44 protein-coding genes (1 of these 44 running past the window's edge) are annotated in these 57,671 nt (G+C 53.1%); 28 read left to right on the forward strand and 16 right to left on the reverse strand.

Annotated features, from left to right (window positions below; translation table 11 throughout):
- The first annotated feature begins 34 nt into the window (after nt 1-34).
- Nucleotides 35-652: a dimethylsulfoxide reductase iron-sulfur subunit DmsB gene (dmsB, locus tag OGV82_RS17305; RefSeq protein WP_012132456.1), complete on the forward strand. Its 618-nt coding sequence runs from the start codon at nt 35-37 to the stop codon at nt 650-652.
- Between the two features lies 1 nt (nt 653).
- A complete protein-coding gene (locus OGV82_RS17310; RefSeq protein WP_047457784.1) occupies nt 654-1,517 on the forward strand; it encodes a dimethyl sulfoxide reductase anchor subunit family protein in 864 nt (287 codons plus the stop codon).
- 97 nt (nt 1,518-1,614) lie between these two features.
- Here the strand turns inward: OGV82_RS17310 and ycaC are convergent, their stop codons facing one another.
- On the reverse strand, nt 1,615-2,241 hold the full coding sequence (gene ycaC / locus OGV82_RS17315) for an isochorismate family cysteine hydrolase YcaC (RefSeq protein ID WP_012133028.1): 627 nt from the start codon (nt 2,239-2,241) through the stop codon (nt 1,615-1,617).
- A gap of 313 nt (nt 2,242-2,554) precedes the next feature.
- On the opposite strand from ycaC, the gene OGV82_RS17320 reads away from it, so the two are divergent.
- Complete coding sequence (locus tag OGV82_RS17320; RefSeq protein WP_047457781.1) at nt 2,555-3,703, forward strand: MFS transporter; 1,149 nt, start codon at nt 2,555-2,557, stop codon at nt 3,701-3,703.
- 78 nt (nt 3,704-3,781) lie between these two features.
- Here OGV82_RS17320 and pflA read toward each other — a convergent pair whose 3' ends face one another.
- The 4 genes from pflA to ycaO all read right to left on the reverse strand — a co-directional run bounded on the left by pflA (nt 3,782) and on the right by ycaO (nt 10,074).
- Nucleotides 3,782-4,522 (reverse strand): pyruvate formate lyase 1-activating protein, encoded by a 741-nt coding sequence (gene pflA / locus OGV82_RS17325; protein WP_024130479.1) that lies wholly within the window; start codon nt 4,520-4,522, stop codon nt 3,782-3,784.
- 191 nt (nt 4,523-4,713) lie between these two features.
- A complete protein-coding gene (gene pflB / locus OGV82_RS17330; protein WP_012133023.1) occupies nt 4,714-6,996 on the reverse strand; it encodes a formate C-acetyltransferase in 2,283 nt (760 codons plus the stop codon).
- Between the two features lie 51 nt (nt 6,997-7,047).
- Entirely contained in the window at nt 7,048-7,908 is an 861-nt protein-coding gene (gene focA, locus OGV82_RS17335; RefSeq protein WP_024130478.1) for a formate transporter FocA, read from the reverse strand.
- Between the two features lie 405 nt (nt 7,909-8,313).
- A complete protein-coding gene (ycaO, locus tag OGV82_RS17340) occupies nt 8,314-10,074 on the reverse strand; it encodes a 30S ribosomal protein S12 methylthiotransferase accessory factor YcaO (protein WP_101744348.1) in 1,761 nt (586 codons plus the stop codon).
- A gap of 409 nt (nt 10,075-10,483) precedes the next feature.
- On the opposite strand from ycaO, the gene serC reads away from it, so the two are divergent.
- From serC to OGV82_RS17400, 12 genes are all read left to right on the forward strand, one after another.
- Nucleotides 10,484-11,572, forward strand: coding sequence for a 3-phosphoserine/phosphohydroxythreonine transaminase (gene serC / locus OGV82_RS17345; protein WP_047457777.1), 1,089 nt, complete (start codon nt 10,484-10,486; stop codon nt 11,570-11,572).
- Between the two features lie 70 nt (nt 11,573-11,642).
- On the forward strand, nt 11,643-12,926 hold the full coding sequence (aroA, locus tag OGV82_RS17350; RefSeq protein WP_047457774.1) for a 3-phosphoshikimate 1-carboxyvinyltransferase: 1,284 nt from the start codon (nt 11,643-11,645) through the stop codon (nt 12,924-12,926).
- 181 nt (nt 12,927-13,107) lie between these two features.
- Nucleotides 13,108-13,791: a (d)CMP kinase gene (cmk, locus tag OGV82_RS17355; RefSeq protein WP_012133018.1), complete on the forward strand. Its 684-nt coding sequence runs from the start codon at nt 13,108-13,110 to the stop codon at nt 13,789-13,791.
- 113 nt (nt 13,792-13,904) lie between these two features.
- A complete protein-coding gene (gene rpsA / locus OGV82_RS17360; RefSeq protein ID WP_012133016.1) occupies nt 13,905-15,578 on the forward strand; it encodes a 30S ribosomal protein S1 in 1,674 nt (557 codons plus the stop codon).
- A gap of 157 nt (nt 15,579-15,735) precedes the next feature.
- Nucleotides 15,736-16,020, forward strand: coding sequence for an integration host factor subunit beta (gene ihfB, locus OGV82_RS17365; RefSeq protein WP_000167332.1), 285 nt, complete (start codon nt 15,736-15,738; stop codon nt 16,018-16,020).
- 298 nt (nt 16,021-16,318) lie between these two features.
- Nucleotides 16,319-18,583, forward strand: coding sequence for a ComEC family protein (locus tag OGV82_RS17370; protein ID WP_101744349.1), 2,265 nt, complete (start codon nt 16,319-16,321; stop codon nt 18,581-18,583).
- A 36-nt stretch (nt 18,584-18,619) separates the two neighbouring features.
- Complete coding sequence (msbA, locus tag OGV82_RS17375; RefSeq protein WP_012133012.1) at nt 18,620-20,368, forward strand: lipid A ABC transporter ATP-binding protein/permease MsbA; 1,749 nt, start codon at nt 18,620-18,622, stop codon at nt 20,366-20,368.
- Nucleotides 20,365-21,342, forward strand: coding sequence for a tetraacyldisaccharide 4'-kinase (gene lpxK / locus OGV82_RS17380; RefSeq protein ID WP_101744350.1), 978 nt, complete (start codon nt 20,365-20,367; stop codon nt 21,340-21,342). The genes msbA and lpxK overlap by 4 nt, the downstream gene beginning before the upstream one ends.
- Before the next feature lie 43 nt (nt 21,343-21,385).
- Nucleotides 21,386-22,618, forward strand: coding sequence for a winged helix-turn-helix domain-containing protein (locus OGV82_RS17385; protein WP_101744351.1), 1,233 nt, complete (start codon nt 21,386-21,388; stop codon nt 22,616-22,618).
- A gap of 51 nt (nt 22,619-22,669) precedes the next feature.
- The gene (ycaR, locus tag OGV82_RS17390) at nt 22,670-22,852 is read left to right on the forward strand and encodes a protein YcaR (protein ID WP_012133009.1); all 183 of its coding nucleotides are present in this window, start codon (nt 22,670-22,672) and stop codon (nt 22,850-22,852) included.
- Nucleotides 22,849-23,595, forward strand: coding sequence for a 3-deoxy-manno-octulosonate cytidylyltransferase (kdsB, locus tag OGV82_RS17395; RefSeq protein WP_012133008.1), 747 nt, complete (start codon nt 22,849-22,851; stop codon nt 23,593-23,595). Before ycaR ends, kdsB begins: the two co-directional genes overlap by 4 nt.
- A 154-nt stretch (nt 23,596-23,749) precedes the next feature.
- Nucleotides 23,750-24,643, forward strand: coding sequence for a YcbJ family phosphotransferase (locus tag OGV82_RS17400; RefSeq protein WP_101744352.1), 894 nt, complete (start codon nt 23,750-23,752; stop codon nt 24,641-24,643).
- Here the strand turns inward: OGV82_RS17400 and elyC are convergent.
- Nucleotides 24,620-25,399: an envelope biogenesis factor ElyC gene (gene elyC, locus OGV82_RS17405; protein WP_101744353.1), complete on the reverse strand. Its 780-nt coding sequence runs from the start codon at nt 25,397-25,399 to the stop codon at nt 24,620-24,622. The genes OGV82_RS17400 and elyC overlap by 24 nt on opposite strands.
- 135 nt (nt 25,400-25,534) lie before the next feature.
- Between elyC and cmoM the strand changes: the two genes are divergently transcribed.
- From cmoM to OGV82_RS17440, 7 genes are all read left to right on the forward strand, one after another.
- Nucleotides 25,535-26,314 (forward strand): tRNA uridine 5-oxyacetic acid(34) methyltransferase CmoM, encoded by a 780-nt coding sequence (cmoM, locus tag OGV82_RS17410; RefSeq protein ID WP_047457764.1) that lies wholly within the window; start codon nt 25,535-25,537, stop codon nt 26,312-26,314.
- A gap of 3 nt (nt 26,315-26,317) precedes the next feature.
- Complete coding sequence (gene mukF / locus OGV82_RS17415; protein WP_101744355.1) at nt 26,318-27,640, forward strand: chromosome partition protein MukF; 1,323 nt, start codon at nt 26,318-26,320, stop codon at nt 27,638-27,640.
- Nucleotides 27,621-28,325, forward strand: coding sequence for a chromosome partition protein MukE (gene mukE, locus OGV82_RS17420; RefSeq protein ID WP_024130476.1), 705 nt, complete (start codon nt 27,621-27,623; stop codon nt 28,323-28,325). Before mukF ends, mukE begins: the two co-directional genes overlap by 20 nt.
- Nucleotides 28,325-32,794 carry a chromosome partition protein MukB gene (mukB, locus tag OGV82_RS17425; RefSeq protein WP_047457758.1) on the forward strand — a complete coding sequence of 1,490 codons (4,470 nt, stop codon included), beginning with the start codon at nt 28,325-28,327 and terminating at the stop codon, nt 32,792-32,794. The genes mukE and mukB overlap by 1 nt, the downstream gene beginning before the upstream one ends.
- A 272-nt stretch (nt 32,795-33,066) precedes the next feature.
- Nucleotides 33,067-34,929, forward strand: a complete 1,863-nt coding sequence (gene ldtD / locus OGV82_RS17430) for a L,D-transpeptidase (protein ID WP_286462748.1) — start codon at nt 33,067-33,069, stop codon at nt 34,927-34,929.
- Nucleotides 34,930-35,109: 180 nt separating this feature from the next.
- On the forward strand, nt 35,110-35,658 hold the full coding sequence (mepK, locus tag OGV82_RS17435; protein ID WP_012132998.1) for a peptidoglycan L,D-endopeptidase MepK: 549 nt from the start codon (nt 35,110-35,112) through the stop codon (nt 35,656-35,658).
- Between the two features lie 28 nt (nt 35,659-35,686).
- The gene (locus OGV82_RS17440) at nt 35,687-36,334 is read left to right on the forward strand and encodes an MBL fold metallo-hydrolase (protein ID WP_012132997.1); all 648 of its coding nucleotides are present in this window, start codon (nt 35,687-35,689) and stop codon (nt 36,332-36,334) included.
- A gap of 72 nt (nt 36,335-36,406) precedes the next feature.
- Here the strand turns inward: OGV82_RS17440 and aspC are convergent, their stop codons facing one another.
- The 4 genes from aspC to pncB all read right to left on the reverse strand — a co-directional run bounded on the left by aspC (nt 36,407) and on the right by pncB (nt 42,313).
- Nucleotides 36,407-37,597 carry an aspartate transaminase gene (gene aspC, locus OGV82_RS17445; protein ID WP_047457753.1) on the reverse strand — a complete coding sequence of 397 codons (1,191 nt, stop codon included), beginning with the start codon at nt 37,595-37,597 and terminating at the stop codon, nt 36,407-36,409.
- Between the two features lie 184 nt (nt 37,598-37,781).
- On the reverse strand, nt 37,782-38,900 hold the full coding sequence (gene ompF / locus OGV82_RS17450) for a porin OmpF (RefSeq protein WP_047457749.1): 1,119 nt from the start codon (nt 38,898-38,900) through the stop codon (nt 37,782-37,784).
- 595 nt (nt 38,901-39,495) lie between these two features.
- Nucleotides 39,496-40,896: an asparagine--tRNA ligase gene (gene asnS / locus OGV82_RS17455; protein ID WP_047457747.1), complete on the reverse strand. Its 1,401-nt coding sequence runs from the start codon at nt 40,894-40,896 to the stop codon at nt 39,496-39,498.
- 214 nt (nt 40,897-41,110) lie between these two features.
- Complete coding sequence (gene pncB / locus OGV82_RS17460; RefSeq protein ID WP_047457743.1) at nt 41,111-42,313, reverse strand: nicotinate phosphoribosyltransferase; 1,203 nt, start codon at nt 42,311-42,313, stop codon at nt 41,111-41,113.
- A 685-nt stretch (nt 42,314-42,998) separates the two neighbouring features.
- Between pncB and OGV82_RS17465 the strand changes: the two genes are divergently transcribed.
- Both OGV82_RS17465 and pepN read left to right on the forward strand, forming a co-directional pair.
- A complete protein-coding gene (locus OGV82_RS17465; protein ID WP_012132987.1) occupies nt 42,999-44,006 on the forward strand; it encodes a stealth family protein in 1,008 nt (335 codons plus the stop codon).
- 214 nt (nt 44,007-44,220) lie between these two features.
- Nucleotides 44,221-46,833, forward strand: coding sequence for an aminopeptidase N (pepN, locus tag OGV82_RS17470; protein ID WP_047457740.1), 2,613 nt, complete (start codon nt 44,221-44,223; stop codon nt 46,831-46,833).
- A 72-nt stretch (nt 46,834-46,905) separates the two neighbouring features.
- On the opposite strand, the gene ssuB is transcribed toward pepN, so the two are convergent.
- Genes ssuB through ssuE form a run of 5 tightly spaced genes read right to left on the reverse strand, consistent with a single transcriptional unit; the run spans nt 46,906 to nt 51,157 of the window.
- Nucleotides 46,906-47,673, reverse strand: a complete 768-nt coding sequence (ssuB, locus tag OGV82_RS17475; RefSeq protein WP_012132984.1) for an aliphatic sulfonates ABC transporter ATP-binding protein — start codon at nt 47,671-47,673, stop codon at nt 46,906-46,908.
- Nucleotides 47,670-48,461 (reverse strand): aliphatic sulfonate ABC transporter permease SsuC, encoded by a 792-nt coding sequence (ssuC, locus tag OGV82_RS17480; protein WP_012132983.1) that lies wholly within the window; start codon nt 48,459-48,461, stop codon nt 47,670-47,672. Before ssuC ends, ssuB begins: the two co-directional genes overlap by 4 nt.
- A gap of 11 nt (nt 48,462-48,472) precedes the next feature.
- Nucleotides 48,473-49,618 (reverse strand): FMNH2-dependent alkanesulfonate monooxygenase, encoded by a 1,146-nt coding sequence (ssuD, locus tag OGV82_RS17485; protein WP_101744356.1) that lies wholly within the window; start codon nt 49,616-49,618, stop codon nt 48,473-48,475.
- Nucleotides 49,615-50,589, reverse strand: coding sequence for a sulfonate ABC transporter substrate-binding protein (locus OGV82_RS17490; RefSeq protein ID WP_012132981.1), 975 nt, complete (start codon nt 50,587-50,589; stop codon nt 49,615-49,617). Before OGV82_RS17490 ends, ssuD begins: the two co-directional genes overlap by 4 nt.
- Nucleotides 50,582-51,157, reverse strand: a complete 576-nt coding sequence (gene ssuE / locus OGV82_RS17495; protein WP_012132980.1) for an NADPH-dependent FMN reductase — start codon at nt 51,155-51,157, stop codon at nt 50,582-50,584. The genes OGV82_RS17490 and ssuE overlap by 8 nt, the downstream gene beginning before the upstream one ends.
- 243 nt (nt 51,158-51,400) lie before the next feature.
- Here ssuE and pyrD point away from each other — a divergent pair, with 243 nt between their 5' ends.
- Nucleotides 51,401-52,411: a quinone-dependent dihydroorotate dehydrogenase gene (pyrD, locus tag OGV82_RS17500; protein WP_047457733.1), complete on the forward strand. Its 1,011-nt coding sequence runs from the start codon at nt 51,401-51,403 to the stop codon at nt 52,409-52,411.
- A gap of 170 nt (nt 52,412-52,581) precedes the next feature.
- On the forward strand, nt 52,582-53,124 hold the full coding sequence (gene zapC / locus OGV82_RS17505) for a cell division protein ZapC (protein ID WP_024130474.1): 543 nt from the start codon (nt 52,582-52,584) through the stop codon (nt 53,122-53,124).
- On the opposite strand, the gene OGV82_RS17510 is transcribed toward zapC, so the two are convergent.
- Nucleotides 53,121-54,230 carry a YcbX family protein gene (locus tag OGV82_RS17510; RefSeq protein WP_047457729.1) on the reverse strand — a complete coding sequence of 370 codons (1,110 nt, stop codon included), beginning with the start codon at nt 54,228-54,230 and terminating at the stop codon, nt 53,121-53,123. The genes zapC and OGV82_RS17510 overlap by 4 nt on opposite strands.
- Before the next feature lie 153 nt (nt 54,231-54,383).
- On the opposite strand from OGV82_RS17510, the gene rlmKL reads away from it, so the two are divergent.
- Nucleotides 54,384-56,492: a bifunctional 23S rRNA (guanine(2069)-N(7))-methyltransferase RlmK/23S rRNA (guanine(2445)-N(2))-methyltransferase RlmL gene (gene rlmKL, locus OGV82_RS17515; RefSeq protein ID WP_047457726.1), complete on the forward strand. Its 2,109-nt coding sequence runs from the start codon at nt 54,384-54,386 to the stop codon at nt 56,490-56,492.
- Between the two features lie 12 nt (nt 56,493-56,504).
- Nucleotides 56,505-57,671 carry the 5' portion of an ABC transporter ATP-binding protein gene (locus OGV82_RS17520; RefSeq protein WP_024130472.1) on the forward strand. Its footprint extends 741 nt past the window's final position, so only the first 1,167 of its 1,908 coding nucleotides appear in the window; its start codon is at nt 56,505-56,507; its stop codon lies off the right edge, out of view.

A 57,671-nucleotide genomic window follows, 5' to 3' on the forward strand; every position in this document is an offset into this window, starting at 1 on the left:
CTCGTTCAGGTTGAGAAGGTATAAGGAGTAACCGATGACAACCCAATATGGATTTTTTATTGACTCCAGTCGTTGCACCGGTTGCAAAACCTGCGAACTGGCCTGCAAAGACTACAAAGATTTAACCCCGGACGTCAGCTTCCGCCGCATCTATGAATATGCGGGCGGTGACTGGCAGGAGGACAACGGCGTCTGGCACCAGAACGTCTTTGCCTACTATCTTTCCATTTCCTGCAACCACTGCGAAGACCCGGCCTGCACGAAAGTGTGCCCGAGCGGCGCGATGCACAAACGCGAGGACGGTTTTGTGGTGGTGGATGAGGACGTCTGCATCGGCTGTCGCTACTGCCATATGGCCTGCCCGTACGGTGCGCCGCAGTACAACGCCGCCAAAGGCCACATGACCAAATGCGACGGCTGTCATGACCGCGTTGCCGACGGCAAAAAACCGATCTGCGTCGAGTCCTGCCCGCTGCGCGCGCTGGACTTTGGCCCGATAGAAGAGCTGCGGAAGAAACATGGCACGCTGGCGGCCGTTGCGCCGCTGCCGGGTGCGCACTTCACCAGACCGAACATTGTGATTAAACCCAACGCCAACAGCCGCCCGACCGGGGATACCACGGGTTATCTGGCAAATCCGAAGGAGGTGTAAGATGGGAAGTGGATGGCATGAATGGCCGCTGATGATCTTCACGGTTTTTGGTCAGTGCGTGGTCGGCGGTTTTATCGTTCTGGCTCTGGCGCTGATGAAAGGCGAGTTGCGTACCGAATCTCAACAGCGTGTATTGACCTGCATGTTTGCTCTGTGGGTGCTAATGGGAATTGGCTTCATCGCGTCTATGCTGCATCTGGGGTCGCCAATGCGCGCCTTCAATTCGCTGAACCGCGTAGGCTCGTCGGCATTGAGTAATGAAATTGCCAGCGGCTCGCTCTTTTTTGCCGTCGGCGGGATCGGCTGGTTACTGGCGGTGCTGAAAAAGCTCTCTCCGGCGCTGCGTAATCTCTGGCTGGTTGTGACGATCGTGCTGGGTGTTATCTTTGTCTGGATGATGGTGCGCGTGTATAACAGCATTGATACCATACCGACCTGGTACAGCATCTGGACGCCGCTGGGCTTCTTCCTGACGCTGTTTATGGGGGGGCCGTTGCTGGGTTATCTGCTGCTGCGTATTGCGGGCGTCGATGGCTGGGCAATGCGTCTGCTGCCCGTAATTTCTGTTCTCGCACTGGTGGTCAGCGCCATTATGTCAGTGATGCAGGGAGCGGAGCTGGCGACGATTCATAGTTCCATCCAGCAGGCTTCTGCGCTCGTACCGGATTATGGTTCGCTGATGGCCTGGCGTATTGTGGTGCTGGTCGTGGCGCTGTGCTGCTGGATTGTGCCGCAGTTGAAAGGTTATCAACCTGCGGTACCGCTACTGTCGGTGGCGTTTATCCTGCTGCTGGTGGGGGAACTGATTGGTCGCGGCGTATTCTACGGGCTCCATATGACCGTGGGAATGGCGGTGGCGAGTTAATCCATAATATGCCGGATGGCGGCTCGCGCCTTATCAGGCCTACGGATCGTGTAGGCCTGATAAGCGAAGCGCCATCAGGCAATATGTCCCTGGTCTTTTACTTCTGCTTAGTTAACGTGTCGTAGCTGGTCATCAGATTGCGATAATCAGGAATGTGATTAGAGAACAGCGTTGCCAGACCTTCGATATCATTACGCCAGTCGCGGTGTAACTCGCACGCCACGCCAAACCATGTCATTAATTGTGCGCCAGCCTGCGACATGCGATCCCAGGCGGAGTGACGGGTAATTTCATTAAAGGTGCCTGACGCATCGGTCACGACAAACACATCGAACCCTTCTTCAATCGCAGAGAGGGCGGGGAAGGCCACGCACACTTCCGTGACAACCCCCGCAATGATGAGCTGCTTCTTACCTGTCGCCTTAACGGCTTTCACGAAATCTTCATTGTCCCACGCGTTGATGTTTCCGGGGCGTGCAATGTAGGGGGCATCGGGGAACTGTGCTTTCAATTCCGGCACCAATGGCCCGTTTGGCCCCGTTTCGAAACTGGTGGTAAGGATGGTGGGGAGGTTGAAGTATTTGGCTAAATCGCCAAGTGCGAGAACGTTATTTTTGAATTTGTCAGGATCGATGTCTCGTACAAGAGACAGCAGCCCCGCCTGGTGATCAACTAAAAGAACCGCAGCATCATTTTTATCGAGACGAACGTAAGGCTTAGTCATTATCTTCTCCTGATGAGAGTTAGCGTTACATCAAAAGCCATTCCGGTGTGTTGTCTTCCCCAAAAGCATAGACCGGAAAAATGATGTTGCAGGAACCATGAAATTTTTCGACTGAACGAAACGCGGCAGTTTTGTTTTAGGTCAATTAAAACAATAACATGATGTTTATCAGACGCTGCTCTTTCATGCCATGAATCAGTATTTCAAATCGAAGGGCGGGAAAGCGCGTAATGCCGCGATTCGGGTAGATTGACAATGTTTTTGTTGGTGGCATGATGCGCATGAAATTTGAACTTCCTCACGGTTTTTATCCATGTCCATCTATACCCGGCCCGTCATGCTTTTGCTGTGCGGCCTGCTTTTGTTGACCCTGGCGATCGCAGTATTAAATACGCTCGTCCCCTTGTGGCTTGCCCAGGAAAGCCTGGCAACCTGGCAGGTCGGTATGGTCAGTTCGTCCTACTTTACCGGGAATCTGGTTGGGACGTTGCTTACCGGGTATTTAATCAAGCGCCTGGGCTTTAACCGCAGTTACTATATTGCCTCGCTCATTTTTGCGGCGGGTTGCGTAGGGCTGGGCATGATGATTGGTTTCTGGAGCTGGCTGGCCTGGCGCTTTGTTGCCGGCGTGGGCTGCGCCATGATTTGGGTCGTGGTGGAAAGCGCTTTGATGTGCAGCGGAACATCCCGTAATCGTGGGCGGTTGCTGGCTGCGTACATGATGGTCTATTACGTGGGAACGTTTTTGGGGCAACTGCTGGTCAGTAAAGTTTCGACAGAATTAATGAGCGTTCTGCCGTGGGTAACCAGCATGATTCTGGCGGGCATTTTGCCGCTGCTCTTTACCCGTATCCTGAACCAGCAGTCGGAAGAACACGATACGACGCCGATTACGTCAATGCTGAGACTGCGTCAGGCGCGGTTAGGTGTAAACGGGTGCATTATTTCCGGGATTGTACTGGGATCGCTGTATGGCCTGATGCCGCTGTACCTTAATCATCAGGGGATTAGCAATGCGAGCATCGGTTTCTGGATGGCCGTGCTGGTGAGCGCCGGTATTTTAGGCCAATGGCCGATTGGTCGTCTGGCCGATAAGTTTGGTCGTCTTCTGGTGCTGCGTGTACAGGTCTTTGTGGTGATTCTCGGCAGTATTGCCATGCTGACTCAGGCTGCGATGGCGCCCGCCTTATTCATTCTGGGGGCGGCAGGCTTTACGCTCTATCCCGTCGCGATGGCCTGGGCTTGTGAAAAGGTAGAACGTCATCAGCTTGTGGCAATGAACCAGGCGTTGCTGCTCAGCTATACCGTAGGCAGCCTGCTGGGGCCGTCATTTACCGCGATGCTGATGCAGAATTACTCTGATAATTTGTTGTTTATTATGATTGCCAGCGTCTCGTTTGTTTATTTGCTCATGCTGCTGCGCAACGCAGGACATACGCCGACCCCTGTGGCGCACGTTTAATTTATGTGATCAGGTATGAAGTCTGTAGGCCGGATAAGACGCTTTCGCGTCGCCATCCGGCGATACCGACAAAATAACTCAGTACATCACTTTATGACCGTACTGCTCAAGAATACCTTTTACGCGCTCCATGGTTTCTTTCTTCGGCGGTTTAACGCCATCAAGCTTGTATTCTTCGCCCATTGCGACCCATTTGTGTTTGCCTAACTCGTGATAGGGCAGCAGTTCGATTTTTTCAACGTTGCCCATATCGCGGGTGAATTCGCCCAGACGGTGTGCGGAGTCGTCATCGTCAGACCAGCCCGGCACCACAACGTAGCGAATCCAGGTCTTAATGCCCTTTGCGGAGATGTATTTGGCGAACTCCAGCGTGCGATGGTTGGATACGCCAACCAGATTCTGATGAATCTCGTCATTCATCTGCTTCAGGTCAAGCATCACCAGGTCGGTGACTTCCAGCAGTTCATCAATGACCGGATCGTAGCGGCGAACAAAGCCGTTGGTATCAAGACAGGTATGGATGCTTTCTTTCTTACAGGCACGGAACCAGTCGCGAACAAACTCTGCCTGTAAGATCGCTTCGCCGCCGGAAGCCGTTACGCCGCCGCCGGATGCGTTCATAAAGTGGCGGTAGGTGACGACCTCTTTCATCAGATCTTCAACGGTAACTTCTTTGCCGCCATGCGTATCCCAGGTATCGCGGTTATGGCAATACAGGCAGCGCATCAGACAGCCCTGGAAGAACGTAATAAAGCGGATGCCCGGGCCGTCAACGGTGCCACAGGATTCAAAGGAGTGAATGCGACCAATAACTGACATTGCGGTGTTTCTCCAGATGTGGCCCATCCGGGGCCGTGTTAGTGCACAGTTATTAACTGTGTCGAGTCTGTTTTGGCAGTCATCCATTGAGTATAGATAGCTGGCGAAAGAGACTTAGTTGTTAAAAAGGCCCCACTTACGTGGAGCCTTTATTGTACGCTTTTTACAGTACGATTTCAGTCAAAACCCAATTACATGGTCTGAGTGAAGGTACGAGTAATAACGTCCTGCTGTTGTTCTTTCGTCAGGGAGTTAAAACGTACTGCGTAACCTGATACACGGATGGTCAGCTGCGGATATTTTTCCGGGTGTTCCATCGCGTCCAGCAGCATTTCACGGTTCATCACGTTCACGTTCAGGTGCTGACCACCTTCGATGGACGCTTCGTGGTGGAAGTAACCATCCATCAGACCCGCCAGGTTGGTTTTACGTACTTCGTCGTCTTTACCCAGAGCGTTCGGAACGATAGAGAAGGTGTAAGAGATACCATCTTTAGCGTAAGCAAACGGCAGTTTTGCAACGGAGGTCAGAGAGGCAACAGCACCTTTCTGGTCACGGCCGTGCATTGGGTTAGCACCCGGTCCGAATGGCGCGCCAGCACGACGACCGTCTGGGGTGTTACCGGTTTTCTTACCATACACAACGTTAGAAGTGATGGTCAGAACAGACTGAGTCGGGATAGCGCCACGGTAAGTGGTCAGTTTCTGAATTTTCTTCATGAAACGTTCTACCAGGTCAACTGCCATGTCATCAACGCGAGAGTCGTTGTTACCAAACTGCGGGTATTCGCCTTCGATTTCGAAGTCTACAGCCAGGCCGTCTTCGTCACGAATCGGTTTAACTTTCGCATATTTGATTGCAGACAGGGAGTCAGCAGCAACGGACAGACCTGCGATACCACACGCCATGGTGCGGATAACGTCACGGTCGTGCAGCGCCATCAGAGAGGCTTCGTAGCTGTACTTGTCGTGCATGTAGTGGATAACGTTCAGCGCGGTGACATACTGTTTAGCCAGCCAGTCCATGAAGTGATCCATGCGGTCCATCACTTCGTCGAAGTTCAGAACGTCGCCTTTGATCGGTTCAGATTTAGGACCAACCTGCATTTTCAGTTTTTCATCAACGCCGCCGTTGATTGCGTACAGCATGGTTTTCGCCAGGTTTGCACGCGCACCGAAGAACTGCATTTGTTTACCAACAACCATCGGGCTTACGCAGCAAGCAATAGCGTAGTCATCGTTGTTGAAGTCTGGACGCATCAGGTCATCGTTCTCGTATTGCAGAGAAGAGGTGTCGATGGACACTTTAGCGGCGAATTTCTTGAAGTTCAGCGGCAGTTTTTCAGACCACAGAACGGTGATGTTCGGCTCAGGAGACGGACCCATGGTGTACAGGGTGTTCAGGAAGCGGAAGCTGTTTTTGGTAACCAGAGTACGGCCGTCAACGCCCATACCGCCGATAGATTCAGTTGCCCAAATCGGGTCGCCAGAGAACAGTTCATCGTATTCCGGCGTACGCAGGAAGCGAACCATACGCAGTTTCATGACCAGGTGGTCAATCATTTCCTGTGCGTCTTGTTCGGTGATTTTGCCTGCTTTGATATCACGTTCGATGTACGCATCCAGGAAGGTGGATACGCGACCGAAGGACATTGCTGCGCCGTTCTGAGACTTAACAGCGGCCAGGTAGCCGAAGTAGGTCCACTGGATAGCTTCCTGAGCGTTGGTAGCCGGACCAGAGATATCGCAGCCATATTTAGCCGCCATCTCTTTGATCTGACCCAGCGCGCGGTGCTGTTCAGCAATTTCTTCACGCAGACGGATAGTCGCTTCCAGGTTTACGCCGTTTTCCAGGTCAGACTGCAAAGAGACGAACTGGGCGTATTTGTCTTTCATCAGGAAGTCGATACCGTACAGCGCAACGCGACGGTAGTCACCGATGATACGGCCACGGCCATACGCATCCGGCAGACCAGTCAGAACACCGGATTTACGGCAGTTCAGAATGTCTTTGGTATAAACATCGAATACACCCTGGTTGTGGGTTTTGCGGTATTCGGTGAAGATTTTTTTCAGCATCGGGTCCAGCTCGCGATTGTACGCTTTGCAGGAACCTTCAACCATTTTGATACCACCGAACGGGATGATCGCACGTTTCAGCGGAGCTTCAGTTTGCAGACCAACGATTTTCTCAAGCGCTTTATTGATGTAGCCAGCGTCGTGAGAAGTGATGGTAGAAGCAACGGAGGTGTCAAAGTCAACAGGCGCGTGAGTGCGGTTTTCCTGTTTAACGCCTTCCATTACGCTGTCCCACAGTGCAGTGGTCGCATTCGTCGCGCCAGCCAGGAAGGACTCATCACCCTCGTACGGAGTGTAGTTTTTCTGAATGAAGTCACGGACGTTTACTTCATTCTGCCAGTCACCTTTGGTAAAACCTTCCCAGGCTGTGGCTAACTTTTCATTAAGCTCGGACATGTAACACCTACCTTCTTAAGTGGATTTTTTATTTACTGCGTATAACGCTCATCAGCAATGATGATCGTCGCCACGCAGGTAAATGACCCAGTATGTCAACCCGACCAATAAACCGCCGCCGATAATGTTACCGATTGTGACCGGAATCAGGTTATCGGTGATGAAATTCATCACGGTCAGGTGAGAAAAACTTTCCGGACTGGAGCCCACTGCGGCCCAGAATTCCGGTGTGGCGAAGTCACGGATTACAATCCCCATCGGAATCATAAACATGTTTGCGATGCTGTGCTCAAAACCGCTGGCAACAAACATGGCGACGGGCAATACCATGATAAACGCTTTGTCCATCAGGCTACGGCCCGAGTAGCTCATCCACACGGCCAGGCAAACCATTAGGTTAGCCAGGATACCCAGGCAGACAGCTTCAATAAAAGTATGATGCATCTTGTGGTCGGCGGTTTGCAGGACGTTAAGCCCCCATCCGCCGTTGGCGGTCATATACTCGCCGGAAAGCCACATCAACAACACAAAGAGCAGACAACCGATCAGGTTACCAAAATAAACGTTGAGCCAGTTTTTTGCCAGTTGGCCCCATGTGATTCGGCCGCTCGCTTTCGCGACAACAATCAGCACTGTTGATGTGAAAAGATCTGCGCCGCAGATAACACAGAGAATCAGCCCCAGCGAGAAGCAGATGCCTCCAACCAGTTTCGCCATACCAAAAGGCATTGTGCCTGTACCGGTTGTGGCGGTGATATAGAAAACAAAGGCAATGGAAATGAACACACCCGCGGTAATCGCCAGATAGAAAGTCTTCAGCGGATGTTTCGTTGCTTTATAGACACCTGCCTCTTCGGCCACTTTGGCCATTGCAGCAGGGAGTAATAGATCAAAAGGGTTGTCAGCTTTCACACTAACTCTCTCTTTATTAAGTCGGCGACGAGATACTAACAAAGCATTATAGATGAGAATTTGATATAGATCATATCTCGCCTGGCTTATAGGCCCGCAAGATGCGTGGTTTTTACGCGATTGCGGTGTAAATATTTGATTATCCAAATAAAAATAAATTTTAAAAATTATAAAGTGAGTTGAATTTTTTCGCTGAGCCTCCCCGGTGGCAGTTAATTAAAATGGAGTAATTGGCAAATAAAGTAACACCAGCACATTAATATTTGTAATATCAACTACCAATATTTAACCTTGTTATTACATTTATTTTCGTTTGCCAAAAAAATAAAAAAACAGGGCGCATAAAGCGCCCCGTAATATAGCTCAGTCGATTGTTTAAACCTACCTACAGTAGGTTATTCGCTTCTATTTTGACCAGTGAGCGGCCTTGGTGCGCTGCAATTTCTCATAGGCTTTCAGCAGAGACTGATGTGAGGCGAAAGCATGCAGATCGCTATCAACCGCTTGCAGCCCATAAAATGCCGCTTCGCCACTCAGTGCCGCGCTGGCCGCTTCAACAGCTTCGGCGCCATACATCCGAACGAAAGCATTCAGGTATTGCAGCGGTTCGCGGTCTTCTTCCTGCGCCAGAAGCAGCAGCGTTTGCAGACAGCGGTAGTAGTTCGCACGTTCAGCGCTAAAGATGGAGGCGTTGAATTCCATCGTCCACTCTGTCCAGATCAGCGCTTGCTCCAGATCGCCGCCAGCCAGCGCCAGCATTGCTTTAAGCTCACCGATGCGCAGGGTATACCAGCCATTATCCGGGCCTGTCGCCAGGCCAAGTAACTCGCGCACGCGGGTAAAGTCATCAAAGCCTCCTTCATCTAATTGTTCAATCAGATTGAGGTAAGCCTCTTTCTCCCATGCGCTGCCCGGCAGGGCGAGGAGGGTTTCGCGCAGATGGCTGCCCATGCTGTTGTTGGCGAGCCACAGATCTTCTGCCGGATAAATATCAGACATGCCCGGCACAATAATGCGGCAAGCATAAACGCCGAGGTGCTCATAGTCGGCAATATAGACCTCTTTATCTTCCGCATTGAAGATTGCCATCAGCGTGGCGAACTCTTCTTCCGTGGTGCCGGAGAAACTCCAGTCAGCAAACGGGTAGTCGGCATCCTGCTTGAACAGATCCCAGGAGATCAAACCGCTGGAGTCAATGAAGTGCGTCTCAAGGTTGGTGTGTTCAGCCACTTCTTCGTCGTCGAACGTTGGCGGGGTAAAGACATCAAGATCTTTCAGCCCACGGCCTTGCAACAGCTCGGTGACGGTACGCTCCAGCGCAACGCCGAAATCAGGATGCGCGCCGAAGGAGGCGAAGCAGGTGCCGTTGGCCGGGTTGAACAGGACGACGCAGATAACCGGATACTGACCGCCCAGCGAGCCGTCATAAGCGAAGATTGGGAAACCTTCCGCCTCCAGCTTAGCGATGGCCTCTACCACTGCCGGGTAGCGTGCCAGCACATCGGCTGGAATTTCCGGCAGGCTAATGCTTTCGGCGATGATGCGGTTTTTAACATGACGTTCGAACACTTCAGACAAACCCTGCACACGCGCTTCGTTGCGGGTGTTACCGGCCGACATTCCGTTGGAAACGTACAGGTTGCCGATAATGTTCATCGGAATATACACGGTGTGATTATCAGACTGGCGGGTAAACGGCAGGCCGCAGATACCGCGATCTTCGTTACCGGATTGCAGATCGATAAGCATGCTTCCAGCCAGCTCGTTTTCCGGGTCGTAGAACGCGCGCAGACGGTCATCCAGTAACCCTTCCGGCAGGGCGTCGTCATCGGTTAGCGGGAACCATTTTTCATTCGGATAATGCACGAACGGGCCATTGGCGATGGTTTCACCCAGCCAGAAATCGGCGAAGAAATAGTTGGTGGACAGACGCTCAAAATATTCACCCAGCGCGGAAGCCAGCGCGGCTTTTTTGGTTGCGCCTTTGCCGTTGGTAAAGCACAACGCGCACTCTTTGTCGCGAATATGCACAGACCAGACGTTAGGCACCGGATTCAGCCAGGAGGCCTCTTCAATATGAAAACCGAGGTCGAGCAGTTTTTGCTGGAAGCGAGCGATGGAATCTTCCAGGGCGGCGTCTTTGCCGGGGATAAATGTTTGCGTCATGAAAATCACTTTTGTCGTACGGAAAGCGCGCAATGATACGGGTTTTATGTTGACGGCGCTATCGCCGCCGCCCCGGCAGCGTAAATAAAAGTGCGTAGTAGCGTCGTTCCTGTGAATGCCGGGGATCGTCAATGACGCCCGCGCGGCGCAAATCCAGAATGGTCGAAGGCCAGCCGGGTAAAACGGGCTACCTGACAGCGAATCTATCGGTTTTATGTCGTCAATCCGATAGATTCTGTTGTGTGACGTAGCGCGCATTTTTGGCCTGATGAGTTTTACCCATTGCGGCGCGTGTCACTGAATGATAAAACCGATATCCACAGGAATAACTTATACCCAATATCCGTCGTCCTGCCTTGCGCAGACGTCCGGGTGTTGAGGCGATAATAACGCAACGTGGTGAGGGGAAATGGCTCAGGTCTTCAATTTTAGTTCAGGTCCGGCAATGCTACCGGCGGAAGTGCTTAAACTGGCTCAACAGGATCTGCGTGACTGGCACGGTCTTGGTACGTCAGTAATGGAAATTAGCCACCGCGGCAAAGAATTTATCCAGGTCGCAGAGGAAGCGGAACAGGATTTTCGCGATCTCCTTAGCATCCCCTCCAACTACAAAGTATTGTTCTGCCACGGCGGCGGTCGTGGGCAGTTTGCGGGAATTCCGTTAAATATTCTGGGCGATAAAACGTCGGCGGATTACGTTGATGCCGGTTACTGGGCGGCCAGCGCCATCAAAGAAGCGAAAAAATACTGTTCGCCAAACGTGATTGACGCCAAAGTCACGGTTGACGGTCTGCGTGCGGTCAAACCGATGAGCGAGTGGCAGCTTTCTGATAACGCCGCTTACGTTCATTATTGCCCGAACGAAACTATCGACGGCATCGCAATTGATGAAACGCCGAATTTTGGTTCGGATGTCGTTGTAGCTGCGGATTTCTCATCCACAATTCTTTCCGCGCCGCTGGATGTGTCGCGTTATGGCGTGATCTACGCCGGGGCGCAGAAAAACATCGGCCCGGCGGGGCTGACAATTGTGATCGTGCGTGAAGATCTGTTAGGTAAAGCGAACATCGCTTGCCCGTCTATCCTTGATTACACCGTGCTGAACGACAACGACTCGATGTTCAATACCCCGCCGACCTTTGCCTGGTATCTTTCTGGCCTGGTGTTCAAATGGCTGAAAGCGCAGGGCGGCGTTGCGGCGATGAACAAAATCAATCAGCAAAAAGCAGAACTGCTGTATGGCGTGATTGATAACAGTGATTTCTACCGTAACGATGTGGCGAAATCGAATCGTTCACGTATGAATGTGCCTTTCCAGCTAGCGGACAGCGCGCTTGATAAAGTCTTCCTGGAGGAGTCTTTCGCTGCGGGTCTGCATGCGCTGAAAGGCCATCGCGTGGTGGGCGGAATGCGCGCCTCTATCTATAACGCAATGCCGCTTGAAGGCGTGAAGGCGTTGACGGATTTCATGGTCGATTTCGAGCGTCGCCACGGCTAATTCGTTTTCTTTTTTCATCCCCACAGCCAGCCTGTGGGGTTTTTATTTCTGTTTTTGAGAGTTGAGTTTCATGGAATCCCTGACGTTACAACCCATCGCGCGGGTCGATGGCACCATTAATCTGCCTGGCTCCAAGAGTGTTTCGAATCGCGCTTTGTTACTGGCGGCATTAGCAAGCGGCACCACTGTTCTGACAAACCTGCTGGACAGCGATGATGTTCGCCATATGCTGAACGCGCTGAGTGCGTTGGGGGTCAGTTATACCCTTTCCGCCGACCGTACCCGCTGTGAAATTACCGGGCAGGGCGGCGTATTACATGCCGAAGGCGCGCTGGAACTGTTCCTGGGCAATGCGGGAACGGCGATGCGTCCGCTTGCCGCCGCGCTGTGCCTGGGGGCAAATGATATCGTGCTGACCGGTGAGCCTCGCATGAAAGAGCGCCCGATCGGCCATCTGGTCGATGCGCTGCGTCAGGGCGGTGCGAAGATTGATTATCTGGAGCAGGAAAACTATCCGCCTCTGCGTCTGCGCGGCGGTTTTAGCGGCGGTCACGTTGAGGTTGATGGCAGCGTTTCCAGTCAGTTCCTCACCGCGCTGCTGATGACCGCGCCGCTTGCGCCGCAGGATACGACGATCGCAATTAAAGGCGATCTGGTGTCCAAACCGTATATCGACATCACGCTGAACCTGATGAAAACATTCGGCGTTGAGGTTGAGAACCAGAATTACCAGCGTTTTGTGGTGAAAGGGGAGCAGCAGTATCGTTCACCGGGTCAATATCTGGTGGAAGGCGACGCGTCATCCGCTTCTTATTTCCTTGCCGCTGGCGCCATTAAAGGCGGAACGGTAAAAGTGACGGGGATTGGCCGCAACAGTATGCAGGGCGATATCCGCTTTGCCGACGTACTGGAGACGATGGGCGCCACCATCACCTGGGGCGATGACTTCATTGCCTGTACGCGCGGTGAACTGAACGCTGTGGATATGGACATGAACCATATCCCGGATGCGGCGATGACCATCGCCACGGCGGCGTTGTTTGCTAAAGGCACCACCACGCTGCGTAATATCTATAACTGGCGTGTGAAAGAGACTGACCGCCTGTTTGCGATGGCGACGGAACTGCGTAAAGTCGGCGCTGAAGTGGAAGAGGGGAATGATTTCATTCGTATCACGCCACCGGCTCAGTTGCAGTTTGCCGAAATCGGCACCTATAACGATCACCGTATGGCGATGTGTTTCTCGCTGGTCGCGTTGTCGGATACGCCGGTGACGATTCTCGATCCGAAATGTACCGCTAAAACCTTCCCGGATTACTTCGAACAACTGGCGCGTATTAGTACGCCTGCCTGATAAAAGTAAAACATTGTCATCTTTTGGGCTGGCTCTTCGCCAGCCCGCTATAATTGCGCAAATCTTCCTCATCTGATGACAGACAAAATGGGTTTTTGCATACAAAGATAACGATTGTGAGCGTTGGCGCGTATAATGCGCGGCGTTCACGTTAACGGTATGCCTGTTTAAGGAGAAAAAGATGACGGCAATTGCCCCGGTAATTACCATTGATGGCCCAAGCGGTGCAGGTAAAGGCACCTTGTGCAAGGCAATGGCGGAAGCATTGCAATGGCATCTGCTGGACTCGGGCGCGATTTATCGTGTACTGGCGCTGGCGGCCTTACATCATCATGTTGATGTCACCTCTGAAGACGCTCTTGTACCGCTTGCGTCTCATCTGGATGTTCGTTTTGTCTCAACCAATGGCAATCTGGAAGTCATTCTGGAAGGGGAAGATGTGAGCGGGGAAATCCGCACGCAAGAAGTCGCGAACGCGGCATCTCAGGTCGCTGCGTTCCCGCGCGTGCGCGAAGCGCTTTTGCGCCGCCAGCGTGCGTTTCGCGATGCGCCAGGGTTGATTGCCGACGGCCGCGACATGGGAACGGTGGTATTCCCTGATGCGCCAGTAAAAATTTTCCTGGATGCGTCTTCTGAAGAACGCGCTCACCGCCGTATGCTACAGTTGCAGGAGAAGGGCTTTAGTGTTAACTTTGAACGCCTTTTGGCCGAGATAAAGGAACGTGACGACCGCGATCGTAATCGCGCTGTCGCGCCGCTGGTTCCTGCTGCCGATGCTTTAGTTCTGGATTCTACCCGATTAAGCATTGAGCAAGTGATTGAAAAAGCGTTACAATACGCGCGCCAAAAACTGGCACTCGCTTAAGTGCGACCGAATTTTTAGTACCCCCGCTGCAATGGATTGACAGTGGGTATGTGAAACAACCCCATCCGGCATGGAGCCAGGTGGACGTTAAATATGAAACCTGAAGATTAAACATGACTGAATCTTTTGCTCAACTCTTTGAAGAGTCCTTAAAAGAAATCGAAACCCGCCCGGGTTCCATCGTTCGCGGCGTTGTTGTTGCTATTGATAAAGATATCGTACTGGTTGACGCTGGTCTGAAATCTGAATCCGCCATTCCGGCTGAGCAGTTCAAAAACGCCCAGGGCGAACTGGAAATCCAGGTTGGCGACGAAGTTGACGTTGCTCTGGATGCAGTAGAAGACGGCTTCGGCGAAACCCTGCTGTCCCGTGAAAAAGCGAAACGTCACGAAGCCTGGATCACGCTGGAAAAAGCTTACGAAGATGCTGAAACTGTTACCGGTGTTATCAACGGCAAAGTTAAGGGCGGCTTCACTGTTGAGCTGAACGGTATTCGTGCGTTCCTGCCAGGTTCTCTGGTAGACGTTCGTCCGGTGCGCGACACGCTGCACCTGGAAGGCAAAGAGCTTGAATTCAAAGTCATCAAGCTGGATCAGAAGCGCAACAACGTTGTGGTTTCCCGTCGTGCCGTTATCGAATCCGAAAACAGCGCAGAACGCGATCAGCTGCTGGAAAACCTGCAAGAAGGCATGGAAGTTAAAGGTATCGTTAAGAACCTCACTGACTACGGTGCATTCGTTGATCTGGGTGGCGTTGACGGCCTGCTGCACATCACCGACATGGCATGGAAACGCGTTAAGCATCCGAGCGAAATCGTAAACGTTGGCGACGAAATCACTGTTAAAGTGCTGAAGTTCGACCGCGAGCGTACTCGTGTATCTCTGGGCCTGAAACAGCTGGGCGAAGATCCGTGGGTAGCTATCGCTAAGCGTTATCCAGAAGGTACCAAACTGACTGGTCGCGTGACCAACCTGACCGACTACGGCTGCTTCGTTGAAATCGAAGAAGGTGTTGAAGGCCTGGTTCACGTTTCCGAAATGGATTGGACCAACAAAAACATCCACCCGTCCAAAGTTGTTAACGTTGGCGATGTAGTGGAAGTTATGGTTCTGGATATCGACGAAGAACGTCGTCGTATCTCCCTGGGTCTGAAACAGTGTAAATCCAACCCGTGGCAGCAGTTTGCGGAAACCCACAACAAGGGCGACCGTGTTGAAGGTAAAATCAAGTCTATCACTGACTTCGGTATCTTCATCGGCCTGGACGGCGGCATCGACGGCCTGGTTCACCTGTCTGACATCTCCTGGAACGTTGCAGGCGAAGAAGCAGTTCGTGAATACAAAAAAGGCGACGAAATCGCAGCAGTTGTTCTGCAAGTTGACGCAGAGCGTGAGCGTATCTCCCTGGGCGTTAAACAGCTTGCAGAAGATCCGTTCAACAACTGGGTTGCTCTGAACAAGAAAGGCGCTATCGTAACCGGTAAAGTTACTGCTGTTGACGCTAAAGGCGCAACCGTAGAACTGGCTGACGGCGTTGAAGGTTACCTGCGTGCTTCTGAAGCATCCCGTGACCGCGTTGAAGATGCGACTCTGGTTCTGAGCGTTGGCGACGAAGTTGAAGCTAAATTCACCGGCGTTGATCGTAAAAACCGCGCAATCAGCCTGTCTGTTCGTGCGAAAGACGAAGCTGACGAGAAAGATGCAATCGCAACTGTTAACAAACAGGAAGATGCAAACTTCTCCAACAACGCAATGGCTGAAGCTTTCAAAGCAGCTAAAGGCGAGTAATTCTCTGAAACTTCGGGTGTTTTATCCCGAAGTTTGATGAGTTTACTTGACAGATTACAAGATTCGTCCTGTAATCAAGCACTAAGGGCGGCTACGGCCGCCCTTAATCAATGCAACAACAGCAGCAGCCAATTTGCTTACAGGAACCGGAGGAATCATGACCAAGTCAGAATTGATTGAAAGACTTGCAACCCAGCAATCTCACATTCCCGCGAAAGCGGTTGAAGATGCAGTAAAAGAGATGCTGGAACATATGGCCTCGACTCTTGCGCAGGGCGAGCGTATTGAAATCCGCGGTTTCGGCAGCTTTTCTTTGCACTACCGCGCACCTCGTACCGGACGTAACCCGAAGACTGGCGATAAAGTAGAACTGGAAGGAAAGTATGTTCCGCACTTTAAGCCGGGTAAAGAACTGCGCGATCGCGCCAATATTTACGGTTAAGTTTTAACGAAAAACTTGATCCAGAAAAAAGCACCTGAAAGGTGCTTTTTTCATTTCTGCGTTCCGACCGGAAAAGAGACTTCAACCCCACCATCTGGCATAAACCTACGCCTGATGGCGCTACGCTTATCAGATCTACAGATGCGTTCTCGTAGGCGTAACTGGAAAGCCTCTCGCATTTTTATGTGCATCTTGCATTCCCAACGCGAAAACCACGGAATTTGCGCCGAATAACTACAAATTGTCGCCAGACAAACGTTAGCTAAATCTGCACACTTCCTGTAACAGGGAGGTATCTATGAAAATAACAACGGTCAGCGTGTGTGCATTATGCGGAATTCTTCCGCTAATATTCTTACCTGTACTTCCCGGTTCGTTGTGTCTCATTGGCATATTTTGTTTTACCTGCGCGCTGTCCTTTGTTCCATATAAATATACGCAGTACGCCCGCTTGACCCTGCTGTTTTTTCTCTGGGGAATACTTGCTGCAAAGCAAGCCGTCTGGCCGGGTAATACCTTGCCTGGCGCAACACAAGAAGCCGTGGTGCAAATTACGGCGACCGATCATGCCACCACACATTACGGGCAAATTACCCATGTACAGGGGAAACGCCTGTTTCCCTCGGTGGGCGTTGTTCTTTATGGGCAATATTTGCCCGGCGAGGTGTGTGCAGGTCAACGTTGGGCGATGAAACTAAAAGTCCGTGCCGTGCATGGTCAGCTTAATGAGGGGGGATTTGATAGCCAGCGTTATGCGCTCACGCAACATCAGCCTCTGAGCGGCCGGTTTCTGCATGCGACGGTCATCGAATCGTCATGTAGTTTACGCGCGCGTTATCTTGCCTCCCTCAATACCACGCTGGCGCGCTACCCCTGGCAGCAGGTTATCCTGGCATTAGGCATGGGCGAGCGTTTATCAGTATCGCAAGAGGTCAAAAATATTATGCGCGATACTGGTACGGCGCACCTGATGGCCATTTCAGGGTTGCATATCGCCTTTGCCGCACTGCTGGCCGGAGGATTGATTCGTGGCGCGCAATTTTTACTTCCCACCCGGTGGATTCACTGGCAAACGCCGTTAGTGGGAGGGATTGTGTGCGCGACGTTTTATGCCTGGCTCACGGGGTTACAACCCCCCGCGTTGCGTACGGTTGTGGCGTTGGCGGCGTGGGGATTACTGAAGCTGAGCGGTCGGCAATGGAGCGGTTGGGAGGTCTGGTTCTGCTGTCTGGCGGCAATAGTGATTGCCGATCCGATTGCTGTTCTGTCGCAAAGTCTGTGGCTTTCGGCCTTTGCCGTCGCTGCGCTTATTTTCTGGTATCAGTGGTTTCCTGTACCGGCCTGGGCGTTGCCTTGGGCAGGGAAAGTCGCGTTGGACCTCGTTCACTTACAGTTGGGCATTACGCTTCTGCTCTTACCTGTGCAAATAGCGCTTTTTCATGGCGTAAGTGTGACCTCTTTTCTGGCGAATCTGTTTGCTGTTCCTTTGGTTACATTTATCTCTGTACCACTGATACTGGCGGGAATGATCGGCCATTTGATCGGGCCGCTGATGGCTGAAGAAGGCCTCTGGGCGCTGGCTGACGCCTCTCTGGACGTGTTGTTCCGGGCGCTGAAAAGTCTGCCGGAAGGGTGGATTAATATTGATTATCGCTGGCAATACCTGTCTTTGGCTCCCTGGTTAACGCTTATGGCGTGGCGATTGAATGCCTGGCGAACTTACCCGGTGATCTGTTTGTCTGGCGTGTTGCTGCTGAGCTGGCCGTTATGGCGTACGCCGCGCACGGAGGCGTGGCAGGTTCATATGCTGGATGTCGGACAGGGGCTGGCGATGGTTATTGCGCATAACGGGAAAGCGATACTTTATGATACGGGACGCGCCTGGCCGGATGGCGATAGCGCACAGCAGCTCATCATTCCCTGGCTACGCTGGCACAATCTGGAACCTGAGGGGATTATCCTGAGCCATGAACATCTGGATCATCGGGGTGGCCTGTCATCATTACAGAAGGCGTGGCCTTCGCTCTGGATACGAAGCCCATTAGGCTGGAAGGGCCATCTGCCGTGCTTTCGTGCGGAGCAGTGGACGTGGCAGGGGCTATCCTTCAGCGCACACTGGCCGATTAAAGGAAACAGGGAAAAGGGCAACAACCATTCCTGCGTGGTTAAAGTGGATGACGGAAAGCAGAGTATTTTGCTGACGGGCGATATTGAATCTCCGGCTGAACAAAAAATGCTAAGTCGTTATTGGCGGCATTTGCAGGCGACAATCATTCAGGTTCCGCATCATGGCAGTAATACATCGTCGTCATTAGCGTTAATTCAACGGGTTGAGGGCCTGGCCGCGCTGGCGTCGGCATCGCGCTACAACACCTGGCATCTGCCTTCCTGGAAGGTACAACAGCGCTATCAACAACAAGGTTATCAGTGGCTGGATACCCCGCATCAGGGGCAAATTTCGGTGGATTTTTCCCCGCAAGGCTGGCGCATACGAGGTTTACGGGAGCAAATTTTACCTCGTTGGTATCATCAGTGGTTTGGCGTGTCAGAGGATAACGGGTAGAATATGCGGCTATTTCAACAAATGCTGGTTTTTTGAATGCATAACGATAAAGATCTCTCTACGTGGCAGACGTTCCGCCGACTGTGGCCTACCATTGCGCCTTTCAAAACTGGGCTGATCGTGGCGGGTGTCGCGTTGATCCTCAATGCGGCCAGCGATGCTTTTATGTTATCGCTCCTCAAACCATTGCTGGACGATGGTTTTGGTAAAACAGATCGATCGGTGCTGCTTTGGATGCCGCTGGTGGTTATTGGCCTGATGATATTACGTGGTATCACCAGCTATATTTCCAGCTACTGTATTTCATGGGTATCGGGCAAAGTGGTGATGACCATGCGCCGTCGTCTGTTTGGTCATATGATGGGGATGCCTGTTGCATTCTTTGATAAACAATCAACGGGGACACTGCTTTCTCGTATTACCTATGACTCAGAACAGGTTGCGTCATCGTCTTCCGGGGCGTTGATTACGGTCGTGCGTGAAGGTGCATCGATCATCGCTTTGTTTATCATGATGTTCTATAACAGCTGGCAACTGTCGATCATTCTGGTCATTTTGGCGCCTGTTGTGTCTATTGCGATTCGCGTGGTATCGAAGCGTTTTCGTAGCATCAGTAAAAACATGCAGAACACGATGGGGCAGGTGACCACCAGTGCAGAGCAGATGCTGAAAGGCCACAAAGAAGTGCTTATCTTTGGCGGTCAGGAAGTTGAAACGAAGCGTTTTGACAAAGTCAGCAATAAAATGCGTCTGCAAGGGATGAAAATGGTGTCTGCATCATCCATCTCTGATCCGATCATTCAGCTGATCGCGTCTCTGGCGCTGGCCTTTGTTCTCTATGCGGCTAGCTTCCCGAGCGTAATGGACAGCCTGACTGCGGGTACGATTACCGTCGTATTCTCATCAATGATTGCCCTGATGCGTCCTCTGAAATCGCTGACCAACGTCAATGCGCAGTTCCAGCGTGGTATGGCGGCATGCCAGACGCTGTTTGCTATTCTGGATAGCGAGCAAGAGAAAGACGAAGGCAAACGCGTAATTGAACGTTCGACGGGCGATCTGGAATTCCGCAATGTGACCTTTACCTATCCGGGGCGTGAAACGCCTGCGCTGCGCAATATCAATCTGCATATTCCGGCGGGTAAGACGGTTGCACTGGTCGGGCGTTCCGGTTCAGGTAAATCAACCATTGCCAGTCTGATCACGCGCTTCTACGACATCAATGAAGGGAATATCCTGATGGATGGACACGATCTGCGTGAATATACCCTGTCTTCATTGCGTAATCAGGTCGCGCTGGTTTCGCAGAATGTGCACCTGTTTAACGATACGGTTGCGAACAACATCGCCTATGCGCGTACTGAAGAGTACAGCCGCGAGCAAATTGAAGAAGCGGCGCGTATGGCGTATGCCATGGACTTTATCAGCAAGATGGATGACGGTCTGGATACGGTTATCGGCGAGAACGGCGTACTGCTTTCTGGTGGCCAGCGTCAGCGTATCGCGATTGCCCGTGCGTTGCTGCGTGACAGCCCAATCCTGATTCTGGATGAAGCCACCTCTGCGCTGGACACCGAATCCGAACGCGCGATTCAGTCCGCGCTGGATGAGTTGCAGAAAAACCGTACTTCGCTGGTTATCGCGCACCGCCTTTCAACGATTGAACAAGCTGATGAAATTGTCGTGGTGGAAGACGGGATTATTGTTGAGCGTGGAACCCATCGCGAATTGCTGGAGCAGCGCGGGGTGTATTCGCAACTGCATAAAATGCAATTTGGCCAATGATCGCCCGCATCTGGTCTGGTGAATCGCCCCTGTGGCGTCTTTTGCTCCCACTCTCCTGGCTGTATGGCCTGGTGAGTGGGGGGATTCGCCTGTGCTACCGGCTGGGAATTAAACGCGCCTGGCGTGCGCCGGTGCCGGTCGTTGTCGTCGGGAACCTTACGGCGGGGGGCAACGGAAAAACACCGGTCGTTATCTGGCTGGTCGAGCAACTGCAACAGCGCGGCATTCGCGTAGGGGTTGTTTCGCGGGGGTATGGCGGTAAAGCGGCGTCTTATCCGCTGTTGCTTACTCCACAAACGTCCTCTGCGGAAGCGGGCGATGAGCCGGTACTGATCTATCAACGAACCGGCGCGCCTGTTGCTGTCTCGCCGGTTCGCTCAGACGCAGTAAAAGCGATTCTCGCGCGTCACGATGTACAAATTATCGTGACGGATGACGGGCTACAGCATTATCGTCTGGCGCGCGATATTGAAATCGTTGTCATCGACGGCGTGCGTCGGTTTGGCAATGGCTGGTGGCTGCCCGCAGGGCCGATGCGTGAGCGCGCCAGCCGGCTTAAATCGGTAGATGTGGTGATCGTCAACGGCGGCGTTGCCAGACCAGGAGAAATTCCGATGCAGCTGGCGCCAGGGCTGGCGGTCAATTTATGCACCGGTGAGCGCCGTCATGTCGCGGAGTTAAGCAACATTGTCGCGATGGCGGGGATTGGCCATCCTCCACGTTTCTTTGCTACGCTCGAAGCGTGTGGGGCATCGCTACAGAAATGCGTTCCGTTGGCCGATCATCAGTCTCTCGCCTTTAACGATGTGAAGGCGTTAGTAACCGACGGGCAAACGCTGGTCATGACGGAAAAAGATGCCGTTAAATGCCGGGGATTTGCCGAGGACAACTGGTGGTATTTACCTGTAGACGCGCGTTTGTCGGGTGAACAACCTGATGCACTGCTTGAACAACTCATCTCGCTGGCTCGCTAGCACAAATTGATGTGGCGGCAGCGAACGATTCCCGGAGTTATACATGTCGTTGCCGCATCTCTCTCTTACGGATGTTCGTCATCTCCATCTTGCTGCGCAAGGTTTGCTGAAAAAGCCCCGCCGTCAGGCATTGCCTGCGGATATTCTCGCGACGATTTCGCGCATGTCTTTATTGCAAATCGATACGATCAACGTTGTGGCGCGCAGCCCCTATCTGGTGCTGTTTAGCCGTCTGGGTCACTACCCGCAACAGTGGCTGGATGACTCGTTGTCGCGTGGCGAACTCATGGAATACTGGGCGCATGAGGCCTGTTTCTTACCGCGTAGCGACTTTACGCTAATTCGTCACCGTATGCTGGCGCCTGAGAAGATGGGCTGGAAGTACAAAGCATCGTGGATGCAGGAACATGCCGATGAGATCGCGCAGTTGATCCAGCATATTCACCATAACGGCCCTGTGCGCTCAGCGGATTTTGCGCATCCACGCAAAGGCGCCAGTGGATGGTGGGAATGGAAGCCGCATAAGCGCCATCTTGAAGGATTGTTCACTGCCGGGAAAGTCATGGTTGTAGAACGACGCAACTTTCAGCGCGTGTATGACCTGACGCAACGCGTGATGCCGCACTGGGACGATAAACGCGATTTACTGTCGCAGGCAGAAGCAGAAATCGCCATGCTGGATAATAGCGCGCGCAGTCTGGGGATTTTTCGCGAGCAGTGGCTGGCGGATTACTATCGCCTGCGGCGACCTGAAGTGAAAACGTGGCGTGATATCCGCGTTGAACAAGGGCAACTGGTTCCCGTTCAGGCCGACAGGCTGGGGACAATGTGGCTACACGCCGATCTGTTGCCGCTACTGGAGCAGGCGCTGAACAATAAGCTCACCGCTACGCATAGCGCGGTTTTATCCCCTTTTGATCCCGTCGTCTGGGACCGGAAACGGGCAGAGCAGTTGTTCGATTTTAGCTACCGCCTGGAGTGCTATACCCCGGCGCCTAAACGCCAGTACGGCTATTTTGTTTTGCCGCTGCTGCATCGGGGGCAGTTGGTTGGGCGTATGGATGCCAAAATGCATCGCAAAACGGGCGTGCTGGAAGTCATCTCGCTCTGGTTGCAGGAGGGGGTTAAACCGGGCCCGACGCTGCAAAAAGGGTTGTTGCAGGCGATTAATGCGTTTGCTCGCTGGCAACAGGCCAGTCGCGTCACGCTAGGGAGCTGCCCATCCGGCTTGTTTGCAGAAAATCGTCATGGCTGGGAAATAGACGCGGTCTCATAAACGATTATGTTAATATTGATGAATTCACAATCCGGTCCATCTGGAGGAACTATGGATCATCGTCTACTTGAAATCATTGCCTGCCCGGTATGCAACGGCAAACTCTGGTATAACCAGGAAAAACAAGAACTGATTTGCAAACTGGATAACCTGGCTTTCCCATTGCGCGATGGCATTCCGGTATTGCTGGAAACGGAAGCGCGTTCCATTACTGCTGATGAGAGTAAATCATGAGTTTTGTGGTCATTATTCCCGCTCGTTTTTCGTCCACGCGTCTGCCCGGTAAGCCTTTACTGGATATCAACGGCAAACCGATGATCGTGCATGTTCTGGAACGCGCGCGCGAATCTGGCGCTGAACGCATTATTGTCGCGACGGACCATGAAGATGTCGCTCGCGCGGTAGAAGCGGCGGGTGGAGAAGTTTGCATGACGCGCGCTGACCATCAGTCCGGGACTGAGCGTCTGGCGGAAGTCGTTGAAAAATGCGGTTTTAGCGACGATACCGTTATTGTGAACGTGCAGGGTGATGAGCCGATGATCCCGGCGGTGATTATTCGTCAGGTGGCGGAAAACCTGGCGCAGCGCCAGGTTGGTATGGCGACGCTGGCGGCGCCGATTCACGGTGCTGAAGAAGCCTTTAATCCTAATGCAGTGAAAGTTGTGCTGGACGCTGAAGGCTATGCGCTTTATTTCTCGCGTGCGACGATCCCCTGGGATCGCGATCGTTTTGCGAAAAGCCTTGAGACCGTGGGCGACACGTTCCTGCGCCATCTGGGAATTTACGGCTATCGCGCCGGGTTTATTCGCCGCTACGTGAACTGGCAGCCCAGCCCGCTTGAGCATATTGAGATGCTGGAGCAGCTTCGTGTGCTGTGGTATGGCGAAAAAATCCATGTTGCCGTCGCCAAAGAAGTCCCGGGAACGGGCGTTGATACAGCCGAAGATCTTGAGCGCGTTCGCGCCGAAATGCGCTGATATCCGCTATCGCACTCCTCTCACAAATGGGAGGAGTGTCGTATCGTTACGATTTTCCCTTCATTTTTCTTTTCATCAATTGATCTCATCCGGGTGACATCTGTCCATACGGCGCTCATTATAAAAGCAGTGGCGTTTATGAAGGCAATCTGAAATGGAACAGCTGCGAGCCGAACTGAGTCATCTGCTGGGCGAAAAACTCAGCCGTATAGAGTGCGTGAGTGAAAAGGCGGATACGGCCTTGTGGTCGCTGTACGACAGTCAGGGAAAACCGATGCCGCTAATGGCGAGAAGTTTTACGACCCCTGGCGTGGCGCAGCAACTGGCATGGAAAACGACCATGCTGGCGCGTAGCGGCACGGTACGCATGCCGGTTGTCTATGGCGTGATGACGCATGAGGAACACCCCGGGCCTGATGTCCTGCTGCTGGAGCGTCTGCGTGGCGTCTCTGTGGAGGCGCCCGCCCGCACGCCTGAGCGCTGGGAGCAGTTGAAGGATCAGATTGTAGAGGGTTTGTTAGCCTGGCATCGGCAGGACAGTCGGGGTTGCGTGGGTGCGGTGGATCATACGCAGGAAAATATCTGGCCGTCCTGGTATCGCCAGCGTGTTGAAGTGCTATGGACGACGTTAAACCAGTTCAACAACACCGGGTTAACCATGCAGGATAAACGCATTCTGTTTCGTACCCGGGAGTGTCTGCCTGCACTGTTTGAAGGATTTAATGATAATTGCGTGCTCATCCACGGCAATTTTAGCCTGCGCAGTATGCTGAAAGACGCCCGCAGCGATCAGCTTCTGGCGATGGTGGGGCCTGGCGTTATGCTGTGGGCGCCACGAGAGTATGAACTGTTCCGGCTGATGGACAATGCGCTGGCGGAAGGGCTGCTCTGGCATTATCTGCAACACGCGCCAGTGGCGGAATCGTTCATCTGGCGGCGCTGGCTTTATGTGTTATGGGACGAAGTCGCGCAGCTGGTCAATACCGGGCGTTTTAGCCGCTCCAACTTTGACCTCGCAACAAAATCACTGCTGCCCTGGCTCGCCTGACGCGCCTTTCAGCCACTGCCAGATGCGCCCCAGCGTTTCATAACCGGCGCGATCGCTATGCATCAACCATACCGGGGAGGGAATTGCTCGCTCCCACGGATTTAACGGTGAATCTATCGCCAGTTGATTGGCGGGCGCAGGCAGCGGATGTAACCCAACATTCTGGAAGAAGATCATGGCGCGCGGTAAGTGGGAGGCGGAAGTGACCAGCAGGAAAGGGGCATCGCCGATGGCCTGTTTCACCGCTTCCGCCTCTTCTTCGGTATCTTTTGGCTGATCCAGCGTGATGATGTCGCTGCGCGGCACACCCAGCGATTGTGCCACTCTTGCGCCCGCTTCTGCCGTACTCACGCGATTGGTTTTTGCCGCCGCGCCCGTAAAGATCAGTTTCGATCCCGGATTGGCCAGCCAGAGGCGTACGCCTTCGTTCAGACGTGGGAGGCTGTTATTGATCAGATTTGAACTGGGCGCCCACTGGGGGTTCCAGGTGTAGCCGCCGCCCAGCACCACGATATAGTCTACTTTTTGCGTTCCCTGCCAGGTGGGGTAACTGTCTTCAATCGGTTTGAGTAAACGATCAGCAACAGGTTGCAGGCTTAACAGAAATATTGCCAGCCATCCCAGGCTGATAAACGCCTTCCCGGTTTTCTGAAAGCGGCTAAACCATACCAGCGCCAGCCCCACGCCCATGATGAGCAGTATAAAGGGAAGCGGCAGCAACAGACCGCCAGTCACTTTCTTCAGAGTAAAAAGCATCCTTTTTGGTTCCTTTTTTGACCATACAGCAGGGGATCAGCAGGGATATTACACCAGACAGGTTAAATATCGCCGCGACTATGACAAAATAGCTTCTTTTTAAAAGCACACCTGAGCCAGCCTGTGGAGAGTCCGATGCGGGACCGCAATTTTGATGACATTGCTGAAAAGTTTTCCCGTAACATCTACGGAACCACTAAAGGGCAGTTGCGACAGGCGATTCTGTGGCAGGATCTTGATCGGTTGCTGGCGGAATTCGGCGAGCGAAAACTGCACATCCTGGATGCTGGCGGCGGAGAGGGGCAAACGGCCATCAAAATGGCGGAGCGTGGGCATCAGGTTACATTGTGCGATCTGTCCGGCGAGATGATCGCGCGTGCGCAGCAGGCGGCAGAAGCAAAAGGTGTGAGCGGAAACATGCATTTTATACAATGCGCCGTTCAGGATGTCGCTTCGCATTTGGAAACCTCCGCTGATCTGATATTGTTTCATGCTGTGCTGGAGTGGGTGGCGGAACCGGTCGGCGTGTTAGAGACGCTTTGGTCAGTTTTGCGCCCCGGCGGAGCACTGTCGTTAATGTTCTACAATGCTAACGGCCTGTTGATGCATAACATGGTGGCAGGGAACTTTGACTATGTGCAGGTGGGGATGCCAAAACGCAAAAAGCGTACGCTCTCACCAGACTATCCACGTAAACCCGAGCAGGTTTATCAGTGGCTGGAAGATATTGGCTGGCAGATTACCGGTAAGACCGGTGTACGCGTATTTCATGATTATCTGCGTGAGAAGCATCAACAGCGTGACTGCTATGAGATGTTAGTTGAATTAGAAACGCGTTATTGCCGCCAGGAGCCGTATATTAGCCTTGGCCGCTACATTCATGTCACCGCGCGCAAACCGCAGATGCAAGGATAACTTATGAGTGAATTTTCCCAGACAGTCCCCGAACTGGTTGCCTGGGCCAGAAAAAATGACTTTTCCATCTCTCTGCCGGTAGACCGACTTTCGTTCCTGCTGGCGGTAGCCACGCTGAACGGCGAGCGCCTGGACGGGGAGATGAGTGAAGGCGAACTGGTGGATGCGTTCCGCCATGTCAGTGATGCGTTTGAGCAAACCAGCGAAACCATCGGCGTGCGCGCCAACAACGCGATCAACGATATGGTACGTCAACGTCTGCTGAACCGCTTTACCAGCGAGCAAGCGGAAGGCAACGCCATTTATCGCCTGACGCCGCTCGGGATTGGCATTACCGATTACTACATCCGCCAGCGTGAGTTTTCCACGTTGCGCCTTTCCATGCAGCTATCCATTGTCGCGGGTGAACTGAAGCGGGCGGCGGATGCGGCAGATGAGGGCGGCGACGAGTTTCACTGGCATCGCAACGTTTATGCGCCGCTGAAATATTCGGTCGCGGAAATTTTCGACAGCATCGACCTGACCCAGCGCATCATGGATGAGCAGCAGCAGCAGGTAAAAGACGACATTGCGCAGTTGCTGAACAAAGACTGGCGCGCGGCAATTTCGAGTTGCGAACTGCTGCTTTCTGAAACATCCGGCACGCTGCGTGAGTTACAGGATACGCTCGAAGCAGCTGGCGATAAATTGCAGGCCAATCTGTTACGCATCCAGGACGCCACGATGGCGCATGACGACCTGCATTTTGTGGATCGTCTGGTGTTCGATCTGCAAAGCAAACTCGACCGCATTATTAGCTGGGGTCAGCAATCCATCGACCTGTGGATTGGCTATGACCGACACGTACACAAATTTATCCGTACCGCGATTGATATGGATAAAAACCGCGTCTTTGCCCAGCGACTGCGCCAGTCCATCCAGAGCTATTTTGATGAGCCGTGGGCGCTGACCTATGCCAACGCCGATCGTCTGCTGGATATGCGCGATGAAGAGATGGCGCTGCGCGATGAAGAGGCGACCGGCGAGCTGCCGCCGGACCTGGAATATGAAGAATTTAACGAGATCCGCGAACAACTGGCGGCGATCATCGAAGAACAGCTGGCTATCTATAAATCCAGACAAGCCCCACTGGATCTCGGCCTGGTAGTGCGCGAATATCTGGCGCAATACCCACGAGCGCGTCACTTCGACGTGGCGCGTATTGTTATCGATCAGGCGGTACGTCTTGGCGTAGCGCAAGCAGACTTCACCGGACTGCCAGCCAAATGGCAGCCGATTAATGATTACGGAGCCAAGGTACAGGCGCATGTCATTGACAAATATTGAACAAGTGATGCCGGTTAAGCTGGCGCAGGCGCTGGCAAACCCGTTATTTCCGGCGCTGGATAGCGCATTACGCTCCGGCAGACATATCGGTCTGGATGAGCTGGATAATCATGCCTTCCTGATGGATTTCCAGGAGTATCTGGAAGAGTTTTACAGTCGCTATAACGTCGAACTGATTCGCGCGCCGGAGGGTTTTTTCTACCTGCGCCCGCGTTCCACGACGATTATCCCGCGCTCCGTCTTGTCTGAACTGGACATGATGGTGGGTAAAATCCTCTGTTACCTCTATCTCAGCCCGGAGCGGTTGGCGAATGAGGGGATTTTTACCCAGCAGGAACTGTACGATGAGCTGCTCGCCCTGACAGACGAAGCCAAATTGCTGAAACTGGTCAATAACCGCTCAACGGGGTCTGACGTGGATCGTCAGAAACTACAGGAGAAGGTGCGCTCGTCGTTAAACCGTCTGCGTCGCTTAGGGATGGTGTGGTTTATGGGCCATGACAGCAGCAAATTCCGCATCACGGAATCGGTGTTCCGCTTTGGCGCGGATGTGCGTACCGGTGACGATCCGCGTGAAGCGCAGCGTCGCTTAATCCGCGATGGGGAAGCCATGCCGGTTGAAAATCACCTGCAACTCAACGATGAGACCGAAGAGAATCAGCCGGACAGTGGAGAGGAAGAATAATGATTGAACGCGGTAAATTTCGCTCACTAACGCTGATTAACTGGAACGGCTTTTTTGCCCGCACCTTTGACCTCGATGAGCTGGTCACCACGCTGTCCGGCGGGAACGGCGCCGGTAAATCCACCACGATGGCGGCGTTCGTCACGGCGCTGATCCCGGACTTAACCTTACTGCATTTCCGTAACACCACGGAGGCCGGGGCCACCAGCGGATCGCGCGATAAAGGCCTGCACGGTAAGCTGAAAGCGGGCGTCTGTTATTCCATGCTCGACGTCCTCAATTCTCGCCATCAGCGTGTTGTGGTGGGCGTACGTTTGCAGCAGGTCGCCGGACGCGATCGCAAAGTTGATATCAAACCGTTTGCCATTCAGGGCTTGCCGATGTCGGTGCAGCCGACGCAGCTGGTGACGGAAACGCTGAACGAGCGCCAGGCGCGCGTGTTGACCCTCGCGGAGCTGAAAGAGAAGCTCGATGCGATGGAAGGCGTGCAGTTTAAGCAGTTTAACTCGATCACCGATTATCACTCGCTGATGTTCGATCTGGGCATCATTGCCCGCCGTCTGCGTTCTGCGTCCGATCGCAGCAAGTTCTATCGTCTGATTGAAGCCTCGCTGTACGGCGGGATCTCCAGCGCGATTACCCGTTCCCTGCGTGACTACCTGCTGCCGGAAAATAGCGGCGTGCGTAAAGCGTTCCAGGATATGGAAGCCGCGCTGCGTGAAAACCGTATGACGCTGGAAGCGATCCGCGTAACCCAGTCGGATCGTGACCTGTTCAAGCATTTGATTAGCGAAGCCACTAACTACGTGGCGGCGGACTACATGCGCCACGCCAACGAACGCCGGGTTCATCTGGATAAAGCGCTGGAGTTTCGTCGCGAGCTGTACACATCGCGTAAGCAACTGGCGGCGGAACAGTACAAACACGTCGACATGGCGCGTGAACTGGGCGAGCACAACGGTGCGGAAGGGGATCTGGAAGCGGATTACCAGGCCGCCAGCGACCACCTGAACCTGGTGCAGACCGCGCTGCGCCAGCAGGAGAAGATCGAGCGCTACGAAGCGGATCTCGATGAGCTGCAAATTCGTCTCGAAGAGCAAAATGAAGTGGTGGCTGAAGCCGCCGACATGCAGGAAGAGAACGAAGCCCGTGCGGAAGCCGCCGAGCTGGAAGTGGATGAACTGAAAAGCCAACTGGCGGACTATCAGCAGGCGCTGGATGTGCAGCAGACGCGCGCGATTCAGTACAACCAGGCGATCCAGGCGCTCGACCGCGCCAAAGCGCTTTGTCATCTGCCTGACCTGACGGCGGACAGCGCCGCAGAATGGCTGGAAACGTTCCAGGCGAAAGAGCAGGAAGCAACGGAAAAACTGCTTTCGCTGGAACAGAAAATGAGCGTGGCGCAAACCGCGCACAGTCAGTTTGAACAGGCATATCAGCTGGTGGCCGCCATTAATGGCCCGCTGGCGCGTAATGATGCCTGGAGCGTGGCGCGTGACCTGCTGCGCGAAGGCGTGGAACAGCGTCACCTGGCGGAGCAGGTTCAGCCGCTGCGTATGCGTCTGAGTGAGCTGGAACAGCGCTTGCGCGAACAGCAGGAAGCTGAACGTCTGCTGGCGGAATTCTGTAAACGTCAGGGCAAACATTTCGACATTGATGAGCTGGAAGCGCTGCACCAGGAGCTGGAAGCCCGCATCGCCGCCCTGTCGGATAGCGTTTCTAACGCCCATGAACAGCGTATGACGCTGCGTCAGGAGCAGGAGCAACTCCAGTCCCGCATTCAGCACTTAATGCAGCGCGCCCCGATCTGGCTGGCGGCGCAAAACAGTCTGAATCAGCTGTGCGAACAGAGCGGTGAAGAGTTTACCTCCAGCCAGGATGTAACCGAGTATCTGCAACAGTTGCTGGAGCGCGAGCGTGAAGCGATTGTAGAGCGCGACGAAGTTGGCGCGCGTAAGAACGCGGTTGACGAAGAGATTGAACGTTTAAGCCAGCCGGGCGGCTCGGAAGACTCGCGTCTGAACGCGCTGGCGGAGCGTTTTGGCGGCGTGTTGCTGTCGGAAATCTATGATGACGTCAGCTTCGAAGACGCGCCGTACTTCTCCGCGCTGTACGGCCCGTCCCGTCATGCTATCGTGGTGCCGGATCTGTCGCTGATCGCCGAACAGCTTGAAGGGCTGACGGATTGCCCGGAAGATCTCTATTTCATCGAAGGGGACCCGCAGTCGTTCGATGACAGCGTCTTCAGCGTTGATGAGCTGGAAAACGCGGTGGTGGTGAAAACCGCCGAGCGTCAGTGGCGTTATTCCCGTTTCCCGACGGTGCCGATCTTTGGTCGCGCCGCGCGTGAAAACCGTATTGAAAGTCTGCATGCTGAGCGCGAAGGGCTGTCTGAACGCTTTGCGACGTTGTCCTTCGACGTGCAGAAAACTCAGCGTCTGCATCAGGCGTTCAGTCGTTTTATCGGCAGCCATCTGGCGGTCGCGTTTGAGGCCGACCCGGAAGCGGAAATTCGCCAATTGAATGGCCGTCGCGTTGAACTGGAACGCGCGCTGGCTACGCATGAAAACGACAACCAGCAGCAGCGTATTCAGTTTGAACAGGCGAAAGAGGGCGTCTCCGCTCTGAACCGCTTACTGCCGCGCCTGAACCTGCTGGCGGACGACACGCTGGCTGACCGCGTAGATGAAATTCAGGAACGTCTGGATGATGCGCAGGAAGCGGCGCGTTTTATACAGCAACACGGTAATCAGTTAGCCAAACTGGAGCCGATCGTCTCGGTTCTGCAAAACGATCCCGAACAGTTTGAGCAACTGAAAGAAGATTACGCATACTCCCAGCAAACGCAGCGGGATGCGCGTCAGCAGGCTTTTGCGCTGACGGAGGTCGTACAGCGTCGGGCGCACTTCAGCTATTCCGACTCGGCCGAAATGCTGAGCGGCAACAGCGATCTGAACGAAAAACTGCGCCAGCGTCTGGAACAGGCGGAAGCCGAGCGTACCCGTGCCCGTGAAGCGTTACGCGGTCATGCCGCGCAACTCAGCCAGTACAATCAGGTTCTGGCCTCACTGAAAAGCTCGTATGACACCAAGAAAGAGCTGCTGGGCGACCTGCAACGTGAATTACAGGATATCGGCGTGCGTGCCGACAGCGGTTCGGAAGAGCGCGCGCGTATCCGCCGAGACGAACTGCATACGCAACTGAGCAATAACCGCTCACGTCGTAACCAGTTGGAAAAAGCGCTGACCTTCTGTGAAGCAGAAATGGATAACCTGACCCGCAGACTGCGCAAGCTGGAACGCGATTATCATGAAATGCGCGAGCAGGTGGTCACCGCGAAAGCCGGGTGGTGCGCGGTGATGCGGATGGTGAAAGATAACGGGGTAGAGCGCCGTCTGCATCGTCGCGAGTTGGCTTATCTGTCGGCAGATGAACTTCGCTCCATGTCGGATAAGGCGTTGGGTGCGTTGCGTCTGGCGGTGGCGGATAACGAACACCTGCGTGATGTATTACGTATGTCGGAAGATCCAAAACGACCGGAACGTAAGATCCAGTTCTTCGTGGCGGTTTACCAGCATCTTCGGGAGCGTATTCGCCAGGATATCATCCGTACCGATGACCCGGTTGAGGCCATCGAACAGATGGAAATTGAGTTGAGTCGCCTGACGGAAGAGCTAACCTCCCGCGAACAGAAGCTGGCGATCAGCTCGCGCAGCGTGGCGAACATTATTCGTAAGACGATTCAGCGCGAACAAAACCGTATTCGTATGCTGAACCAGGGGCTGCAAAACGTCTCGTTCGGTCAGGTGAACAGCGTGCGTCTCAACGTTAACGTGCGGGAAACGCATGCGACCTTGCTGGATGTTCTTTCCGAACAGCATGAGCAGCATCAGGATCTGTTTAACAGCAACCGCCTGACCTTCTCTGAAGCGCTGGCGAAGCTGTATCAGCGCCTGAATCCGCAGATTGATATGGGGCAGCGTACGCCGCAGACCATTGGCGAGGAGCTGCTGGATTACCGTAACTATCTGGAGATGGAAGTCGAGGTCAACCGTGGTTCAGACGGCTGGCTGCGTGCGGAGTCCGGCGCGCTGTCTACCGGTGAAGCGATTGGTACCGGGATGTCCATTCTGGTGATGGTAGTACAAAGCTGGGAAGACGAAGGCCGCCGCTTGCGCGGAAAAGATATCTCCCCATGCCGCCTGCTGTTCCTTGATGAGGCTGCACGTCTGGATGCGCGTTCCATCGCGACGCTGTTCGAACTGTGCGAACGTCTGCAAATGCAGCTTATCATCGCAGCGCCGGAAAACATCAGCCCTGAGAAAGGCACCACCTATAAGCTGGTGCGTAAGGTTTTCCACAATACCGAACACGTTCATGTGGTCGGACTGCGTGGCTTCGCTCCACAACTGCCGGAGACGCTACCTGGCACCGGTACCGAAGATGCCTCGTCGCAGGCCGCCGGGTAAGTAAGATGAAGACGGCCTTCGCGCCGTCTTTTTTCATCATAAAATCGATAAACAGAAGTCTGAAAAGCACCTTACACCAGGTGCTTTTTCTTTAAACTTCTTTACATTAGGTTAGGCAAAACCTTTTTGATGTTTATATACTGAAGGTAAGCCTGACGAGTAAGCAGGCTTGCTCGTCATACTTCAGAAGGTATTGGCGTTTTCAGGTTTTTACCCAATGTGAGCGGGCAACCTGGCTATTCAAAGTATGATAAAGAAACAGGGGGCAAGGGATGTTGCTTAACAAAATTTGTAGTCGTCGGCTGTCGGCAATCAGTTTATGCCTGGCCGTAACATTTGCTCCACTGTTCAGTGTGCAGGCCGATGAGCCTGAAATGATTCCTGGCGACAGCTCTGCGACCGTCAGCGAACAGCCTACCGCGTTGTCACAGCCGCAAGCGCAATCGCCTGCGACAGCGGTAATGGCGGGGATTCAGCCGCTGCCGGAGGGGATCTCTGCGGAGAAAGCCCGGGCTGAATTACAATCGCAACTTCCTTCTGGTTATACGCCGGTTTATCTGAATCAACTGGAACTGCTGTATGCCGCCCGCGATATGCAACCAATGTGGGAAAATCGCGATGCGGTGAAAGCGTTTCAGCAGCAGCTGGCGGAAGTGGCCATCGCCGGGTTCCAGCCGCAATTCACCACCTGGGTCGCGCTGCTGACCGACCCGTCAGTCACCGGTCTGGCGCGAGATGCTGTTTTATCCGACGCCATGATGGGCTATCTCCATTTCATCGCCAATATTCCCGTAAAAGGGACGCGCTGGCTGTACAGCGACAAACCTTATGCGCTGGCAACACCGCCGCTTTCGGTGATCAACCAGTGGCAGGTTGCGCTGGACAACGGTCAACTGACGACGTTTGTCGCCAGCCTTGCGCCACAGCATCCGCAATACGCCGCGCTGCATGATTCACTGAAAAAGCTGGTTAGCGACGCTCGCCCCTGGCCGCAGTTGACCAGTACCGCGACGTTGCGTCCTGGTCAGTGGAGCAATGATGTGCCTGCGCTGCGTGAGATTTTACAGCGCACCGGTATGCTGGAAGGCGGGCCTAAGATAGCGCTCCCGGGGGATGACGTGTCGGCCGATGTGGTTGTCAGCCCTTCCGCCGTCGCAGTGGAGCCTGCCGCCGTGAAACCTGTCGCCCGGCAATCCACTCAGCGCAGCCAACCCGCTCCGGCAGTCCGTGCGGCTTATGATCGTGAGCTTGTTGATGCGGTGAAACGTTTTCAGACCTGGCAAGGGCTGGGGGCGGATGGCGCTGTCGGCCCGGCGACGCGCGAATGGCTGAATGTGACGCCTGCGCAACGTGCGGGGGTGCTGGCGCTGAATATTCAGCGTTTGCGTTTACTGCCAGGAGAATTATCAACGGGCATTATGGTCAATATTCCGGCCTATTCGCTGGTTTATTACCAGAACGGCAACCAGGTGTTGGCTTCCCGGGTGATTGTTGGCCGCCCCGATCGGAAAACGCCAATGATGAGCAGCGCGCTTAATAACGTGGTGGTGAATCCGCCCTGGAATGTGCCGCCAACGCTGGCCCGAAAAGATATTCTGCCCAAAGTCTGGAATGATCCGGGGTATCTGGAACGCCACGGTTATACCGTTATGCGCGGCTGGAACAGCAAAGAGACGATTAACCCGTGGCAGGTGGACTGGTCGACCATTACGCCATCGAACCTGCCGTTCCGCTTCCAGCAGGCGCCGGGCGCGCACAACTCGCTGGGGCGTTACAAATTTAATATGCCAAGTTCAGACGCGATTTATCTGCACGATACGCCGAATCACAATCTGTTCCAGAAAGATACGCGAGCGCTCAGTTCCGGCTGCGTGCGTGTGAATAAGGCCTCTGAGCTGGCAAATATGCTGCTTCAGGATGCTGGCTGGAACGATACGCGGATTTCGGATGCGCTGAAGCAAGGTGATACCCGGTACGTCAACATCCGCCAGAATATTCCGGTGAATCTGTATTACCTGACGGCGTTTGTGGGAGCAGACGGACGCACTCAGTATCGTACAGATATTTACAATTATGATCTGACTGCGCGATCCAGCGCACAAATTGTGTCAAAAGCAGAACAATTAATCAGGTAAATGAAGAAGTTCTGATAAATCTGTTGTCGTAATATTGGTCATCGGCAGGGCTGATTCGCTGCAAGCCCCGCCGTTGCTGGGGATGGGCCACCTTGACGTCGGCTTTTTTGCCAGTTAAGGTGCCCCTCGTGCGCCAGAAGTGCATATTAACGAAAACATTTACCTGTAGACCTGATTATCATGGACAAATTTGACGCTAATCGCCGCAAGTTGCTGGCGTTTGGTGGCGTTGCTCTCGGCGCCGCCATCTTGCCTACGCCAGCATTTGCCACACTCTCCACCCCACGTCCGCGTATTTTGACACTGAACAACCTCCATACCGGAGAGTCAATTAAAGCGGAGTTTTTCGACGGAAGAGCCTATATTCAGGATGAATTAGCAAAACTAAACCATTTTTTCCGTGATTTTCGCGCGAATAAAGTGAAAGCCATCGACCCAGGATTGTTCGACCAGCTCTTCCGCCTGCAAGGCCTTTTAGGCACCCGTAAACCCGTACAGCTCATCTCGGGTTACCGCTCACTGGATACCAATAACGAACTGCGTGCGCACAGTCGTGGAGTGGCGAAAAAAAGCTACCACACGAAAGGGCAGGCGATGGATTTCCATATTGAAGGCGTTTCGTTAAGTAATATTCGCAAAGCTGCGTTATCTATGCGCGCAGGTGGTGTAGGATACTACCCACGCAGTAACTTTGTGCATATTGACACCGGGCCGGCACGGCACTGGTGATCCGCAGACTTAACGAAACAGGAGCAGTATGAACTATCGTATTATTCCGGTCACCGCATTCTCCCAGAACTGTTCATTGATCTGGTGTGAGCAAACCCGTCTGGCCGCGCTGGTCGATCCCGGCGGCGACGCACAGACCATCAAACAGGAAGTGGACGCCAGCGGCGTGACGTTGATGCAGATCCTGCTTACGCACGGTCATCTCGATCATGTTGGCGCGGCGGCGGAACTGGCGAAGCATTATGGCGTGCCAGTGATCGGCCCGGAAAAAGAAGATGAGTTCTGGCTACAGGGTTTACCGGCGCAAAGTCGCATGTTTGGTCTGGAAGAGTGTCAGCCGCTGACGCCTGACCGTTGGCTGAATGAGGGAGATCGTATTAGCGTAGGGAATGTGACTTTACAGGTGTTGCATTGTCCTGGGCATACGCCGGGCCATATCGTCTTCTTTGATGAGTCTTCACGGCTACTGATTTCCGGTGACGTGATCTTCAAAGGCGGCGTTGGGCGCAGCGATTTCCCGCGTGGCGATCACGCTCAGCTGATTGATTCGATCAAGCGTAAATTATTGCCGTTGGGCGATGATGTGACGTTTATTTCGGGTCATGGGCCGATGTCGACGCTTGGCCATGAGCGGCTGCATAACCCGTTCCTGCAAGATGAAATGCCGGTCTGGTAAATTCTGTCCGGTCTGCAATGGGAAACCACTGTAGGCCGGGTAAGCGCCAGGCACTACCTGGCGCTATGATACTTACAGTACGGCGACAATGGCTTCGCACAGCGGAGCCATGTTATCCGGCGTCATTCCAGCCACGTTGACGCGACCAGAAGCCACCGCATATACGCCAAACTCTTCACGCAGACGCAGTACCTGCTCTTTCGTCAGGCCGCTGAATGAGAACATGCCATTCTGTTTGGTGATAAAGCTGAAATCGCGATCTGCGCCTTTTTCCTGCAACGTATTGACGAACAACAGACGCATGCGCTGAATACGCTGGCGCATATCGGTCAGTTCCTGTTCCCAGATAGCACGCAGGGCATCGTTGCTCAGGATAGTCGCTACAACGGATGCGCCGTGTGCCGGAGGGTTAGAGTAGTTGGCGCGAATGGCGGATTTCATCTGGCTGAATGCGCGATCAACGGTTTCCGCATCTGCGGCAACCAGCGTACAGGCACCGACACGCTCGTTATACAGGCCAAAGTTTTTAGAGTAGGAACTGGCGACGATCAGCTCTTTATGCAGCGCTGCGAACGCACGCAGACCTTCCGCATCCTCTTCCAGACCGCGAGCAAAACCCTGATAGGCGAAGTCAAACAGCGGCAGCCAGCCTTTTTCGACAGAAAGCTGAGCCAGCGTTTGCCACTGTTCCAGCGTCGGATCGATACCGGTTGGGTTATGGCAGCAGCCATGGAACAGAACGACGTCACCAGCCTGCGCGTTATTGAGGCTTGCCAGCAAGGCATCGAAATCAAGCGCGTGGTTTTCTGCATCGTAATAAGCGTATTCGCACACTTCCAGACCGGCGGAATTAAACACGCCCTTATGGTTTGGCCAGCTTGGATTACTTACCCACACGCGTTTTACCGCCGTATTTTTTGCCAGGAAGTCCGCGGCAACACGGAGCGCGCCAGTACCGCCTGGCGTTTGCGCGGTGCGAGCGCGTTTGTCATTGATCAGCGCGCTACCTTTGCCAAACAGTAATTCCTGCGTGCAACGGCCGAATTCTGGAATACCATCAATACCGAGATAGTTTTTGGTGGTTTCATTTTCCAGTAAATACTGCTCGGCTTTTTTAACGCTGGTTAACACCGGCGTTTTGCCTGTCTCATCTTTATAGACACCGATACCAAGGTTAATTTTTCCGGGACGGTCATCGACACGAAACAGATCGGCCAAGCCCAGAATAGGGTCGGCAGGGGCGGCGGTAATGTTCTCAAACATGACGAGGTTCCATTGTGGTTACAGAAGGGAAATCCGTAATCAGGTTAACGGCAGATTTACAAAATGCCAACTGTTAGTGACAAAAAGCCTGAGTGTTTTTTTAAGACGCCAGATTTTGCTGGCAGACATAAAAAAACAGGACCGAAGTCCTGTTTTTTAGGCATTTAACAAAGAGGTCTGCTGATTAGAACTGGTAAACGATACCTACAGCAACCGTGTCGTCAGAGCCTACGCCCAGTTTGTTGTCAGAATCAATCTGGTTGATGATGTAGTCAACATAGGTGGACATGTTTTTGTTGAAGTAGTAAGTCGCGCCAACTTCTACGTAGTTGACCAGATCTTCGCTACCCACGCCTTCAACGTTTTTGGCTTTGGACTTGGTGTAAGCGATGGACGGACGCAGACCGAAGTCGAACTGATACTGAGCAACTAACAGGATGTCCTGAGTTTTGTTGGCGAAGCCGCCGTCGATAGCCGTGGCGTTACGGGTTTCACCGTAGTTGGCTGCCAGGTAGATATTGTTGGCGTCGTATTTCAGACCAGTAGCCCACTGCTCAGCGGTTTTACCACGACCAGCAAGGCGAGAATCTTGCTGAGCGTTGGTGCGGTCAGCGGCACCGTAAGCACCAACGATACCAAAGCCTTCGAATTCATAGCTCAGAGATGCACCCCAGCCGTCGCCGTTAGAGCGCTGTACGTCGCTGAAGTTACTGGAATCGTCTGCGTTAACAACGTAGTTGCTTGCGCGCTCGTTTTTGCCCAGATACTGAACGCCGAAGTTCAGGCCGTCAACCAGACCGAAGAAGTTGGAGTTACGGTAGGTTGCCACACCGCCAACACGGCCAACGAAGAAGTTATCGCTGTATGCAGTGTCACCACCAAATTCTGGCAGCATATCGGTGTAGCCCAGTGCATCGTAAACGATACCGTAGTTACGACCGTAGTCCAGAGAACCCGCATCGCCGAGTTTCAGACCTGCGAATGCCAGACGGGTTTTGTTGCCTTTCTGAGAGTCAGAACCACCTTCGGATCTGTTACCGCTGAACTGGTATTCCCACTGGCCGTAACCGGTCAGTTGATCGTTGATCTGGGTTTCACCTTTAAAACCCAGACGTGCATAGGTCTGGTCGCCATCACCGCCGTAGCTGTTTTTGCCGTTGTCTTTAGAGAAGTAGTGCAGACCTACCGCTTTACCGTAGAGGTCCAGTTTATTGCCATCTTTGTTATACACTTCGGCTGCGTTTGCGGCGCCAGCTGCCAGCAGGGCAGGGATTACCACTGCCAGGATATTACGCTTCATCATTATTTATTACCCTCATTGGTTTTTATATGACACCTGCCACTGCCGCCAATAAATTCTGTCAATAAAAATTTACGGAACTATTGATGAGAGTTTGGTGTCTTTATGTGTCTGACAAGCATCTTTCCATTCAAACCACCGTTTCGCTACCGTGAAAGTGCTACAAAGATAAAGAATTAGTTTCAAAAAGAAAAAATATGTAACTAAATGTTTTATTTTTGGCGCTTTGTGAACGACTTCAAATTTCGGGCCAATTTCAGCCACCATTTCCCATTTTTATTTCTATTTATATGATTTCCTTATGTTTAATTTTTCTAAACATAGCACTTACTGCAAATGTGATTGAACGCGGGTGTGATTGATAACTTTTTTCAGACGTCTGGAATGCCGTGCGATTGATTAAAAATTATGCTATCAGGTGAGGAAAAACTAATCCGCAATGATCGGAGGGATTATTTTTTGTACTGAGATGTTGCAATGAAATATCAGGTAACAGGAAGGGAGAACTGAGGGGCTTGTTTTTAGATTTGTTTACTTCTTATCCATAAAACTTGACATTCTGAGAGAGAAAAAGGCCAGCAAAGCTGGCCTTTTAAAATCAGAAACTGGCGTTACGTGGAGTACGCGGGAACGGAATCACATCACGAACGTTTTGCACGCCGGTGACATAAGCGATCAGACGTTCGAAGCCGAGACCGAAACCTGAATGCGGAACAGTACCGTAGCGGCGCAGATCGCGATACCACCAGTAATCTTCTTTATTCAGGCCCATTTCCGCCATACGGGCATCCAGTACCTCCAGACGCTCTTCACGCTGGGAACCACCAATGATTTCACCAATGCCCGGCGCCAGAACATCCATTGCCGCCACGGTTTTACCGTCTTCGTTAAGGCGCATATAAAACGCTTTAATGTCTTTCGGGTAGTTTTTCACTACCACTGGCGCTTTAAAGTGCTCTTCTGCCAGATAGCGTTCGTGCTCAGAGGAGAGATCCACACCCCAGTAAACCGGGTTTTCGAATTTCCTACCGCAGTTTTCCAGAATTGTGACCGCATCGGTGTAATCAACCTGGGCGAAGTCTGCATCAATAAAATGTTCCAGACGAGAAATCGCATCTTTATCGACACGCTCGGCGAAGAATTTCATATCATCCGCGCGTTCATCCAGTACGGCTTTGAAGACGTATTTCAGCATCGCTTCGGCAAGGCCAGCTACGTCATTCAGGTTGGCAAAGGCGACTTCCGGCTCCAGCATCCAGAACTCAGCCAGGTGGCGGCTGGTGTTGGAGTTTTCTGCACGGAATGTAGGGCCAAAGGTATAGATTTTGGACAGGGCACACGCATAGGTTTCGCCGTTCAACTGGCCGGATACGGTCAGGAAGGACTCTTTACCAAAGAAGTCTTTATCAAAATCGACTTTGCCCTGGTCGTTACGCGGCAGGTTTTCCAGATCCAATGTTGATACACGGAACATTTCACCCGCGCCTTCGGTATCGGAGGCGGTAATCAGCGGCGTCGAAACCCAGAAGAAACCCTGCTCGTCAAAGAAACGGTGCAGCGCGTGCGCCAGCGTATGGCGCACGCGCGCGACTGCGCCAATCATATTGGTGCGCGGACGCAGGTGCGCGACTTCACGCAGATATTCGATACTGTGGCGTTTTGCCGCCATCGGATAGGTATCAGGATCTTCAACCCAACCGGTTACTTCAACCGTGGTGGCCTGAATTTCAAAACTTTGCCCTTGTCCTGGAGACGCAACGACTTTACCCGTGACGATAACTGAGCAGCCGGTTGTCAGACGCAATACGTCTTCATTGTAATTGGGCAGAGAATTATTAATGACAGCCTGTACAGGATCAAAGCAGGAACCGTCATAAACGGCGAGGAAGGAGATGCCAGCTTTTGAATCTCGGCGGGTACGCACCCATCCGCGCACGGTGACTTCGCTGTCAACGGCTACGCGGCCCTGGAGTACGTCGGCTACAGGCACAACGCTCATAATATTCTCTCTGTTAATAGTCGGAAAAAATAAACACTTGTCCACCCTGCTTGGGGGGATACCTATGTTACCTGGCATCTGCAATCAGACAAGCAGAATTCGCAGCTGGAACGAAAGATTTCGGAAATAAACATGAAAAGGGAAGCAAAGTCGCGATAAGACGCGCTTTCTGTCGACCGGATAGCGGCTAAGCGCGTTATCCGGCCAACAATGATTAACTGGCTTTCTTTATATGAGGAAGGTCAAAAGCTTTACGTAATGCACGCACAAAAGCTTTGTCATGACAGATTGTTTTCCCCGGGCTGTCTGACAATTTGGCGACCGGTTTGCCGTTACATTCCACCAGCTTGATGACAATATTGAGCGGCTTCACCTGCGGGATATCGCAGGTCAGACGGGTGCCAATACCAAAGCTCAACTGCACGCGTGAAGAGAAGTGACGATAGAGATCGACTGCTTTCTTCAGATCGAGGTTATCTGAGAAGACCAGCGTCTTACTCAGCGGGTCAATGCCCAGCTTCTGGTAATGGGCGATGGCTTTTTCACCCCATTCAACCGGATCGCCAGAATCGTGGCGTAAGCCCTGATAACGCGTGGCAAATTCGGTGCCGAAGTCGCGTAAGAAAGCGTCCATCGTGATGCAGTCCGTCAGCGCGATACCGAGCTGGTTAGGGTATTCATTCAGCCAGGCGGCGAGAGCTGCGCGCTGACTGGTTGCCAGATCCGGGCTGATTTGCTGATGCGCCTGGAACCATTCATGCGCCTGTGTGCCCATAGGCGTAAGCGACAGCCGACGGGCGAGATCGTAGTTACTGGTGCCGACAAACCACGGTTCCTGCTGAAGGCGTTTGACGATGGCCTGCTGCACTTCGCGAGAGAAACGGCGACGGGTGCCGAAATCCATCAGATGGAAGCGGGACATATCGAGATCGGCGGTTAATGCAGAGAAATCGACGAGTTTACTTTCCAGCGCATCAAGCGCCTGCGCCACACCCATTTCCGGCGAGCGGTAACGGTGCACCAGTTCGCTGATCACCGCCAACAGCGGGACTTCCCACATGATGACTTCGCGCCACGGACCGGTTAAGCGGATGTTTAGCTTCCCGTTATCGTTGGTCACGCAGACCTGTTCCGGGTTATAGCGGAAGTCACGTAACCAGTTGAGATAATCAGCTTTAAAGAAGGGCAGGCTGGAGAGCCACTGGAACTCGTCCTCCTGAAGTTGCAGGTGTTGCATTGCATTCACCTGCTCGCGAATAGCGTCGGCGTAAATACCGAGCAGGTCGTCACCACGGCAACGAAATTCAGCCGCTACATGCACATCATAGTAGTGGTGAAAAACGGCTTGCTGCATATGCAACTTATAAGCGTCTGTATCCAGCAACGAGTGCAGAACAGGAGAAGCGAATTGTGTCATAGGTGCGCAGTAGCATCCTCTCACGGGAGCGTTTAGTACAATAAACAACTAAGAAAACCGCTGGAGTATACCTTGTTTAGCGATTTATTGAACCCCGATCACAACATAAGCTGTCTTTGCGGTCGAGTGCATTTCGTGCCGCGTGTTATGAAAATGTAGAACGTATGCTATTAACTCTTTGAATTTAATCACTGTTAGCCCCCGATGCCGCGCCCTGAGGGGCTGGTGGAGACAATGTTCATCCCGCCCCCAATAATCAAATTGATCAGATCGTGAAATATCGACGCGTAAGAATCATCTCATCGTTTGTTTTTTCTTCAAAAATCATTCTGCATTACCGGATAACAGGGCGATTCTATGACTTCTGTCCTTGATTTCATCTGAATCCGTCATGTATCATTTTCGCGATAAAGTATCGCAGAGCCTGTTCGAACCCAGGAAAACCCTCTATTACCTGGGCTTATCAATATTGAATCTTTATTCTCAAAGGCTTAAAGGGTATGAAAACGTGCCCGGCTGATGCTTTTATTACCTGATTATTTATGCGCGACTCACCGCTCCGGCGGGTTCATCGTCAGGCAATTTAACCGTGCTCATCTTGTTTGCCTTTGCCTTGATGGGGTTAAAAATAGCCTTTCGGACTTGTTATATTTTATGAGCGCAATGATTATTTGAGATAAAAACGATGAGTGATATTGATTTTGTTGTTTTATGGGTTGATTCAACCGATGTAGCCTGGCAAGAAAAGTTTACTGAGTTCAAAGGAAAAGGTAGCCACGGTGAGAGAGCCGTCCACCCTGCGCGGTTCAGGGATATGGGTATCTTTAAATATTGGTTCAGATGTGTCGAAAAATATGCGCCATGGGTAAGAAAAGTACATTTGGTTACCTGTGGACAAATTCCGTCATGGATCAATGTAGAACATGAAAAATTAAATATTGTCTTTCATGATGAGTTTATTCCGTCTGAATATTTACCAACGTTCAACTCTAATACGATAGAGCTAAATCTTCATCGGATAAAAGATCTCAGTAATAAATTTGTTTTATTTAATGACGATACGTTCATTACCTCTCCTTTGCGGGAAGATTTTTATTTTGATAATGGCTATCCTAATGACTTCCTCATCATAAAAAAACAATCACCTAAAAATAAAGACGAGATCATAATGAGGTCGTCAGAATTTCTTAATGTCAGTGTTTTAAATACGCATATTAATAAAAAGACAATAATCAAAGAAAACAGACGTAAATACTATAGCTTACGTTATAAAAAAGGTCTGTTGAAAAATTTTATGAACCGTCGTGCAAGTTATTTTGAAGGCTTCTACGGTAAGCATCTTCCGCAGCCATTCCTGAAAAGTACATTCACTGAGATATGGCAGGCCGAAGAGGAGTTGTTGAAAAAATCATCAAGTAAAAGGTTCAGAGAGCCATTATGTTTAACGCAGTATTTATTCAGGTACTGGCAACTGGCCCACGGTAACTTTAATCCTAAGAACCCGGAAGGGCGTGGAGTATATTTCAATTTGTCGTCCAGTAACATAAACGAGGCCATCAAGACGCTGTCAAATGGCACCGCACAGGCCTGTTTTAATGACACTGAAAAGTTACACGATTTTGAAAAGGTAACGACTACGCTAAGAAATGCCTTTGAAATGAGGCTTGGTCATAAATCAAGTTTTGAGATTTAAGCCTGTGGTTCTCATTGTACTGGCGATGTGACGTTTTCATTTGGCTGGCGGGCGCCTGAACGGCCTCCGTGATTTTAAACGTGACGCCTTTATGTTATAAAAATGTAGCAAAAAGAGTGTTTGTGTCTGAAAAGATGAACATTCTGCATAGCGCGATTTCGACAACAGGAATAGACTGGAGTCGGGACTCTACAAAAGATGCTAAAGGTTTTTTATGACACAACAGCCACAAGCCAAATACCGTCACGACTACCGTGCCCCGGATTACCAGATTACTGACATTGATTTGACCTTTGACCTGGATGCTGAGAAAACCGTCGTTACAGCACTGAGTCAGGCTGTCCGTCATGGCGCATCTGACGCGCCCCTTCGCCTGAGCGGTGAAGATCTGCGACTGGTATCCCTCCATGTAAACGATGCGCCGTGGACCGACTACAAAGAAGAAGAGGGCGAGCTGGTGATCGGCAGCCTGCCCGAGCGCTTTACTCTGCGCATTGTGAATGAGATCAGCCCGGCGGCGAACACGGCGCTGGAAGGCCTGTACCAGTCAGGCGACGCGCTGTGTACGCAGTGTGAAGCGGAAGGTTTCCGCCACATAACCTGGTATCTCGACCGCCCGGATGTGCTGGCGCGGTTTACCACCAAAATCATTGCCGATAAATCCAGATATCCGTTCCTGCTTTCCAACGGCAACCGTATTGCGCAGGGGGAACTGGATAATGGCCGTCACTGGGTGCAGTGGCAGGACCCGTTCCCGAAACCCTGCTACCTGTTTGCGCTGGTGGCGGGCGATTTCGATGTACTGCGCGATACCTTCATCACGCGTTCTGGCCGGGAGGTGGCGCTGGAACTGTACGTTGATCGCGGCAATCTGGACCGTGCGCCGTGGGCGATGACTTCGCTGAAAAATTCCATGAAATGGGATGAAGAGCGTTTCGGCCTGGAGTATGACCTCGACATCTACATGATCGTGGCGGTGGACTTCTTCAATATGGGCGCGATGGAGAATAAAGGTTTGAACGTCTTTAACTCCAAATATGTGCTGGCCCGCACCGATACGGCGACCGACAAAGATTATCTCGACATTGAGCGCGTTATTGGTCACGAATATTTCCACAACTGGACGGGTAACCGCGTTACCTGTCGCGACTGGTTCCAGTTGAGTCTGAAAGAAGGCCTGACCGTTTTCCGCGACCAGGAATTCAGTTCCGATCTCGGCTCCCGCGCGGTGAACCGCATCAGCAACGTGCGCACCATGCGTGGTCTGCAATTTGCTGAGGACGCGAGCCCAATGGCGCATCCTATCCGCCCGGATAAGGTCATTGAGATGAACAACTTCTACACCCTGACCGTCTACGAGAAGGGCGCGGAAGTGATTCGCATGATCCACACGCTGCTGGGCGAAACGAATTTCCAGAAAGGGATGCAGCTTTATTTTGAGCGTCATGACGGCAGCGCCGCTACCTGTGATGACTTTGTGCAGGCAATGGAGGATGCGTCGAATGTCGATTTGTCTCACTTCCGCCGCTGGTACAGCCAGTCCGGCACGCCGGTTGTCAGCGTACGGGACGACTATAACCCGGAAACGGAACAGTACACGTTGACCATTAGTCAGCGTACGCCTGCGACGGCGGATCAGGCAGAAAAGCAAGCGCTGCATATTCCGTTCGCGATTGAGCTGTACGACAACGAAGGCAACGTTATTCCGTTGCAGAAGGGCGGTCATCCGGTCAATTCCGTGTTGAACGTGACCCAGGCGGATCAAACCTTTGTCTTTGACAATGTGTATTTCCAGCCGGTGCCAGCACTGCTGTGCGAATTCTCCGCGCCGGTGAAACTGGAGTACAAATGGAGCGATCAACAACTGACGTTCCTGATGCGTCATTCGCGCAATGACTTCTCACGTTGGGACGCGGCGCAAAGCCTGTTGGCGACGTATATTAAGCTGAACGTTGCGCGCCACCAGCAGGGGCAGCCGCTGTCGCTGCCGGTACATGTGGCGGATGCCTTCCGGGCGGTTCTGCTGGATGAGAAAATCGATCCGGCGCTGGCGGCGGAAATTCTGACGTTGCCTTCGGTGAATGAGATCGCGGAACTGTTCGAGATCATCGATCCGCTGGCGATTGCCGAAGTCCGCGAAGCGTTGACCCGCACGCTGGCGGCGGAACTGGCAGACGAGTTCCTGGCAATCTATAACGCGAATCATCTTGATGAGTACCGCGTTGAACACACCGACATTGGCAAGCGTACGCTACGCAATGCCTGCCTGCGCTTCCTGGCCTTTGGTGAAACCCACCTGGCGGATACGCTGGTGAGCAAGCAGTACCATGAAGCCAATAATATGACCGATGCGCTGGCGGCGCTGTCGGCGGCGGTCGCGGCGCAATTGCCGTGCCGTGACGCGTTGATGCAGGAGTATGATGATAAGTGGCATCAGGACGGACTGGTCATGGATAAATGGTTTATCCTGCAATCCACCAGCCCGGCGGATAACGTGCTGGAAACGGTGCGTGGCCTCCTGAAGCATCGTTCTTTCAGTATGAGCAACCCGAACCGTATTCGTTCGTTGATTGGCGCATTTGCCGGGAGCAATCCGGCGGCGTTTCATGCTGAAGACGGCAGCGGCTATCAGTTCCTGGTCGAAATGCTGACGGACCTCAACAGCCGTAACCCACAGGTGGCATCACGCCTGATTGAACCGCTGATTCGTCTGAAACGTTACGATGCGAAGCGCCAGGAAAAAATGCGCGCCGCGCTGGAGCAACTGAAAGGGCTGGAAAACCTCTCTGGCGATCTGTTCGAGAAGATTACCAAAGCGTTAGCCTGATAATATTGCCGGATGCGTCCGGCCTACCATTTACGTGTAGGCCGGATAAGCAACAGCGCCATCCGGCATTTTTTAACCGTGCTTGCGTAGCGGAGCCTCATTTTCGCCACGTTGCATCACCCGACCCAACACTTCTGCTTCCAGTTCCGCTAAACGTACCGTCCCCAGACGGCGCGGCCTCGCGATATCCACCGTCAAGTCCAGACCAATTTTCCCGTCCTCGATCAACAGAACCCGATCGGCCATCGCCACGGCCTCGCTGACGTCATGCGTGACCAGCAGCACTGTAAAACCGTGCTCTTGCCATAACGAGACGATCAAATCCTGCATTTCCAGCCGGGTCAGGGCATCCAGCGCGCCGAGAGGTTCATCCAGCAGCAATAATCCCGGCCGGTGGATCAGCGCGCGGGCCAGCGCGACACGCTGTTTCTGCCCGCCGGACAGCGCCGCAGGCCACTCCGTCGCCCGGTTTTCGAGACCGACCGCCGCCAGCGCCTGACGCGCCGCATCCCGCCAGCCGCCTTTCAGACCCAATCCAACATTATCGATCACCGACTTCCACGGCAGCAGGCGCGCATCCTGGAACATCATACGCGTGTCGTCCTGGATCTCGGCCAGCGGCGTTGTTCCGGCAAGCAATTCGCCAGCCGTAGGGGATTCCAGACCGGCCAGCAGACGCAGCAGCGTACTTTTCCCGCCACCGCTGCGTCCAACCACCGCCACAAATTGCCCGGCGGGAATATGCAGATCCAACTGGTTCAGCACCGTGTTGTCAGCATATTGTTTGGTTACCGCGTTGAGCAGTAGCGGCGTTCCCTGATTAAGACGAGCGGTATTCATACGGTTGCCTCTTTCGTGTAATAAGCAGGATTCCAGCGCAGCCAGACGCGCTCTAACAGCTGTGCGCTGACGTCGGCGAGTTTACCGAGCAGGGCATACAAAATAATCGCGACCACGACGATGTCCGTTTGCAGGAATTCCCTGGCGTTCATCGCCAGATAGCCGATCCCGGCATTCGCCGAAATGGTTTCCGCCACAATCAGCGTCAGCCACATCAACCCGAGCGCAAAACGGACGCCAACCATAATAGAGGGCAGGGCGCCGGGGAGGATCACATGCACAAACAGCGGGAAGCCGGATAAGCCATAGCTGCGAGCCATCTCCACCAGACCCCGATCGATATTACGAATCCCATGCCAGGTATTGATATAAATCGGAAACAGCGTTCCCAGCGCCACGAGAAAAATCTTCGCGCTTTCATCAATCCCGAACCATAAAATCACCAGCGGGATCAGCGCCAGGTGCGGCACGTTACGCAGCATTTGTACTGAAGTATCCAGCAGACGTTCTCCCCACCGCGACAAACCGCTGATCAGCCCCAGCGTCAGACCGATAGAACCGCCAATTGAAAAGCCGATGAAAGCGCGCCACGAACTAATGGCCAGATGCTGCCAGAGTTCGCCGCTGGCGGAGAGTGTCCAGAATGCCGCGATCACCCCTTCAGGAGAGGGTAGTATGCGGGTTGACAACCAGCCCATCGAAGAGGCTATTTGCCAGACCGCCACGATGCCCACCGGTAAAAACCAGGGGGCAACGCGCAATAACCATTTGTTTGTGGGCGTTGCCATTGGCGTACTCCTTAACTCTGCGCGGCTTTACGGGGGATAAATTCATTGGCAACAGCTTCGCCTTGCTGATGCAGAGGCTGCGGCTGCGGAATTTCCGGGATGGCGACGTCCAGATGCGGGAACAGCAGTTCGCCCACGTTGTAGGCTTCTTCCAGATGCGGATAACCGGAGAGCACAAAACTGTCGATACCCAGCGCCGCGTACTCATTTATACGTGCGGCGACGGTCGGGCCATCACCCACCAACGCGGTTCCCGCGCCGCCGCGCACCAGCCCGACGCCAGCCCACAAGTTAGGGCTGATCTCCAGTTGATCACGCTTACCGTTATGCAGCGCGGCCATCCGGTGCTGACCGACAGAATCCGTTCTGGCGAATGCGACTTGCGCTTTGGCGATCGTATCGTCATCCAGGTGAGCAATCAGGCGATCGGCCGCACGCCAGGCCTCTTCATTGGTTTCACGCACAATGACGTGCAGGCGGATGCCGAAACGGATTTTACGCCCGCGAGCCGCCGCTTTGGCGCGTACCTGTTCAATTTTCTCTTTTACCTGCGCAGGCGGTTCGCCCCAGGTGAGATAGAGATCGACCTGCTCAGCGGCGAGATCCTGCGCGACATCCGATGAACCGCCAAAATAGAGCGGTGGATACGGTTGCTGAATGGCAGGGAAGAACAGTTTTGCGCCACGAACATGAATATGTTTACCGTTGAAGTCCACCGTCTCGCCTTGCAGCAGGCGTCGCCATACCTGCGTAAACTCGGATGAGGCTTCATAGCGTTCGGTGTGGTCAAGGAAGACGCCGTCACCGGCCAGCTCCTGCGGATCGCTACCGGTAACCAGATTAAACAGCGCGCGGCCATTGGAGAGTCTGTCCAGCGTTGCGGCCTGACGGGCGGCAACCGTTGGCGACGTGACGCTTGGGCGCAGGGCGACCAGGAATTTCAGTCGCTGTGTGACCGGAATCATTGAGGCGGCAACCAGCCAGGCGTCTTCGCAGGAACGCCCGGTTGGGATCAATACGCCTGTAAAGCCCAGGCGGTCCGCCGTTTGCGCGATTTGTTGCAGGTAACCGTGATCGACCGGGCGCGAGCCTGCTTCGGTTCCCAGATAATGCCCATCACCGTGGGTAGGTAAAAACCAGAACATATTCAGGCTCATAATTTTGCTCCTTCTTGTTGAGTGGGCTGCCAGATACGCTGGCGAATATCGATTTTTTTCGGCACCAGACGGTTGTCGTAAAACAGATCGGCGGTTTGCTGCTGCAAGGTAGCGACAGAGGCGCTCACCGGCGTAATGGTGGTTGGCGGGCGATGATCCAGATAGGTGGCAATCACCGGTTCAGGCAATCCCATCGTTTTTGCCAGCAGGGTGATACTTTGTTCACGCTGGCTTATCGTTAACGCATCGGCCTGACTGAAGGTGTCCAGAACGCCCTGAATGAAGCTGCCGTTCTTTTCGGCATAAGGGCGCGCCGCCAGATAGAACGAACCGGTTTGTTTCAGGTCGGTCCCGTCTTTCAGGACGCGAACGCCACCCTGCAACAGCGCAGCGGAATAGTAAGGGTCCCAGATTGCCCACGCATCGACATTCCCCTGCTGGAATGCGGCGCGGGCGTCTGCTGGCGTCAGGTATGTGGCCTGGATATCGGTAAATTTAAGTCCGGCCTGTTGCAGTGCGCGCAACAGCAGATTGTGCGAACTGGAACCTTTCTGGAAGGCGACTTTGTGTCCTTTCAGATCCGCGACGGTTTTAATCGGACTGTTTTCAGGGACGAGAATGACCTCGGCTTTTGGTTTGGGAGGCTCAACGCCAACATAAACCAGGTCCGCCCCGGCAGCCTGCGCAAAAATAGGGGGAATATCGCCGGTACTGCCGAGATCGATACTGCCGACATTCAATGCCTCCAGCATTTGCGGGCCCGCCGGGAACTCAACCCAGGAGATTTTGGTTTGCGGGTAACGCTTCTCCAGCAGTTGGTGGCTTTTCGCCAGCACCATACTGATGCTGCCTTTCTGATAGCCGATGCGCAGTGCGTCAGGCGCTGACTCTGCCGCGTGTGACCAGGCCGAAAGCGAGAGCAATCCGGCCAGCGCCAGCCATTGAGGACGATGTCTGAAAAATTTAAACATGGGCAACGCCTCGTGGTGAATGAATGACGGGAACCGGCACATCGCGGCGGTGCAACGCTTGCCAGAATGTTTCAAGCGCACTGTCAAGGCGATGTTGTAAGTTAGGGGTGAACTGCGGTTTATGCTGGTAATCAATCACCTGGGAATCGTCGGCAAACACGCCGTGCAGGATCTCTTGTGCTTTCAGCGCGCTCAGCACCGGCTTGAGCGCGTAGTCAACGGCCAGTAAATGGGCGACAGTACCGCCGGTTGCCAGCGGTAATACGGCTTTGCCTTCCAGCGCTCGTTCAGGAAGCAGGTCGAGCAACGTTTTTAACGCCCCGGAATAGGCGGCTTTATAAACCGGCGTTGCGACGATCAGCCCGTCTGCATCCTGTAATTGTTCAATAAATGTTTTTAACGCCGGGCTGTCGAAACGCGCATATAGCAAGTCTTCGGGGTCAAAGTTATGCAAATTCCAGTGGCTGACTTCGACGTCCAGACTGTTCAGTTTTTCCCGGGAATATTCCAGTAACGCACTGGAACGAGAGGGAAAGCGTGGGCTTCCCGCCAGAGTGATGACGCGCATAATCTCAATCTCCCCTTATAACTAATTATTCGATTTTCATTAACATTGATAACAATTTGTGCAGTCTGACAGAGAGATTTTGTTTACCGAAATGATTTATGCGGGATAGAAAAGTTGGAAATTGAATAAAAAGAGGACAACAAGGAAAACGATTGCTATTTATTGCCGCAAGTCAATTCCCTTTTTGCTGGATATCGCACATAATACGCCCCCGGTCTGCACACCGGGAATCCAGGAGAGTTCATGTACTACCCCTTCGTTCGTAAAGCCCTTTTTCAGCTCGATCCAGAGCGCGCTCATGAATTTACGTTTCAGCAATTACGCCGTGTAACAGGCACGCCGCTGGAAGCGCTTGTCCGACAGAAAGTCCCCGCGAAGCCAGTAAGCTGCATGGGGCTGACATTTAAGAATCCGCTCGGCCTTGCTGCGGGTCTGGATAAGGACGGAGAGTGCATCGACGCTCTGGGCGCAATGGGATTCGGATCGATTGAGATCGGAACCGTGACGCCGCGCCCTCAGCCTGGTAACGATAAGCCGCGCCTTTTCCGCCTGGTTGATGCCGAAGGGTTGATCAACCGGATGGGCTTTAATAATTTGGGCGTTGATAACCTGGTAGAGAATGTCAAAAAAGCGCATTTCGACGGTATCCTCGGAATTAATATCGGCAAAAATAAAGATACGCCGGTAGAGAATGGCAAAGATGACTATCTGATTTGTATGGAAAAAATCTATGCATATGCCGGTTATATCGCCATTAATATCTCTTCGCCAAATACCCCTGGGTTACGTACGCTACAATATGGCGAGGCGCTGGATGATTTGCTGACGGCAATTAAAAATAAGCAAAATGATCTCCAGACGATCCACCATAAATATGTTCCGATCGCGGTAAAGATCGCCCCGGATCTTTCTGAGGACGAATTGATCCAGGTGGCCGACAGTTTAGTTCGCCATAATATTGATGGTGTGATTGCGACAAATACGACGCTCGATCGTTCTCTGGTTCAGGGAATGAAAAATTGCGATGAAGCGGGTGGTTTAAGCGGTCGACCATTACAGTTAAAAAGTACAGAAATTATTCGCCGACTGTCCCAGGAATTGAAAGGACAGTTACCGATTATTGGCGTCGGCGGGATAGATTCTGTCATCGCGGCGCGTGAGAAGATGGCTGCTGGCGCTACGCTGGTACAAATTTATTCCGGCTTTATTTTTAAAGGCCCGCAGCTGATTAAAGAAATCGTTACCCATATTTGATTCTTTTCTCTCATTATCAGACAACCAGGGCTTTATTTCCGGCCCTGGTTGTTTTATATTCCTTCATTGTTGCTTATTTAAACATTTTAGGCTTTGCTTATTAAGGTAATAAACGAAGCGGTGAAAAAGGACATTTTTGCAACAGGGTGATGGAAACGGGAGAGAGTACAATGCGAATTAAACCTGACGATAACTGGCGCTGGTATTATGATGAAGAGCATGACCGAATGATGCTCGATTTAGCCAATGGCATGTTATTTCGCTCGCGCTTTGCTCGCAAAATGCTCACGCCGGATGCATTTTCGCCGTCTGGTTTTTGTGTCGATGACGCCGCGCTCTATTTCTCTTTTGAAGAAAAATGTCGCGACCTCGAATTATCGAAAGAACAAAAAGCGGAACTGGTGCTCAATGCGCTGGTGGCGATCCGTTATCTGAAACCACAGATGCCAAAAAGCTGGCATTTTGTCGCGCACGGCGAGATCTGGACGCCAACGGTGGGTGATGCCGCCTGCGTGTGGCTTAGCGACACCGAAGAACAGGTGAATTTACTGGTGGTTGAGCCGGGTGAAAACGCGGCGCTGTGCCTGCTGGCCCAGCCCGGTGTCGTCGTGGCTGGACGCACTATGCAGCTCGGCGATGCGATTAAGATCATGAACGACAGACTGAAGCCGCAACAGCGACTCGCCAGCTTCAGCCTTGAACAAGCGGTTTAATTTCCCAGCCTGAGCGCGGTTTTTGGCACGCAGCTACAGCTAAGAATCGTTCCATCATCGTTAATCGCTGATTTTTTCAGCGGACTCACTTCGCCTTCCAGCAGCGTTATCCGGCAACTGCCGCAGATCCCGGCCCGACATGAATAAGGGATGCGGATACCCTGATTCTCCAGTTGTTCAAGCAGCACCTGTTGGTTATTCCCACGAAAGGTTTGCCCCTGCCAGTCGATAGTGACTGTTGTATCAGGCTGTTTTTCCGGCGCCACCGCATCATCAGAATTTGCGGCGCCATAAGGTTTGGCGGGGGCGGTTGCGAGAATGTCAACCTCATCGCCTACGCGAATGACGCCGCTGTTACGCGCAATCAGGTTCTGCCCGAAATCAACATCGCCGTTGTCCTGCGCCGTGCGAAAGGTTTGCAAGGTTGCCAGCGGCTCACCCGTTGGGTGCTTTTGCCCTTTCTCAGGGCTGACGGTGGTGAAAATACAACGGCTGCACGGTTTTGCGACATCAAAGATGACGTCGCCGATACGAATGACCTTCCAGGTGTCTTCTTCCCAGGGCGCCGCGCCGGAAACGACCAGATTGGGACGAAACTGTTCTATTTTCACGCCAGCCGGGCAACGCTGCTGTAAGTCGCGCAGTGAGGCCTCGTTGGCCAGCAGAAAGGGATAACCATCGGCAAATGACAACGGCACGTCGTCGCGGCGTTTTACTCTGCGCGTAAGTCGGGGGCCGACCCAGCGTAATTGCACGTCACGGGAAAAGAATCCGCTTAACCACTGATTTATCGCATCCGGGGCGATACGGGCAGTAAAATGGTTTCCCCAGACTTCGGTTGGCGCATCCTGCGCGGCGAAATCAGCAAAGCGCACCACCACGCTGCTGCCATCCGGGGCGCTAAGATGTAATCCGTCGTGTAGCGGAGAAGGCGTAAAGCGCACCATTTGCGGAAACTGGCGGGCGGTAATAAAGGTGCCATCAGGTTCAGTAACCATAAAGATACGATCGAAAGCCAGGCCACTGATGTCTGCCAGCGCATGCGTCAGGCCGATGCCGCGCATCGATTTGACCGGATGAATAAAAAGCCGGGTTAACGTCACCACTGTACAGCCCTCGAACGAAAATAAGCTTTCAATCTTATGACATGAGCGCCAGATTAGCTATATAAGCCCCATCCTTCACGCTTGTCGCTGCGAGGCAACGCGAAAGATTTTGTGTATAATGCGCAGCAATTTTCTTAGAGTAAAAGTGACAATATGAATTCTCTGTTTGCCAGTACGGCCCGCGGGCTGGAAGAGCTGTTAAAAACTGAACTTGAAAACCTGGGCGCTGCGGATTGCCAGGTGGTTCAGGGTGGTGTCCATTTTCAGGGCGACACGCGGCTTGTGTACCAGAGTTTAATGTGGAGCCGCCTGGCCTCGCGCATTATGCTGCCGATGGGAGAGTGCAAGGTCTACAGCGATTTAGACCTGTACCTCGGCGTGCAGGCAATCAACTGGACAGAGATTTTTAATCCAGACGCCACCTTTGCCGTGCATTTTAGTGGGCTGAACGACACCATTCGCAACAGCCAGTATGGTGCAATGAAAGTAAAGGATGCGATTGTTGATGCGTTCACGCGTAAAAACCTGCCGCGTCCTAATGTCGATCGTGAATCTCCAGATATTCGCGTTAACGTCTGGCTGAACAAAGACACTGCCAGCATTGCCCTCGATCTGAGCGGCGATGGCCTGCACCTGCGCGGCTATCGCGATCGTACCGGTCTGGCGCCCATTAAAGAGACGCTGGCGGCGGCCATCGTGATGCGTTCCGGCTGGCAGCCGGGAACGCCGCTGCTCGACCCGATGTGTGGTTCCGGTACGCTGCTGATCGAGGCCGCAATGTGGGCGACCGATCGCGCGCCGGGTCTGCATCGTGGTCACTGGGGCTTTAGCGGCTGGGCGCAGCATGATGAGGCTATCTGGCAGGAAGTCAAAGCAGAAGCGCAAACCCGCGCCCGTAAAGGGCTTGCGGAATATAGCTCGCATTTTTATGGTTCTGACAGCGATGCCCGCGTGATTGAACGTGCGCGCAGCAACGCCCGTCGCGCAGGCATTGGTGAGTTGATTACCTTCGAGGTAAGAGATGTCGCCCAACTGAGCAACCCGCTGCCGAAAGGGCCGTACGGTACGGTAATCAGCAACCCGCCGTATGGTGAGCGTCTGGACAGCGAACCGGCGCTGATTGCGCTGCACAGCCTGCTGGGGCGCACCATGAAAAATCAGTTCGGCGGCTGGAGCCTGTCGCTGTTCAGCGCCTCGCCGGATCTGCTGAACTGCCTGCAACTGCGCGCGGATAAGCAATTCAAAGCCAAAAACGGCCCGCTGGACTGCGTGCAGAAAAACTATCATCTGGCGGAAAAAACGCCAGACAGCAAGCCTGCGACGGTGGCGGAAGATTACGCCAACCGCCTGCGCAAAAATATTAAGAAGCTGGAGAAATGGGCGCGCCAGGAAGGGATCGAATGCTATCGCCTGTATGATGCCGATCTGCCGGAATACAATGTGGCGGTCGATCGCTACGGCGAGTGGGTGGTGATTCAGGAATATGCGCCGCCGAAAACGGTTGATGCGCAGAAAGCGCGTCAGCGTCTGTTCGACATCATCGCCGCCACGCTGTTGGTACTGGAGATTGCGCCGAATAAACTGGTGTTAAAAACCCGTGAGCGCCAGAAAGGCAAAAGCCAGTATCAAAAGATGAACGAGAAAGGTGAGTTCATTGAAGTCAGCGAATATAACGCGCGTTTATGGGTTAACCTGACCGACTATCTTGATACCGGTCTGTTCCTCGATCACCGTATTGCGCGCCGGATGCTGGGTCAGATGAGCAAAGGCAAAGATTTCCTTAACCTGTTCTCCTATACCGGCAGCGCCAGCGTACATGCGGGGCTGGGCGGCGCACGTAGCACCACTACGGTGGACATGTCGCGTACCTATCTGGAGTGGGCTGAACGCAACCTGCGTCTGAACGGGCTGAGCGGCCGTGCGCACCGCCTGATTCAGGCCGACTGCCTGGGCTGGCTGCGTGAGGCGAATGAACAGTTCGATCTGATTTTTATCGATCCGCCGACGTTCTCCAACTCAAAACGGATGGACGAGTCGTTTGATGTGCAGCGCGATCACCTGGTGTTAATGAAAGATCTGAAACGTCTGCTGCGCAAAGGCGGCACGATCATGTTCTCCAACAACAAACGCGGATTCCGTATGGATCTGGACGGCCTGGCGGCGCTGGGACTGAAAGCACAAGAAATTACGCAAAAAACGCTTTCTCAGGACTTTGCCCGTAATCGTCAGATCCACAACTGCTGGCTGATTACCGCAGCCTGAAAGGAAAAGTAAATGTCATTAATCAGTATGCATGGCGCATGGCTGTCGTTTAGCGACGCGCCGCTTCTCGATAACGCAGAGCTGCATATCGAGGATAACGAACGCGTGTGCCTGGTGGGCCGTAATGGCGCCGGGAAGTCAACGCTGATGAAGATCCTCAACCGCGAACAGGGACTGGATGACGGACGCATCATTTACGAGCAGGATCTGATCGTCGCGCGTCTGCAACAGGATCCGCCGCGTAATGTCGAAGGCAGCGTTTATGATTTTGTTGCGGAAGGGATCGAGGAGCAGGCTGAATACCTGAAACGTTACCACGATATTTCCCGTCTGGTGATGACCGACCCCAGCGATAAAAATCTCAATGAGATGGCGCGAGTGCAGGAACAGCTCGACCACCACAACCTGTGGCAACTGGAAAACCGTATTAATGAAGTGCTGGCGCAGCTTGGGCTCGATCCTAACGCGGCGCTCTCTTCGCTTTCCGGCGGCTGGCTGCGTAAAGCGGCGCTGGGCAGGGCGTTGGTCAGCAACCCTCGCGTATTGTTGCTGGATGAGCCGACCAACCACCTGGATATTGAAACGATCGACTGGCTGGAAACGTTCCTGAAATCTTTCAACGGGACGATTATTTTCATTTCCCACGACCGTTCGTTTATCCGCAATATGGCTACCCGCATCGTCGATCTCGATCGCGGCAAACTGGTTTCTTATCCGGGAGATTACGATCAGTATCTGCTGGAGAAAGAAGAAGCCCTGCGCGTGGAAGAGTTACAGAATGCCGAGTTTGATCGCAAACTGGCGCAGGAAGAAGTCTGGATCCGCCAGGGTATTAAAGCGCGCCGTACCCGCAATGAAGGTCGCGTACGCGCCCTGAAAGCGATGCGCCGCGAGCGCAGCGAACGCCGTGAAGTGATGGGGACGGCGAAGATGCAGGTCGAAGAAGCGGCCCGCTCCGGCAAGATTGTTTTCGAGATGGAAAACGTCAGCTATCAGGTTGACGGCAAGCAGCTGGTAAACGATTTCTCCGCGCAGGTGCAGCGTGCCGACAAGATTGCTTTAATTGGCCCTAACGGCTGCGGGAAAACCACGTTGCTGAAACTGATGCTGGGCCAGCTTCAGGCAGACAGCGGACGTATTCATGTCGGCACGAAGCTGGAAGTGGCTTATTTCGATCAG

This window comes from Citrobacter sp. CK191 (assembly GCF_030333435.1).
In the GTDB taxonomy this organism is placed as follows: Bacteria; Pseudomonadota; Gammaproteobacteria; order Enterobacterales; family Enterobacteriaceae; genus Citrobacter_B; species Citrobacter_B koseri.

Coding starts and splice junctions, on each gene's coding strand:
- dmsB (WP_012132456.1), top strand. CDS start 35: ATGACAACCCAATATGGATTTTTTATTGACTCCAGTCGTTGCACCGGT.
- OGV82_RS17310 (WP_047457784.1), top strand. CDS start 654: ATGGGAAGTGGATGGCATGAATGGCCGCTGATGATCTTCACGGTTTTT.
- ycaC (WP_012133028.1), bottom strand. CDS start 2,241: ATGACTAAGCCTTACGTTCGTCTCGATAAAAATGATGCTGCGGTTCTT.
- OGV82_RS17320 (WP_047457781.1), top strand. CDS start 2,555: ATGTCCATCTATACCCGGCCCGTCATGCTTTTGCTGTGCGGCCTGCTT.
- pflA (WP_024130479.1), bottom strand. CDS start 4,522: ATGTCAGTTATTGGTCGCATTCACTCCTTTGAATCCTGTGGCACCGTT.
- pflB (WP_012133023.1), bottom strand. CDS start 6,996: ATGTCCGAGCTTAATGAAAAGTTAGCCACAGCCTGGGAAGGTTTTACC.
- ycaO (WP_101744348.1), bottom strand. CDS start 10,074: ATGACGCAAACATTTATCCCCGGCAAAGACGCCGCCCTGGAAGATTCC.
- serC (WP_047457777.1), top strand. CDS start 10,484: ATGGCTCAGGTCTTCAATTTTAGTTCAGGTCCGGCAATGCTACCGGCG.
- aroA (WP_047457774.1), top strand. CDS start 11,643: ATGGAATCCCTGACGTTACAACCCATCGCGCGGGTCGATGGCACCATT.
- cmk (WP_012133018.1), top strand. CDS start 13,108: ATGACGGCAATTGCCCCGGTAATTACCATTGATGGCCCAAGCGGTGCA.
- rpsA (WP_012133016.1), top strand. CDS start 13,905: ATGACTGAATCTTTTGCTCAACTCTTTGAAGAGTCCTTAAAAGAAATC.
- ihfB (WP_000167332.1), top strand. CDS start 15,736: ATGACCAAGTCAGAATTGATTGAAAGACTTGCAACCCAGCAATCTCAC.
- OGV82_RS17370 (WP_101744349.1), top strand. CDS start 16,319: ATGAAAATAACAACGGTCAGCGTGTGTGCATTATGCGGAATTCTTCCG.
- msbA (WP_012133012.1), top strand. CDS start 18,620: ATGCATAACGATAAAGATCTCTCTACGTGGCAGACGTTCCGCCGACTG.
- lpxK (WP_101744350.1), top strand. CDS start 20,365: ATGATCGCCCGCATCTGGTCTGGTGAATCGCCCCTGTGGCGTCTTTTG.
- OGV82_RS17385 (WP_101744351.1), top strand. CDS start 21,386: ATGTCGTTGCCGCATCTCTCTCTTACGGATGTTCGTCATCTCCATCTT.
- ycaR (WP_012133009.1), top strand. CDS start 22,670: ATGGATCATCGTCTACTTGAAATCATTGCCTGCCCGGTATGCAACGGC.
- kdsB (WP_012133008.1), top strand. CDS start 22,849: ATGAGTTTTGTGGTCATTATTCCCGCTCGTTTTTCGTCCACGCGTCTG.
- OGV82_RS17400 (WP_101744352.1), top strand. CDS start 23,750: ATGGAACAGCTGCGAGCCGAACTGAGTCATCTGCTGGGCGAAAAACTC.
- elyC (WP_101744353.1), bottom strand. CDS start 25,399: ATGCTTTTTACTCTGAAGAAAGTGACTGGCGGTCTGTTGCTGCCGCTT.
- cmoM (WP_047457764.1), top strand. CDS start 25,535: ATGCGGGACCGCAATTTTGATGACATTGCTGAAAAGTTTTCCCGTAAC.
- mukF (WP_101744355.1), top strand. CDS start 26,318: ATGAGTGAATTTTCCCAGACAGTCCCCGAACTGGTTGCCTGGGCCAGA.
- mukE (WP_024130476.1), top strand. CDS start 27,621: ATGTCATTGACAAATATTGAACAAGTGATGCCGGTTAAGCTGGCGCAG.
- mukB (WP_047457758.1), top strand. CDS start 28,325: ATGATTGAACGCGGTAAATTTCGCTCACTAACGCTGATTAACTGGAAC.
- ldtD (WP_286462748.1), top strand. CDS start 33,067: ATGTTGCTTAACAAAATTTGTAGTCGTCGGCTGTCGGCAATCAGTTTA.
- mepK (WP_012132998.1), top strand. CDS start 35,110: ATGGACAAATTTGACGCTAATCGCCGCAAGTTGCTGGCGTTTGGTGGC.
- OGV82_RS17440 (WP_012132997.1), top strand. CDS start 35,687: ATGAACTATCGTATTATTCCGGTCACCGCATTCTCCCAGAACTGTTCA.
- aspC (WP_047457753.1), bottom strand. CDS start 37,597: ATGTTTGAGAACATTACCGCCGCCCCTGCCGACCCTATTCTGGGCTTG.
- ompF (WP_047457749.1), bottom strand. CDS start 38,900: ATGATGAAGCGTAATATCCTGGCAGTGGTAATCCCTGCCCTGCTGGCA.
- asnS (WP_047457747.1), bottom strand. CDS start 40,896: ATGAGCGTTGTGCCTGTAGCCGACGTACTCCAGGGCCGCGTAGCCGTT.
- pncB (WP_047457743.1), bottom strand. CDS start 42,313: ATGACACAATTCGCTTCTCCTGTTCTGCACTCGTTGCTGGATACAGAC.
- OGV82_RS17465 (WP_012132987.1), top strand. CDS start 42,999: ATGAGTGATATTGATTTTGTTGTTTTATGGGTTGATTCAACCGATGTA.
- pepN (WP_047457740.1), top strand. CDS start 44,221: ATGACACAACAGCCACAAGCCAAATACCGTCACGACTACCGTGCCCCG.
- ssuB (WP_012132984.1), bottom strand. CDS start 47,673: ATGAATACCGCTCGTCTTAATCAGGGAACGCCGCTACTGCTCAACGCG.
- ssuC (WP_012132983.1), bottom strand. CDS start 48,461: ATGGCAACGCCCACAAACAAATGGTTATTGCGCGTTGCCCCCTGGTTT.
- ssuD (WP_101744356.1), bottom strand. CDS start 49,618: ATGAGCCTGAATATGTTCTGGTTTTTACCTACCCACGGTGATGGGCAT.
- OGV82_RS17490 (WP_012132981.1), bottom strand. CDS start 50,589: ATGTTTAAATTTTTCAGACATCGTCCTCAATGGCTGGCGCTGGCCGGA.
- ssuE (WP_012132980.1), bottom strand. CDS start 51,157: ATGCGCGTCATCACTCTGGCGGGAAGCCCACGCTTTCCCTCTCGTTCC.
- pyrD (WP_047457733.1), top strand. CDS start 51,401: ATGTACTACCCCTTCGTTCGTAAAGCCCTTTTTCAGCTCGATCCAGAG.
- zapC (WP_024130474.1), top strand. CDS start 52,582: ATGCGAATTAAACCTGACGATAACTGGCGCTGGTATTATGATGAAGAG.
- rlmKL (WP_047457726.1), top strand. CDS start 54,384: ATGAATTCTCTGTTTGCCAGTACGGCCCGCGGGCTGGAAGAGCTGTTA.